This is a genomic window from Pseudomonas sp. RGB (assembly GCF_007713445.1).
Lineage (GTDB): Bacteria > Pseudomonadota > Gammaproteobacteria > Pseudomonadales > Pseudomonadaceae > Aquipseudomonas.
The window spans coordinates 1-43,530 of sequence record NZ_VMSH01000023.1; the positions used below are offsets into that span (position 1 = coordinate 1).

33 protein-coding genes and 1 riboswitch are annotated in these 43,530 nt (G+C 61.4%); of the genes, 14 read left to right on the top strand and 19 right to left on the bottom strand.

The window, feature by feature from the left end; translation table 11 throughout:
* Positions 1-111 precede the first annotated feature (111 nt).
* The 7 genes from FPT15_RS27695 to gloB form a co-directional block, all read right to left on the bottom strand.
* The gene (locus tag FPT15_RS27695; protein ID WP_145165963.1) at positions 112-1,725 is read right to left on the bottom strand and encodes an ABC transporter ATP-binding protein; all 1,614 of its coding nucleotides are present in this window, start codon (positions 1,723-1,725) and stop codon (positions 112-114) included.
* A gap of 1 nt (position 1,726) precedes the next feature.
* Entirely contained in the window at positions 1,727-2,746 is a 1,020-nt protein-coding gene (locus tag FPT15_RS27700; RefSeq protein WP_106578708.1) for an ABC transporter permease, read from the bottom strand.
* Position 2,747: 1 nt separating this feature from the next.
* A complete protein-coding gene (locus FPT15_RS27705) occupies positions 2,748-3,821 on the bottom strand; it encodes a microcin C ABC transporter permease YejB (protein WP_119741592.1) in 1,074 nt (357 codons plus the stop codon).
* Positions 3,822-5,654 (bottom strand): extracellular solute-binding protein, encoded by a 1,833-nt coding sequence (locus FPT15_RS27710; protein WP_145165964.1) that lies wholly within the window; start codon positions 5,652-5,654, stop codon positions 3,822-3,824. It lies immediately after the preceding gene.
* On the bottom strand, positions 5,651-7,480 hold the full coding sequence (locus FPT15_RS27715; protein WP_145165965.1) for an extracellular solute-binding protein: 1,830 nt from the start codon (positions 7,478-7,480) through the stop codon (positions 5,651-5,653). The genes FPT15_RS27710 and FPT15_RS27715 overlap by 4 nt, the downstream gene beginning before the upstream one ends.
* 237 nt (positions 7,481-7,717) lie before the next feature.
* Complete coding sequence (locus FPT15_RS27720; RefSeq protein ID WP_145165966.1) at positions 7,718-9,130, bottom strand: transglycosylase SLT domain-containing protein; 1,413 nt, start codon at positions 9,128-9,130, stop codon at positions 7,718-7,720.
* Positions 9,131-9,228: 98 nt separating this feature from the next.
* Positions 9,229-9,996: a hydroxyacylglutathione hydrolase gene (gene gloB / locus FPT15_RS27725; RefSeq protein ID WP_145165967.1), complete on the bottom strand. Its 768-nt coding sequence runs from the start codon at positions 9,994-9,996 to the stop codon at positions 9,229-9,231.
* Positions 9,997-10,061: 65 nt separating this feature from the next.
* On the opposite strand from gloB, the gene FPT15_RS27730 reads away from it, so the two are divergent.
* The 5 genes from FPT15_RS27730 to FPT15_RS27750 all read left to right on the top strand — a co-directional run bounded on the left by FPT15_RS27730 (position 10,062) and on the right by FPT15_RS27750 (position 15,227).
* Positions 10,062-10,820 (top strand): class I SAM-dependent methyltransferase, encoded by a 759-nt coding sequence (locus tag FPT15_RS27730; RefSeq protein WP_145165968.1) that lies wholly within the window; start codon positions 10,062-10,064, stop codon positions 10,818-10,820.
* An 84-nt stretch (positions 10,821-10,904) separates the two neighbouring features.
* The gene (rnhA, locus tag FPT15_RS27735; RefSeq protein ID WP_029291380.1) at positions 10,905-11,357 is read left to right on the top strand and encodes a ribonuclease HI; all 453 of its coding nucleotides are present in this window, start codon (positions 10,905-10,907) and stop codon (positions 11,355-11,357) included.
* A gap of 79 nt (positions 11,358-11,436) precedes the next feature.
* On the top strand, positions 11,437-12,177 hold the full coding sequence (dnaQ, locus tag FPT15_RS27740; RefSeq protein WP_178119760.1) for a DNA polymerase III subunit epsilon: 741 nt from the start codon (positions 11,437-11,439) through the stop codon (positions 12,175-12,177).
* A 203-nt stretch (positions 12,178-12,380) separates the two neighbouring features.
* Positions 12,381-14,636, top strand: a complete 2,256-nt coding sequence (locus tag FPT15_RS27745) for an Orn/Lys/Arg decarboxylase N-terminal domain-containing protein (protein WP_145165970.1) — start codon at positions 12,381-12,383, stop codon at positions 14,634-14,636.
* Positions 14,637-14,645: 9 nt separating this feature from the next.
* Positions 14,646-15,227, top strand: coding sequence for a GNAT family N-acetyltransferase (locus FPT15_RS27750; protein ID WP_119741603.1), 582 nt, complete (start codon positions 14,646-14,648; stop codon positions 15,225-15,227).
* Here FPT15_RS27750 and FPT15_RS27755 read toward each other — a convergent pair.
* Positions 15,224-16,117, bottom strand: coding sequence for a LysR substrate-binding domain-containing protein (locus FPT15_RS27755; RefSeq protein ID WP_145165971.1), 894 nt, complete (start codon positions 16,115-16,117; stop codon positions 15,224-15,226). The two genes, FPT15_RS27750 and FPT15_RS27755, sit on opposite strands and share 4 nt — an antisense overlap.
* Positions 16,118-16,273: 156 nt before the next feature.
* Between FPT15_RS27755 and gspG the strand changes: the two genes are divergently transcribed.
* Positions 16,274-16,723, top strand: a complete 450-nt coding sequence (gene gspG, locus FPT15_RS27760) for a type II secretion system major pseudopilin GspG (RefSeq protein ID WP_145165972.1) — start codon at positions 16,274-16,276, stop codon at positions 16,721-16,723.
* Positions 16,724-16,808: 85 nt separating this feature from the next.
* On the top strand, positions 16,809-17,153 hold the full coding sequence (locus tag FPT15_RS27765) for a hypothetical protein (RefSeq protein ID WP_145165973.1): 345 nt from the start codon (positions 16,809-16,811) through the stop codon (positions 17,151-17,153).
* A gap of 60 nt (positions 17,154-17,213) precedes the next feature.
* Here the strand turns inward: FPT15_RS27765 and FPT15_RS27770 are convergent, their stop codons facing one another.
* Complete coding sequence (locus FPT15_RS27770; RefSeq protein WP_106578721.1) at positions 17,214-17,450, bottom strand: hypothetical protein; 237 nt, start codon at positions 17,448-17,450, stop codon at positions 17,214-17,216.
* A gap of 227 nt (positions 17,451-17,677) precedes the next feature.
* Between FPT15_RS27770 and FPT15_RS27775 the strand changes: the two genes are divergently transcribed.
* Positions 17,678-18,235, top strand: a complete 558-nt coding sequence (locus FPT15_RS27775) for an NADPH-dependent FMN reductase (RefSeq protein WP_145165974.1) — start codon at positions 17,678-17,680, stop codon at positions 18,233-18,235.
* A gap of 107 nt (positions 18,236-18,342) precedes the next feature.
* On the opposite strand, the gene FPT15_RS27780 is transcribed toward FPT15_RS27775, so the two are convergent.
* Positions 18,343-18,972: an FMN-dependent NADH-azoreductase gene (locus FPT15_RS27780; RefSeq protein ID WP_145165975.1), complete on the bottom strand. Its 630-nt coding sequence runs from the start codon at positions 18,970-18,972 to the stop codon at positions 18,343-18,345.
* Positions 18,973-19,066: 94 nt separating this feature from the next.
* Here FPT15_RS27780 and FPT15_RS27785 point away from each other — a divergent pair, with 94 nt between their 5' ends.
* Positions 19,067-19,921: a LysR family transcriptional regulator gene (locus tag FPT15_RS27785; protein WP_145165988.1), complete on the top strand. Its 855-nt coding sequence runs from the start codon at positions 19,067-19,069 to the stop codon at positions 19,919-19,921.
* A 19-nt stretch (positions 19,922-19,940) separates the two neighbouring features.
* On the opposite strand, the gene poxB is transcribed toward FPT15_RS27785, so the two are convergent.
* The 3 genes from poxB to FPT15_RS27800 all read right to left on the bottom strand — a co-directional run bounded on the left by poxB (position 19,941) and on the right by FPT15_RS27800 (position 24,047).
* The gene (poxB, locus tag FPT15_RS27790) at positions 19,941-21,665 is read right to left on the bottom strand and encodes a ubiquinone-dependent pyruvate dehydrogenase (RefSeq protein WP_145165976.1); all 1,725 of its coding nucleotides are present in this window, start codon (positions 21,663-21,665) and stop codon (positions 19,941-19,943) included.
* 245 nt (positions 21,666-21,910) lie between these two features.
* Entirely contained in the window at positions 21,911-22,405 is a 495-nt protein-coding gene (locus FPT15_RS27795; protein ID WP_145165977.1) for a DUF934 domain-containing protein, read from the bottom strand.
* Positions 22,389-24,047 carry a nitrite/sulfite reductase gene (locus FPT15_RS27800; RefSeq protein ID WP_145165978.1) on the bottom strand — a complete coding sequence of 553 codons (1,659 nt, stop codon included), beginning with the start codon at positions 24,045-24,047 and terminating at the stop codon, positions 22,389-22,391. Before FPT15_RS27800 ends, FPT15_RS27795 begins: the two co-directional genes overlap by 17 nt.
* A 423-nt stretch (positions 24,048-24,470) precedes the next feature.
* Between FPT15_RS27800 and FPT15_RS27805 the strand changes: the two genes are divergently transcribed.
* Entirely contained in the window at positions 24,471-25,550 is a 1,080-nt protein-coding gene (locus tag FPT15_RS27805) for an ABC transporter substrate-binding protein (protein WP_145165979.1), read from the top strand.
* A gap of 6 nt (positions 25,551-25,556) precedes the next feature.
* Here the strand turns inward: FPT15_RS27805 and FPT15_RS27810 are convergent, their stop codons facing one another.
* Positions 25,557-25,772: a DUF2970 domain-containing protein gene (locus FPT15_RS27810; protein WP_145165989.1), complete on the bottom strand. Its 216-nt coding sequence runs from the start codon at positions 25,770-25,772 to the stop codon at positions 25,557-25,559.
* 141 nt (positions 25,773-25,913) lie between these two features.
* Between FPT15_RS27810 and FPT15_RS27815 the strand changes: the two genes are divergently transcribed.
* The gene (locus tag FPT15_RS27815) at positions 25,914-32,900 is read left to right on the top strand and encodes an NEL-type E3 ubiquitin ligase domain-containing protein (protein ID WP_145165980.1); all 6,987 of its coding nucleotides are present in this window, start codon (positions 25,914-25,916) and stop codon (positions 32,898-32,900) included.
* Between the two features lie 4 nt (positions 32,901-32,904).
* Here the strand turns inward: FPT15_RS27815 and metH are convergent, their stop codons facing one another.
* Positions 32,905-36,615, bottom strand: coding sequence for a methionine synthase (gene metH, locus FPT15_RS27820; protein ID WP_145165981.1), 3,711 nt, complete (start codon positions 36,613-36,615; stop codon positions 32,905-32,907).
* 165 nt (positions 36,616-36,780) lie between these two features.
* Here metH and FPT15_RS27830 point away from each other — a divergent pair, with 165 nt between their 5' ends.
* From FPT15_RS27830 to nfuA, 3 genes are all read left to right on the top strand, one after another.
* A complete protein-coding gene (locus tag FPT15_RS27830) occupies positions 36,781-39,087 on the top strand; it encodes a fatty acid cis/trans isomerase (RefSeq protein WP_145165983.1) in 2,307 nt (768 codons plus the stop codon).
* 64 nt (positions 39,088-39,151) lie between these two features.
* Positions 39,152-40,174, top strand: a complete 1,023-nt coding sequence (locus FPT15_RS27835; protein WP_145165984.1) for an acyltransferase — start codon at positions 39,152-39,154, stop codon at positions 40,172-40,174.
* Between the two features lie 59 nt (positions 40,175-40,233).
* Positions 40,234-40,818, top strand: a complete 585-nt coding sequence (gene nfuA, locus FPT15_RS27840) for a Fe-S biogenesis protein NfuA (protein WP_017136914.1) — start codon at positions 40,234-40,236, stop codon at positions 40,816-40,818.
* 195 nt (positions 40,819-41,013) lie between these two features.
* On the opposite strand, the gene cobM is transcribed toward nfuA, so the two are convergent.
* The 4 genes from cobM to FPT15_RS27860 all read right to left on the bottom strand — a co-directional run bounded on the left by cobM (position 41,014) and on the right by FPT15_RS27860 (position 43,126).
* The gene (gene cobM / locus FPT15_RS27845) at positions 41,014-41,760 is read right to left on the bottom strand and encodes a precorrin-4 C(11)-methyltransferase (protein ID WP_145165985.1); all 747 of its coding nucleotides are present in this window, start codon (positions 41,758-41,760) and stop codon (positions 41,014-41,016) included.
* A 69-nt stretch (positions 41,761-41,829) separates the two neighbouring features.
* Positions 41,830-42,222 (bottom strand): cobalamin biosynthesis protein, encoded by a 393-nt coding sequence (locus FPT15_RS27850; protein WP_145165986.1) that lies wholly within the window; start codon positions 42,220-42,222, stop codon positions 41,830-41,832.
* On the bottom strand, positions 42,219-42,926 hold the full coding sequence (locus FPT15_RS27855; RefSeq protein WP_145165987.1) for a CbtA family protein: 708 nt from the start codon (positions 42,924-42,926) through the stop codon (positions 42,219-42,221). Before FPT15_RS27855 ends, FPT15_RS27850 begins: the two co-directional genes overlap by 4 nt.
* A gap of 11 nt (positions 42,927-42,937) precedes the next feature.
* Entirely contained in the window at positions 42,938-43,126 is a 189-nt protein-coding gene (locus tag FPT15_RS27860) for a CbtB-domain containing protein (RefSeq protein WP_032875937.1), read from the bottom strand.
* Positions 43,127-43,223: 97 nt separating this feature from the next.
* A riboswitch (cobalamin riboswitch) is annotated at positions 43,224-43,431 on the bottom strand.
* Positions 43,432-43,530: the final 99 nt, after the last annotated feature.

Sequence of the window (43,530 nt, forward strand, 5' to 3'; positions counted from 1 at the left end):
CCGAGTGGTGGGGCAAGAGCCTTTTGGTTACTTTTGGGCTCTTTTCAAAAGTGACTCGCCGTAAGGGCGAAACCAACCTCAGCCATCACCCCGTAACGGATATACACCCCGTCACCCCGAGATCCCAGCAGGCACCAAAAACGCCGCCTCCAACAACTGCCGCGTATAAACATGCTGCGGCTCAGCAAAAATCGCCGAAGCCTCCCCCTGTTCCACCACCTGCCCATGCTTGACCACCATCAACTGGTGACTCAAGGCCTTCACCACCGCCAAGTCATGGCTGATAAACAGATAGGTGAGGTTGTACTTGGCCTGCAAACTGCGCAACAACTCCACCACCTGCCGCTGCACCGTACGGTCCAGCGCCGACGTCGGCTCATCCAGCAAAATCAGGCGCGGCTTGAGCACCAGCGCACGGGCAATGGCAATCCGCTGCCGCTGCCCCCCGGAAAACTCATGCGGATAACGGTGCCGCGACTCCGGATCCAGCCCAACCTCACGCAGCGCCGCAATAATCGCGGCTTCCTGCTCAACAGCTGTGCCCATCTTGTGAATCCGCAACCCCTCGCCAACAATCTCGCTGACGCTCATCCTCGGGCTCAAGCTGCCAAACGGGTCCTGAAACACCACCTGCATTTCCCGCCGCAACGGGCGCACCTGCTGCTGAGTCAGCCGGTCCAGCTGCTGGCCCTCAAAACGAATTCCGCCTTTGCTGGCGATCAAACGCAGGATCGCCAGGCCCAAGGTGGATTTGCCCGAGCCGCTCTCACCGACGATGCCCAGGGTCTGACCCTGAGGCAGGCTGAAATTGATACCGTCCACCGCCTTGACGTAATCCACGGTGTTACGCAAAAAACCTTTTTTGATCGGAAACCACACCTTCAGGTCATCAACTTCCAGCAAGGGCGGCCCGACTTCGTTGGCCGCAGGCCCGCCACTGGGTTCCGCCGCCAGCAACTCCTGGGTGTAAGGATGCTGGGGCGACTGGAACAGCGTCTCGCAGTCAGCCTGCTCGACGATGCAACCCTTCTGCATCACGCACACGCGGTGGGCGATGCGCCGCACCAGGTTCAAGTCATGGCTGATCAGCAACAACGCCATGCCAAGGCGCGCCTGCAACTCCTTGAGCAACTCAAGAATCTTCAACTGCACCGTCACGTCGAGGGCCGTGGTCGGTTCATCCGCGATCAACAACTCCGGCTCGTTGGCCAGGGCCATCGCGATCATCACCCGCTGCCGCTGGCCGCCGGACAGCTCGTGAGGCAAGGCCTTGAGGCGCTTGTGCGGCTCGGGAATGCCCACCAGCTCAAGCAGTTCCAGGGTGCGCCGGGTGGCGACCTTGCCAGTGAGCCCCTTGTGCAGGCCGAGCACTTCGTTGATCTGCTTTTCAATCGAATGCAGCGGGTTCAACGAGGTCATCGGCTCCTGGAAGATCATCGCAATACGGTTGCCGCGAATATGCCGGATGGTTTTTTCTTTGAGCGTCAGCAGGTCTTGCCCGGAATAGGTGATGGTGCCGGCCGGGTGGCGGGCCAGCGGGTAGGGCAGCAGGCGCAGGATCGAGTGGGCGGTGACCGATTTGCCCGAGCCGCTTTCGCCGACCAGGGCAAGGGTTTCGCCGCGTTTGATATCGAAATTGACGTTATTGACCACCCGGTGGTGATGGTCGCCGGTGACGAACTCGACACAGAGGTCGCGGACTTCGATCAGATTGTCCTGATTCATCTCATTTCCTCGGGTCGAAGGCATCGCGAGCGGACTCGCCGATAAACACCAGCAAACTCAACATGATCGCCAGCACGGCAAAGGCACTGATGCCCAGCCACGGCGCTTGCAGGTTGGATTTGCCCTGGGCCACCAGTTCGCCCAGCGACGGCGAGCCGGCTGGCAGGCCGAAGCCGAGAAAATCCAGCGCGGTGAGGGTGCCGATGGCGCCGGTGAGGATGAACGGCATGAAGGTCATGGTCGAGACCATGGCATTGGGCAGGATGTGCCGGAACATGATCGCGCCGTTCTGCATGCCCAGCGCGCGGGCTGCGCGCACGTATTCGAGGTTGCGCCCGCGCAGGAATTCGGCGCGCACCACATCGACCAGGCTCATCCACGAAAACAGCAGCATGATCCCCAGCAGCCACCAGAAGTTGGGCTGCACAAAACTGGCGAGGATGATCAACAGGTACAGCACCGGCAGGCCGGACCAGATCTCCAGAAAACGCTGCCCGGCGAGGTCGACCCAGCCACCGTAGAACCCCTGCAAGGCGCCGGCGATCACGCCGATGATCGAGCTGAGCACGGTGAGGGTCAGGGCGAACAGCACCGACACGCGGAACCCGTAGATCACTCGCGCCAGTACATCGCGGCCCTGGTCGTCGGTGCCCAGCAGGTTGACCGAGGAGGGCGGGGCGGGCGCCGGCACTTTCAGGTCGTAGTTGATGCTCTGGTAGCTGAACGGGATCGGCGCCCACAGCGTCCAGGCGTCCTTGGCCTTGAGCAGTTCCTGGATGTACGGGCTCTTGTAGTTGGCCTCCAGCGGGAATTCGCCGCCAAAGGCGGTTTCCGGGTAGCGCTTGAGCGCCGGGAAGTACCAGTCACCGTCAAAGTGCACGGCCAAGGGCTTGTCGTTGGCGATCAACTCTGCGCCCAGGCTCAGTACAAAGAGGATCAGGAACAGCCACAGCGACCACCAGCCACGCTTGTTGGCCTTGAAACGCTCGAACCGACGGCGATTGAGGGGGGACAGGTTCATCTCAATGCTCCCGGCTGGCAAAGTCGATACGCGGATCGACCAGGGTGTAAGTGAGGTCGCCGATGAGTTTCACCACCAGCCCCAGCAAGGTGAAAATAAACAGCGTGCCGAACACCACCGGGTAATCGCGGTTGATCGCCGCTTCAAAGCTCATCAGGCCCAGGCCGTCGAGGGAGAAGATCACTTCCACCAGCAACGAGCCGGTGAAGAAGATGCCGATAAAGGCGGACGGGAAGCCGGCAATCACCAACAGCATCGCGTTGCGAAACACATGGCCGTAGAGCACGCGGTGGTGGGTCAGGCCCTTGGCCTTGGCGGTGACCACGTACTGTTTGTTGATCTCGTCGAGGAAGCTGTTTTTGGTCAGCAGCGTCATGGTCGCAAAGTTGCCGATCACCAGCGCCGTGACGGGCAGGGCCAAATGCCAGAAGTAATCGAGGATCTTGCCGCTCCAGCTCAGTTCGTCGAAATTGTTCGAGGTGAGCCCGCGCAAGGGGAACCAGTCCAGGTAACTGCCGCCGGCAAATACCACGATCAGCAGGATCGCAAACAGGAACGCCGGGATCGCATAACCGACGATGATTGCCGAACTGGTCCACACGTCGAAGTGGCTGCCGTGGCGCGTGGCCTTGGCGATCCCCAGCGGAATCGACACCAGGTACATGATCAGCGTGCTCCATAACCCGAGGGAAATGGACACCGGCATCTTTTCCTTGATCAGGTCGATGACTTTGGCGTCACGGAAGAAGCTGTCGCCGAAATCCAGCCGGGCGTAGTTCTTGACCATAATCCACAAACGTTCCGGCGCCGATTTGTCGAAGCCGTACATCTTCTCGATTTCCTTGATCAGCGCCGGGTCCAGGCCCTGGGCGCCGCGGTAGCTGGAACCGGCCACCGACACTTCGGCGCCACCGCCGGCGATACGGCTGGTGGCGCCTTCAAACCCTTCGAGCTTGGCGATCATCTGTTCCACCGGGCCACCGGGAGCGGCCTGGATGATGATGAAGTTGATCAGCAAAATCCCGAACAGCGTGGGGATGATCAGCAACAGACGGCGAACAATATAAGCCAGCATTTAATCGCCTCCGCTCGCCGGATCGGCGCTTGTGTCCAGGGTAACGGCTGGTTTTACGTCAGGTTTGGCCCACCAGGTGGCGATGCCGACGTCGTAGCGTGGCGGGACTTTGGGGTGGCCCAGGTGATCCCAATAGGCCACGCGGAAGGTTTTGATGTGCCAGTTGGGGATCACGTAGTAGCCGAACTGCAATACCCGGTCGAGGGCTTTGGCGTGGGCCACCAGGCTTTTGCGCGAGTCTGCATCGATCAGCTGTTCGACCAGTTGGTCGATGACCGGGTCCTTGAGGCCCATGTAGTTGCGGCTGCCGGGTTTGTCGGCACTGGAAGAGGCCCAGAATTCGCGTTGTTCGTTACCCGGTGAGGTCGACTGCGGGAAACTGCCCACCAGCATGTCGAAGTCGCGAGAGCGCAGGCGGTTGATGTACTGCGAGACGTCAACGCGGCGGATCACCAGATTGATGCCCAGGTCCGCCAGGTTGCGTTTGAACGGCAGCAATACGCGTTCGAAGTCGGTCTGGGTCAGCAGAAACTCGATGGTCACCGGTGTGCCGTTGGTGTCGACCATTTTGTCGTCGACGATCTTCCAGCCGGCTTCTTGCAGCAGCTGGTAGGCCTCGCGCTGCTGGGTGCGGATCATGCCGCTGCCGTCGGTCTTGGCAGGCTCGAACGCCTGGGTGAAGACTTCGGCGGGAAGCTTGTCGCGAAACGGCTCCAGGATTGCCGTTTCATCCGGGCCCGGCAGGCCGGTGGCGGCCATTTCCGAGTTTTCAAAGTAACTGCGGGTGCGCGTGTAGGCGCCGTTGAACAGCTGTTTGTTGCTCCACTCGAAATCGAGCAGCAGGCTGATCGCCTTGCGCACCCGCACATCCTGAAACATCGGCTTGCGGGTGTTGAACACAAAGCCCTGCATGCCGGTGGGGTTGCCGTTGGGGATTTCTTCCTTGATCAGCCTTCCCTGGGTGACGGCCGGGATGTTGTAGGCGTTGGCCCAGTTCTTCGCGCTGAATTCCAGCCAGTAGTCGAATTGCCCGGCTTTCAAGGCTTCGAGCGCCACGGTGCTGTCGCGGTAATAGTCAGTGATGCGGTTATCGAAATTGTAGAAGCCCTGGGTGACCGGCAGGTCCTTGGCCCAGTAATCCTTCACGCGCTCATAGCGAACCATGCGCCCGGCCTTGACCTGCGCCACCTTGTACGGCCCGCTGCCCAGCGGTATTTCCAGGTTGCCCTTGGCAAAGTCACGGGTGGCCCAAAAATGCTTGGGCAATACCGGCAACTGGCCGAGGATCAGTGGCAACTCACGGTTGTTGGTGCGCTTGAACTTGAACAGCACGCGCAGCGGGTCTTCGGCCACCACTTCATCGACGTCGGCGTAGTAGGTGCGGTAGAGCGGCGAGCCGTCCTTGAGCAAGGTCTGGAAGGTGAAGACGACGTCTTCGGCGCGGATCGGGTGCCCATCGTGAAAGCGCGCTTCGGGGCGCAGGTAGAATCGCACCCAGCTGTTGTCGGGGGCCTTTTCGATCTTGCCGGCCACCAGCCCGTATTCAGTAACAGGCTCGTCCAGGCTTTGCATGGCCAGGGTGTCGTAGATCAACGGCAGGTTGTCTGCGGGAACGCCCTTGCTGATGTAGGGGTTGAGGCTGTCGAAGCCGCCCATGCTCGATTCGCGAAAGGTGCCGCCCTTGGGCGCGTCGGGGTTTACGTAGTCGAAGTGCTTGAAGTCGGCGGGGTACTTGGGAGGCTCGTTGTAGAGGGTCAACGCGTGTTGCGGCGCGGCGTTGGCCGCGCTGCACAGCAACAGGCCGCTCAGGAATGCGTTGCGCAAATTCATCATTGGGCTTTCTCCGAAGCTTTCAGCCACCACGCGCTCAGGCCCAGGCTGTAAGGCGGCGTGGTGACAAAGGCGAACCGGTTGCGGTACGCCAAGCGATGATAGTTGAGGTACCAGTTGGGAATACTGTAGTGCTGCCACAGCAGCACCCGGTCCAGCGCGCGGCCGGCGGCCAGTTGTTCTTCGCGGGTCTGCGCCGCCAGCAGTTGTTCCAGCAGGCGGTCGACCACCGGGTTGGCGATGCCGGCGTAGTTCTTGCTGCCCTTGATACCGGCCTGGCTGGAGTGGAAGTACTGCCACTGCTCAAGGCCCGGGCTCAAGGTCTGGTTGAGGGTGATCAGGATCATGTCGAAGTCGAACTGATCCAGGCGCTGTTTGTATTGCGCGCGGTCAACGGTACGCAGGCGCGCGTCGATGCCGATGCTGATAAGGTTCTCGACATACGGCTGCAGGATGCGCTCCAGGTTCGGGTTGACCAGCAGGATCTCGAAGCGCAGCGGTTGCCCGTCACTGTTGAGCAGGCGCTGTCCCGACAGCTTCCAGCCGGCTTCGCCCAGCAACGCCAGGGCGCGGCGCAGGGTGTCGCGCGGAATGCCGCGACCGTCGGTCTGCGGCAGGCTGAAGGCTTGCGTAAACAGGTTGGGCGGCAGCTGGTCGCGGTACGGCGAGAGCATCAGCCACTCATGGCCCACCGGCACGCCAGTCGCGGAAAACTCGCTGTTGGGGTAGTAACTCAGGGTGCGTTTGTAGGCGCTGCTGAACAGGGTGCGGTTGGTCCATTCAAAGTCGAACATCAACCCCAGGGCCTCGCGCACCTTGGTCTGGGCGAAGGTCGGCCGCCGCGTGTTCATGAACAGGCCCTGGCTCTGGGTCGGGATCTGATGGGCGATCTGCGCCTTGATCACGTCGCCGCGGTTGACCGCCGGGAAGTTATAGCCGGTGGCCCAGTTCTTGGCCTGGTGCTCGATATAGATATCGAATTCGCCGGCCTTGAAGGCTTCGAACGCCACGTCGCTGTCGCGGTAGAACTCCACTTCGACGTTGTCGTAGTTGTAGAAACCCTGGTTCACAGGCAGGTCTTTGCCCCAGTAATCCTTGACCCGCTCGAACACCAACTGCCGGCCAGGCGTGACCTTGGTGATGCGATAGGGCCCGCTGCCCAACGGCGGCTCAAAGGTCGTGGCCTTGAAGTCGCGGTTTTTCCAGTAGTGCTGGGGCAATACCGGCAGCTCGCCCAGGCGCAGGATCAGCAGCGGGTTGCCGGCGCGCTTGAACACAAAGCGAATGCGATGGCGGTTGAGGATATCGACCCGCGCCACTTCCTGCAGGTTGGTGCGGTATTGCGGGTGGCCTTCGGTCAGCAGCGTGCGATAGGAAAACGCCACGTCATAGGCGGTGATCGGCTTGCCATCGTGGAAACGTGCTTCGGGGCGCAGGTTGAACACCACCCAACTGCGGTCTTCGCTGTATTCCACCGACTGGGCGATCAGCCCGTAGCTGGAGGTGGGTTCGTCGCCGGACGGCGCGTACTGGCCGGTGCCGACCATCAACGGTTCGTTCAGCTCATTGACGCCGTATTGCAGGAAATTGGGCGTGGAAACCGGGCTTGAGCCCTTGAAGGTGTAGGGGTTGAGCGTATCGAAGGTGCCAAATGCCATGACCCGCAGTGTCCCGCCTTTTGGCGCTGCAGGGTTTACCCAATCGAAGTGGGTGAATTTGGCCGGGTACTTGAGTGTGCCGAACTGCGTATAACCGTGGCTCTCGGTAATCGTCGCGTTCGCCGCAAAGCTCAAGGCCAGACTTATTAGTAGAAGGAGGGGACGCTTCAAGTCAGAGATCCGATCCAGGCGGCTTGGGCTTTATGATCGGTACAGTAACAGCTTGTTCCGGCTGGAAAAAGGCTGTTGGAAAGCTCCTGGTCAGGGGCTGATAAGGTATTGAACAGTGTGCAGAACAAATGTGGGAGCGGGCTTGCCCGCGATAGCATCAACTCGGTGCAACTGATGCACCGAGGTGTTTGCATCGCAGGCAAGCCAGCTCCCACACGGGCCAGCGTTTACGCAGGTTTACCTTGGCCCGGAAACCACCAGCATCTGGCCTGGCTTGAGTGCCTGGCCGGTGCGCGGGTTCCAACGCTTGAGGTGTTGCATCTCAACGTTGAAGCGCTTGGCGACGATGTACAGCGAGTCGCCTTTTTTGACCTTGTATTGCACCGGCTTCTTGCTGTCAGCCTTGGCCACCAGCTTGCGCGTGTCCTGCATCACCAGGGTCTGGCCGACCTTGAGGGCCTGGCCGTTGAGCTTGTTCCAGCGCTGCAGGTCATGCACATCGACCCTGTTCGCCTTGGCGATCAGCGTGAGGTTGTCGCCACTGCGCACTTTGTAGCTGCGGCTGCGCCCGGCCACGCGCGCGGTCTCAACTTCGTCGAACACCTGCTTTTTCGGGCGCATGGCCAGCAGTTCTTCGGGCTTCATCATCGAAAGCGTGCTGGTGAGCAGATGCGCCTTGGAGCTCGGCACCAGCAGGTGCTGGGGGCCGTCGAGGGTGGTGCGTTGTTTCAGGGCCGGGTTGAGCTGGAACAGTTCGTCTTCGTCGATTTCAGCCAGCGCGGCAACCCGTGACAGGTCCATGCTTTGCTTGACTTCAACCACTTCGAAGTACGGGGTGTTGGCGATCGGGCTCAGGTTGACGCCATAGGCCTCGGGGGCCAGCACCACTTGGGACAATGCCAGGAACTTGGGCACGTAGTCCTTGGTTTCCTGGGGCAGGGGCAGGTTCCAGTAGTCGGTCGGCAGGCCGAGCTTTTCGTTACGCTCGATGGCCCGGCTGACCGTGCCTTCCCCGGCGTTGTACGCCGCCAGGGCCAGCAGCCAGTCGCCGTTGAACATGTCATGCAGACGTGTCAGGTAGTCCAGGGCGGCGGTGGTGGAGGCGGTGATGTCGCGGCGCCCGTCGTAGGCGCGGGTCTGGCGCAGGTTGAAGTAGCGCCCGGTGGAGGGAATGAACTGCCACAAGCCGACTGCATCGCTGCGCGAGTAGGCCATTGGGTTGTAGGCACTTTCAATCACTGGCAGCAGCGCCAGCTCCAGGGGCATGTTGCGTTCTTCAAGGCGTTCGACGATGTAATGAATGTAGAGGCTGCCGCGTTCTCCGGCGTTCTCCAAAAAGGACGGGTTGCTGGCGAACCACAAACGCTGTTGCTCGATGCGCGGGTTGACGCCCAAGCCGTCCTGCAATTGAAAGCCCCGTCGCATGCGTTCCCAGACATCCTGGGGCACTTCGGGGCTGGGCTTCTCTGAGAGCCAAATAGGTTTTTGCTTGATCTTGGCGGCAAGATTGGGTTTGGGTTGCACGGTGGATTGTGCAGCGAAATGAGTCGATTGGCAGCCCGCCAGAGTAGCGGACACAGCCACCGCCACGGCTTGAGCCAGGCGGGTCAATGCGTCTGAAGAAATGGATTTACGAATAGATGACGACATTGGCTGGAAGTAAGTTCCGGGCAAAAATGTCGGGCGATTCTAGAAAGCGCTTTGGTTCCGGTCAACCATTCAGAAAATCCGTATCAGATTGCATCCGCTTAGAACTTATCTTTCCACGCCCTCAAGCTAGCAAACACCTCGGCCCCAGAGCGGTTATCGCGCCCATTCCGTTCGTCCGCTTTTTGTTTAACGGATGTTTCGGCGGTACGCAAAAAAGGGTTAGTACGTTTTTCCAGGGCGAGGTTGGACGGCAACGTCATCTCGCCGTGGGCCCGCAATTGCTTGACCTGCTCAACCCGTTCGGCAATATCGGCGTTGTCAGGCTCCACCGCCTGGGCAAATTTGAGGTTACTTTGTGTGTATTCGTGGGTGCAGTACACCAGGGTCTCGGCTGGCAGGGCGGCAAGGCGTTCCAGCGAGGTGTACATCTGTTGCGGCGTGCCTTCGAACAGGCGGCCGCAGCCGGCGGCAAACAGCGTGTCGCCACAGAACAGCAAGCCTTGATGGTAAAAGGCGATATGGCCGAGCGTATGGCCCGGCACGCTATAAATGTCGAAGTCCAGGCCCAGTACGCTGACACGGTCGTTGTCCTGCAACGCGACGTCCCGCGCCGGGATGTTCTCGTTTGCCGGCCCGTAGACCTTGGCGTTTGTCACACGTTTGAGTTGCTCGACGCCGCCGACATGATCATGGTGATGGTGGGTGATCAGGATGTCGCTGAGGGCCCACTGCGGATTTTGTTCGAGCCAGGCCAGCACCGGCGCGGCATCGCCGGGGTCGACCACGGCGCAGCGCAGGGTTTGCGGGTCTTGTAACAACCAGATGTAGTTGTCGGTGAAGGCGGGTAGGGCACTGATCTGTATCATTCTTCGATTCGCCAAGCTGAACACATTGGTGCATCTTAGAACGTCTAGGCGAGTTGGAGAATGCAATGACTGATAAAGCGTTCGCCCAGGCCGATCCTGAGTGGCTGGCCCTGATCGGCGCAGCCCGTGAATGGCTGTCCGGGCCGATCGGGCAATTTTTGCTGGATGAAGAACGGCGCATGCTCGAAGACGAGCTGGGCCGGTTCTTTGGTGGCTATCTGGTGCATTACGGTCCGTCTGCGCAGACGCCGCCTTGTGCGCCGCAGGTGCAGCGCAATGTGCGCCTCGGTGCGCCGTTGCCGGGTGTGGAAATCGTCTGCGAGGAGCAGGCCTGGCCTTTGAGCGAGCACGCCGCCGACGTGGTGGTGTTGCAGCATGGCCTGGATTTTTGCCTGTCGCCCCATGGTTTGTTGCGCGAAGCCGCGAGCAGTGTGCGCCCGGGGGGCCATTTGCTGATTGTCGGCATCAACCCCTGGAGCAGCTGGGGCCTTCGCCATGTGTTCGCCCATGATGGCCTGCGCCAGGCACGCTGCATCTCGCCGTCGCGGGTGGGCGACTGGCTGAACCTGCTGGGCTTTGCGCTGGAGAAACGCCGCTTCGGGTGCTATCGTCCGCCGCTTGCGTCGGCCAAGTGGCAAGGCCGTCTGGCGGGCTGGGAGCGCCGGGCGGGCGCCTGGCAATTGTCGGGCGGCGGCTTCTATTTATTGGTCGCGCGCAAGATCGTGGTCGGGCTGCGGCCGGTGCGTCAGGTGCAGCGCCAGCCCATGGGCAAGCTGGTGCCGATGCCGATGGCCAAGGTCAATCGCAAGCAAAGCGAACCGTAACCTCTTTTTTGATGACCGCCGAATTTTTCGGCCTCGGGATACTGTCGGTCGATGATCGCCAGCCCGTTTTGATGGATGCAACCGATGACCGATAGCGTAGAACTCTTCACCGATGGCGCCTGCAAAGGCAACCCCGGCCCCGGCGGCTGGGGCGCCTTGCTGGTGTGCAAGGGCGTGGAGAAGGAATTGTGGGGCGGCGAAGCCAATACCACCAACAACCGCATGGAGCTGATGGGGGCCATTCGTGGCCTGGAAGAGCTCAAGCGCCGTTGTGACGTGCTGTTGGTGACCGACTCGCAGTACGTGATGAAGGGCATCAACGAGTGGATGGTCAACTGGAAAAAGCGCGGCTGGAAAACCGCGGCCAAGGAACCGGTGAAGAACGCCGACCTCTGGCAGTTGCTCGATGAGCAATGCAATCGCCATAACATCACCTGGAAATGGGTGCGTGGGCACATCGGTCACCCCGGCAATGAGCGCGCCGACCAGTTGGCCAACCGGGGTGTGGATGAAGTGCGCGGCTACAAACAGAGCTGAGCCGACTGACGTGTTAACATCGCGCCCTTTGACGCACACCACACTGCATACCACCGTTGAGAGCTGAACCCTGATGGCCATCCGATCTGTTGTACTCGATACCGAAACCACCGGCATGCCGGTGACCGATGGTCACCGGATCATCGAAATCGGCTGTGTCGAATTGATGGGTCGCCGTCTTACCGGGCGTCACTTCCACGTCTACCTGCAACCGGACCGTGACAGTGACGAGGGCGCGATCGGCGTCCACGGCATCACCGACGAGTTCCTCAAGGGCAAGCCGCGCTTCGCCGAAGTGGCCGACGAATTTTTCGAATTCATCAACGGCGCCCAGCTGATCATCCACAACGCGGCGTTCGACGTCGGCTTCATCAATAACGAATTTGCCCTGATGGGGCAGACCGACCGTGCGGATATTTCCCGGCATTGCTCGATCCTCGACACCTTGATGATGGCGCGCGAGCGTCACCCGGGCCAGCGCAACAGCCTGGATGCCTTGTGCAAACGCTACGGCGTCGACAACTCCGGCCGTGAACTCCACGGCGCCTTGCTCGACTCCGAGATTCTGGCCGACGTTTACCTGACCATGACCGGCGGGCAAACCAGCCTGTCCCTGGCCGGTAACGCCTCCGACGGCACCGGCTCGGCAGAGGGCTCAGGTAATCGCCCTTCGGAAATCCGCCGCCTGCCGGCTGATCGCAAGCCGACCACCATCATCCGTGCCAGTGAGCAGGATCTGGCCGAGCACGCGGCGCGGCTGGAAGCGATTGCCAAGTCGGCGGGCGCGCCGGCGTTGTGGTCGCAGCTGACCCAGCAATAGCCTCGGTCGAACACGGTTAAAAAATGTGGGAGCTGGCTTGCCTGCGATAGCGGTAGGCCAGCCAACATATCTGTGACTGATCCATCGCCATCGCAGGCAAGCCAGCTCCCACTGTTGATTTGCAGCGCCTTGGAAATCTTCATTCGCCACATCCGCTTCCAGCTTCTACCCTGAGTACATAGCCCTGGGGACTGCCCGCACTCATGTACAAAGACCTGAAGTTTCCTGTTCTGATTGTGCACCGTGATATCAAGGCCGACACCGTTGCCGGTGACCGGGTTCGAGGCATCGCCCACGAGCTGGAACAAGAAGGCTTCAGTATTTTTTCTGCAGTGGATTACGCCGAGGGCCGCCTGGTGGCTTCTACCCATCACGGGTTGGCGTGTATGTTGATTGCCGCCGAAGGTGCCGGGGAAAATACCCACTTGCTGCAAAACATGGTCGAACTGATCCGCCTGGCGCGGGTGCGTGCGCCCAACCTGCCGATCTTTGCGCTGGGCGAGCAAGTCACTCTGGAAAACGCGCCCGCCGATGCCATGAGTGAGCTCAACCAGTTGCGCGGCATTCTTTATCTGTTTGAAGACACCGTGCCGTTTCTGGCGCGACAAGTGGCTCGCGCGGCGCGCACTTACCTGGATGGCTTGCTGCCGCCTTTCTTCAAAGCCCTGGTGCAACACACCGCTGACTCCAATTACTCCTGGCACACGCCCGGCCATGGCGGCGGCGTGGCGTATCGTAAAAGCCCGGTGGGGCAGGCGTTTCATCAGTTCTTCGGCGAAAACACACTGCGTTCGGACTTGTCTGTGTCGGTGCCGGAACTCGGCTCGCTGCTCGATCACACCGGCCCCTTGGCCGAAGCCGAAGCCCGCGCCGCGCGTAACTTTGGCGCCGATCATACGTTCTTTGTGATCAACGGCACCTCCACGGCCAACAAGATCGTCTGGCACTCCATGGTCGGCCGTGACGACCTGGTGCTGGTGGACCGCAACTGCCACAAGTCGGTGCTGCACTCGATCATCATGACCGGTGCGATCCCGCTGTACCTGTGCCCGGAACGCAACGAACTGGGGATCATCGGCCCGATCCCCTTGAGCGAGTTCAGCCCCGAGTCGATCCGCGCCAAAATTGCAGCCAGCCCTCTGACGCGTGGCCGGCCACCGAAAGTGAAGATGGCGGTGGTCACCAACTCCACCTATGACGGCCTGTGCTACAACGCCGAGCTGATCAAGCAACAATTGGGCAACAGTGTCGAGGTGTTGCATTTTGACGAGGCCTGGTACGCCTACGCGGCGTTTCACGAGTTCTTTGCCGGGCGTTACGGCATGGGCACTTCACGCACGCCCGACAGCCCTCTGGTGTTTACCACGCACTCAACCCATAAGCTGCTGGCGGCCTTCAGCCAGGCCTCGATGATTCATGTGCAGGACGGCGGCGCGCGGCAGCTGGACCGTGATCGTTTCAACGAAGCGTTCATGATGCATATCTCCACCTCGCCGCAGTACAGCATCATCGCGTCGCTGGACGTGGCCTCGGCGATGATGGAAGGCCCCGCCGGGCGCTCACTGCTGCAGGAAATGTTTGATGAGGCGTTGAGTTTTCGGCGCGCCCTGGCCAACCTGCGCCAGCACATCGCTGCCGAGGACTGGTGGTTCTCTATCTGGCAACCGCCATCGGTGGCGGGTATCGATCGGGTTGTCACCGCGGACTGGCTGTTGCATCCGCAGGATGACTGGCACGGATTTGGCGATGTGGCCGAAGACTATGTGTTGCTTGACCCGATCAAAGTGACCCTGGTGATGCCCGGCCTGAACGCCGGCGGCGCCTTGAGCGACTGCGGGATTCCCGCCGCAGTGGTCAGCAAGTTCCTCTGGGAGCGCGGGTTGGTGGTGGAAAAAACCGGCCTGTATTCCTTCCTTGTGCTGTTTTCCATGGGCATCACCAAAGGCAAATGGAGTACCTTGCTCACCGAACTGCTGGAATTCAAGCGCAATTACGACGCCAATGTCAGCCTGGCCAGTTGCTTGCCCTCGGTGTTTAAACAAGGGCCGGCACGCTATCAGAACCTCGGTTTGCGCGACCTGTGTGACCAGTTGCACGGCTGTTATCGCAGCAATGCCACGGCCAAACACCTCAAGCGCATGTACACGGTGTTGCCGCAAATCGCGATGAAACCGGCTGACGCCTACGACCAGTTGGTCCGGGGTGAAGTGGAGGCGGTGTCGATTGACGCCTTGCCAGGTCGCATCGCAGCCGTGATGCTGGTGCCTTATCCGCCGGGCATTCCGTTGATCATGCCGGGTGAGCGCTTTACCGAGTCGACACGATCGATCATTGACTACCTGGCGTTCGCGAGGACGTTCGATAGCAGTTTTCCCGGTTTTGTCGCCGATGTTCATGGGTTGCAACACGAAGACGACGGCGGTGGTCGTTGTTACACCGTCGATTGCATCAAAGGGTAAAGGATGTTTATGCAAGCTGTAATGAACCCGAAGTACCCGGGGCTCAGCGTACGGGTCGCCGACGAAGGTTTTGATGCCTACGTGTGGGGCAATGATTTCAGTTTTGAGGTCAGTGCCTACGGCGTGCCGGAGATGGGCAAACGTGTCGACCAGTGGGCCGTTGAGCGCATCCTGCCGTACCGCAAGTGTTATGGCATCGACCCGGAAGAGTTCGCCAGTTTTCGCGATGCGCCTGACAGCGCGATCTTCATGGCGTACCTGGATGACCGTGCGGTGGGGCATATCGTGGTCAGCACCAATTGGAACGGTTTTGCCCACGTCGACGAACTGGCGGTGGCCTTGCCTGCGCGCCGTCATGGGGTGGCCAAGGCCTTGCTGGACGTGGCGCAGTTCTGGAGTCGCAAGAAAAACCTGCCGGGCATGATGCTGGAAACCCAGAACAACAACCTCGGCGCCTGTCGTCTGTATGAGCGTTGCGGCTATGTCATGGGCGGGATTGATCAGCTGCGTTATCGCGGCATCGATCCGCAGACCCGTGAAGTGGCGATTTTCTGGTACCGGTTGTTCAAGACCGAGCTCGAACAGGTTTAACTCGCCAGCAGGCTATCGGCCTTCTGCGTGACAATGTCCAGCAACGCATTGAGTGCCGGTGACGTCTCCGCGTCCTTGAGAGTCAGCGCGTACAAGCTGACCATGATCGGCGGCGACACCGGGCATGCATCCAGGCCAGCCTCGCGTGCACCGGACGCGGTGAACGGGTCGACAATCGCCAGGCCTTCGCCGGCTTCCACCATGCTGCGCATCATCTGGTAGGTCTGCACCCGCGTCTGCACCACCGGCAGCGGGCGCAGGGCCTGCAGCTTGGCGTCCAGCAAGCGGCTCAACGGGTCATGCCCTTCAAGCCCGATCAGCGATTGCCCGGCCAGGTCCTGCAAGGCGATGTACTTTTGTTTGGGTTTCAGCCAGCCATGGGGGGCGAGCAATTGCAGCTTGCCCTCGGCCAACACGCTGCTCTGGATTTGCGGATGTTGCGGGTCATGCAGGCTCAGGCCCACATCGGCTTCGTGCAGCAGCAGGCTTCTGACGATCTCGCGGGTCGGCTGGCTCGACAGGTTGCACGGCGTGTCCTGGAAGCGCCGGCGCAGTACGGCGATGCTTTGCGGCAACAGCTGATTGGCCAGCGGTGGGGTGCACAGCGCGCGCAAGGCCGGAGCGTGATGGAGTTTCAAGCGGCTGGCCAGGCGTTGCACCGGCTCCAGCGCCTCATAGAGGTGACTGATGTGTGCCTGCAGTTCGAGTGTTTCGCGCGTCGCTTGCAAACGCCCGCGCACACTGGCAAACAGCATGAAGCCCAGTTGCTGCTCGGCATCCTTGAGCGTTGCGTCTACATCGCCCACGGGGAGTTGCAACCACTCGGCGGCCGTGCCGAGGTGTCCGGTCTGCAAGATGGCCTGAATCACTTCGATATGACGTAAACGCATCGCCGGAGTCTAGGGTCAGTGGGGCGGGGATTCAATGGCTGGGAAAAAAACAGCGCGGGCCTTGATGCGAGTCGTCTAACGTTCACCTTGCGTGCGCTGCAACGAGCGGGTCATATAAAGAGCGTATCAACCGAGGTTCAACAGGGAGCCCTTCCAATGCCCGGATACACCGCAGTCACAGGCAAACCGCAACCCCAGCAAGGTTTTACACGCTGGGCAGTGCTGGTGGTACTGGTCATCATTGGCTTGCTGGCCCTGGCGGTGGGGCCGCGCTTGTTTGGTGATGTGACGCTGGCAGAGATCGCGACGGCCAAGGCCCAGGTGGCCGAGCTGGGCAAGGCGGTCGAACAGTTTCACCAAGACACGGGTCGCTACCCCACCGATGAGGAAGGTCTGGAGGCGTTGACCACGCCACCTGCGCAGGACGCCAAGTGGAAAGGGCCCTACGTCAGTGACGAGTTGTTAACCGACCCGTGGGGCGTTGCCTATCAGTACCACTACCCGGCGACGCAGCCCAACACGGCGTTCGACCTGTTTTCGTTCGGCAAGGACCGCACGCTGGGCGGGGTCGGCGATAACAAGGACATTACCTACGGCGACAACTGATTCATCTGGCATTAGTCATCGACCTGATTAGAATGGCTGCGCTGATCAATAACGACCAATACAACAAAAACAGGTCTGGTCTCGAATGCCTATTCCCTCACGTTTCTTCGGGGTAACGGCCAAGCAACTCCTGGTGCTGGTGACCGTGGGGTGCGTGGCTGCTTATCTCTTCGATAATCACGATGAACACACGCCGGAAAGTCGCGCACTCGAGGCGTTTATCCGTTCCCAGGAACAGGTGGATGCGCAGGTGGGGGCGGTGCTGGAGGTCGTGTTGATCAGGCAGGTGGTGGCCTATCCCGCTAACGGCGCGCCGGGCTACAAGCGTTCGCTGTATGCGGTTGAGGGCGAGCGGGGGCGTTTGATGGTGACGCTCAAGCAGGTGGAGGGCGAGCAGGGCGTTGAAGTGACCCAGCTACGCCGGCCGTGATCACCTAGCCCAGTCAATGCCATCAATGGCCAGGACTGAGCAGGTCGATAAGCCGAGATCTTATGACGCGAGGGTCGTTTGCGATTCGCGGACGATGATGGTCCCCGACTGGATCAATTTGAATTCATCGCCTTCCAGTTTCTCTACACGATCGCCAATGGCCAGCTTGTAGGTAGTGGTAGGCGCCGAGCCAGCCAGGTCGCCTTGCACCGGGTTGGATTCCTGGAACTCATGCACCGAATACACGCGTCCTTCCGCGTCTCTGGCATGGAACTGTCCGACAAGTACTGCAGCCATCTGTTTAGAACCTCTGGAGATAAACACTCGATTTGCGGTTCTGTAGACCGTCATGGAGCGGGGTAGTTTACCTATGGAAAAAAAATACTATTCGCTGATATTTTCAGAGTCTTCCTACGCAAGTCACTGCTCGGCAAACGTCTGCGGAATTATCAAAACCTTCTGGTGAACCTGCCGCGAAGACTTTATAACTGCAAGCTCCTTAGTCAAACGTCGGGAAAACCTCCATGAGCAAGGTCTACACGATTGCCGTCCTGGTTGGCAGCTTGAGAAAAGACTCGATCAACCGCAAGGTCGCCCTGGCCCTGGCCGATCTGGCCCCTGCCACTCTCAAATTGAACATTGTGGAAATTGGCGATTTGCCGCTCTACAACGAAGACCTCGAGGGAGCATCGCCGCCCGCAGCCTACAGTAGTTTCCGTCAGCAAGTACGCTCATCCGACGCGGTGTTGTTTGTGACGCCCGAATACAACCGTTCCGTGCCCGCACCGTTGAAGAATGCCATTGACGTAGGGTCTCGTCCTTACGGGCAAAGTGTCTGGGGCGGCAAGCCGGGGGCGGTCATCAGTGTGTCGCCCGGAGCGATTGGCGGCTTTGGCGCCAACCATCACCTGCGCCAGTCGCTGGTATTCCTTGATGTGCCGTGCATGCAGCAACCGGAAGCGTACCTGGGGGGCGCGGGCAGCGTGTTTGATGACGCAGGAAAACTCTCGGAAAAGACCAGGCCGTTCCTGCAGGCGTTTATCGACGCCTACGGCAAGTGGGTAGAAAAGCAGTCCGCCTGATGCGTCTGCCTGTGTAGGAACCTGCCTGCCGGCGATTGGCCCTCACGCCTGGCGCTGCCAATCACATCGCCTTCGCCGGCAAGCTGGCGCCTGCCGCCGCCCCGTGGTCAAGCGAGGCGGTCTGCCAGCGCCAGGGCCTGCTCGGTGGCTGCCTGGCGAGACGCCTGATCCACTTCCGGCCCCAAGATGGTTTTTTCCACAAACAGTGAGTGCACATCGGTCACGCCGATAAACCCGAGCCAGGCCTCCATGTACGGTTTCTGAAAGTCCATCGCCTGTGCGTCAGGCGCTGAAAAATCCATGCCCCGCGCATACACATTCACCGCCGTTTTGTCATGCAGCAACCCGCGCAAGCCATGCTCCGGGCTGAACTCGAACAGCACGCCCTTCTGCGAAACCACGTCGATAAAGTGCTTGAGCTTGTAGGGCAGCGCGAAATTCCACAGCGGCACCGAGAACACCAGCAAGTCGGCCTGATGCAGCTGGGTCGCCAGCGATCTCAGCGCGTCCCAGGCTGCCGCCTGTTCCTCGGTCAATGCTGTGCCGCTGAGGCCGGCATATTTGGCCTCCATGATCGGGCCATCGAACTCCGGCAGGTCCAGAGCCCAAAGGTCCAGCGTCACCACGCGGGTGTCCGGGGCGTTGTGCTGATAACGCGCGATGAATTGTCGGGCGATTTCCAGCGACGCAGAGCGCTGTTTGCGCGGCGAGCATTCAATGTGCAGAAGAGTGGTCATGACAGGCCTCGGGAATGATGACCTGAACATTGCAACATAGCGCTCGATGAAATATAAATCGTATTTCCATCGTCTATTGATCACCTATCAGAATATGTTTGATGCCTTGCTGCTCAAGACCTTCGTCGCGGTCGTGGACGAAGGCGGCTTCAGCCGCGCCGGTGAGCGCCTGCACCTGACGCAATCGGCCGTCAGCGGGCATTTGCGCCGCCTCGAAGAACAGGTCGGCAAGCCGCTGCTGACGCGCACCACGCGTTCCCAACAGCTGACGCCGGATGGTCAGCGATTGATCGCCTACGCGCGCGGCATCCTGGCGCTGCATCGTGATGCCTGGGCAGAACTGACGCGTTCGGCGTTTGAAGGAAGCCTTCGCGTAGGTGTGTCGGAGGAGTTCGCAGAGGCGCGTTTGCTGCGGGAGCTGCAGGACGTTGCCGCGCAGTACCCTGGCCTGCATATCAGCGTGCAGGTGGGCATTCCCGGTTCGTTGCTGAGTTTGATGAAACAGGGCGAGCTGGATGTGGTGGTGGGTTCGTTGTGCGAGTCCAGCGAGCCGGGCCTGGCGTTATGGCGCGAACCGTTGGTGTGGGCCTGGTCTATGCAACCGCTGGCGGCATTGCCGACGCCGTTGCCACTGGCCTTGTTCCCCGAGCCCTGTCCGTACCGCGAGGCGGCGCTGTCACGGCTTGCTCAAGCTGGAATTGCTCAGCGTACGGCCATGCAGTGCGCCAGCTATGCGGCGTTGCACGCCGCGGCATCGGCCGGTTTTGCCGTGGCCCCGATGGCGCAAAGCCAAGTGGGCCGAGGCTTGGCGGTCCTCGGCGCCGAGCACGGGTTGCCCGCGTTGCCCGATGCCGAGTTTCGCCTGTTCAGCGCGCCGGATGCCGACCCGCGCATGGTCGAGGTCGTCACCCAGGTGGTGCTCCGCTATGGCGCTGCCCGGCGCCACTGAAACACCCCGCAGCTGAAGCTCAGCGCAACCAGTTGGTGCGCGCCAGCTCGATCACTTCGTCGCCACGCCCGCTCATCACTGCCTTGAGCATGTACAGGCTGAAACCCTTGGCCTGTTCCAGCTTGATGCTCGGCGGCATGACCAGTTCCTGCGTCGCCGTGACCACGTCCACCAGCACCGGGCCGTCATGGGCCAGGGCGCGACGCAGGGCCGGCTCAAGGTCTTCGGATTGCTCCACGCGGATGCCCAGGATGCCCATGGCGTTGGACATGGCCGCAAAGTCCGGGTTTTTCAGCTCGGTACCGGTGTCGAGGTAGCCGGCGGCTTTCATTTCCATGGCGACGAAACCCAGTGATGAGTTATCGAACACGATGACTTTTACCGGCAGTTTCAGTTGCGCCAACGAGATGAAATCGCCCATCAGCATGGCGAAACCGCCGTCGCCGGACATCGAAATCACTTGGCGTCCGGGAAAGGCTGCCTGAGCGCCGATGGCCTGAGGCATCGCATTCGCCATCGAACCGTGATTGAACGAGCCGATCAGGCGGCGCTTGCCGTTCATCTTCAGGTAGCGCGCGGCCCACACGGTGGGCGAGCCGACGTCGGCTGTGAAGATGGCATCGTCGTCCGCCAACTCACTGAGCAAGCGTGCGACGTACTGTGGGTGGATCGGCCGGTCGGCCTTCGAGGGTTCCGCCAGGTCGTCCAGGCCTTGCCGGGCTTTTTCGTAATGCTTAAGCGAAGTCTCGAGAAAGCTGCGCTCGGTTTTGCGCGTCAAGCGTGGCAGCAGCGCGTTGATGGTTTCGCTGACGTCGGCGGCGATGCCCAGGTCCAGCGTGGCCCGACGCCCGAGCGCCTGCGGATTACGGTCGACCTGGATGATTTTTGCGTCGGTGGGGTAGAACTGGCGGTAGGGAAAGTCGGTGCCGAGCATGATCAGCGTGTCGCAGTTGAGCATGGCGTGGTAACCCGAGCTGAACCCGATCAGGCCGGTCATGCCCACGTCAAACGGGTTGTCCCATTCCACATGCTCCTTGCCGCGCAACGCGTGCACCACCGGTGCGCCAAGGGCATCGGCCAGGGCCACGACCTGGTCATGGGCACCGGCGCAACCGCTGCCGCACAGCAAGGTGACTTTCTCGCTGCTCTGCAGGATTTCGCTGAGGCGTTGCAGGTCCTGTTCCGCCGGCAAGGTGCGCGGCGCATGCAGGGCCGGCCAAGGTTTGAGGGTGTTTTCCACCTCAAGCAACGACACGTCGCCTGGAATGACGACCACCGCTACGCCACGGTTAAGAATCGCCGAGCGCATCGCGCGGTGCAGCACTTGGGGCATCTGCGCAGGGTTGGTCACCAACTCGATAAAGTGGCTGCACTCCTTGAACAGCTCCTGGGGATGGGTTTCCTGAAAGTAGTTCAAGCCGATTTCGGAGGAGGGGATTTGCGCAGCAATGGCCAGCACCGGCACGTGGTTGCGATGGCAGTCGAACAGGCCATTGATCAAGTGCAGGTTGCCCGGCCCGCAGCTGCCGGCGCACACCGTCAATTCGCCGGTGGCGGCGGCCTCGGCACCGGCGGCGAACGCGGCCACCTCTTCGTGGCGCACGTGCATCCATTCGATGCTGTCCATGGTGCGCAAGGCGTCGGTCAAGCCATTGAGGCTGTCGCCGGTCAGGCCCCAGATGCGCTTGATGCCCGCCTGTTCAAGGGTGGTCGCCAATTGCTGGGCCAGGTTGATTTTCGCCATGAAAAACTCCAATCGTCAGTGAGGTTAAAAACTGCTGATCAATAGGGGACAGTTCGATCACGGCGGATGTTCATCCTTTAGTGTGAAGATTGCGTCATCGTGCGCCCACAGTGGTGCTTTTGTGTTGTTGACATTGCATGTGCAGTCACGACCACAACCCCCACAGTCCTCGTGCCTCGCTCATTGCTGTACCGAGCGGACATAAAAAAGCCCTGGCATGCCAGGGCTTTTTCATGGGCTAACGCTTAGCGACGACGAAACAGCGGCAACGGCTCATCCGTGGCTGCCTGGTACGTCACCGAGAAATCCTTGAGGCTTTCCAGCGCTTCGTACGGGTCTTTGTCGGCACGCAAGGCGAAGGCGTCGAACCCGCAACGGTGCAGATAAAACAGCTGGTCGCGCAGCACGTCGCCAATCGCGCGCAGCTCGCCCTTGAAGCCGTAGCGGTCACGCAGCAGGCGCGCGTTGGAGTAGTTGCGCCCGTCGGTGAAGGCCGGGAAGTTCAGGGCGATGACCTGGAAGTGCTCCACGTCGGCGCCGATCTCTTCGGCTTCTTCATCGGCGTCCAGCCACACACCCAGGCCGCCGTCGCGGGCCTTGAGGGCATGGCCGTGCTCGCGCCACAGGGCCAACGGCACGATCAGGTCGTCGCAGTTGGAAATGCCGTCAAAGCTCGCGTCCTTGGGCAGCAGGTGCCAGGTTTCGTCGAGGACTTCGTTGTTCTTAATGATTCGCTGCATAGACGCGCTCCTTGAACAGGTCGATGCCGATGCGCTGGTAGGTGTCGATGAAACGCTCATCTTCGGTGCGCTGTTCGATGTACACATCGATCAGTTTGCCGATCACCTCGGGCATGGCTTCCTGGGCGAAGGACGGGCCGAGGATCTTGCCCAGGCTCGCATCGCGGCTGGCGCTGCCGCCCAGGGACACTTGGTAGAATTCTTCGCCTTTCTTGTCCACGCCCAGGATGCCGATGTGGCCGACGTGGTGGTGACCACAGGCGTTCATGCAACCGGAGATGTTCAGGTCCAGCTCGCCGATGTCGAACAGGTAGTCCAGGTCGTCGAAACGGCGCTGGATCGATTCGGCAATCGGGATCGATTTGGCGTTGGCCAGGGAGCAGAAATCGCCGCCCGGGCAGCAGATGATGTCGGTCAGCAAACCGATGTTCGGCGTGGCGAAACCGCCTTCGCGCAGCTCGCCCCACAGGGTGAACAGCTGGCTTTGCTCAACGTCCGCGAGAATGATGTTCTGCTCGTGGGAGGTGCGCAGTTGGCCAAAGCTGTAGCGCTCGGCCAGGTCGGCGACGGCGTCCAGCTGCTTGTCGGTGATGTCACCCGGCGCAACGCCGGTGGGTTTGAGCGACAGGGTCACGGCGACATAGCCCGGCTTTTTATGCGCCAGGGTGTTGCGGGTGCGCCAGCGGGCGAAACCTGGGTGCTGCTGATCGAGTGCAGCCAACTCGGCGTCCTGATTGCTCAGGGCCTTGTACTCAGGATCGACGAAGTGCTTGGCCACGCGGTGTACTTCGGCTTCGGTCAGCGTGGTTTGGCCACCGCGCAGGTGTTCCATTTCGGCGTCGACTTTCTGCGCGAATATCTCAGGGGTCAGCGCCTTGACCAGGATCTTGATCCGGGCCTTGTATTTGTTGTCACGACGGCCGTAGCGGTTGTAGACCCGCAGGATGGCGTCGAGGTAGCTCAACAGGTCTTGCCAGGGCAGGAATTCATTGATGAACGCGCCAACGACCGGCGTACGGCCCAGGCCACCACCGACCAGCACGCGGAAACCCAGCTCGCCGGCCGCGTTGTGCACCGGCTCAAGGCCGATATCGTGCACTTCGATGGCGGCGCGGTCCGAGGTCGAGCCATTGATGGCGATCTTGAACTTGCGCGGCAGGTAGGCGAACTCAGGGTGGAAGGTGGTCCACTGACGCACGATTTCACACCACGGACGCGGGTCGATCAGCTCATCGGCCGCCACACCGGCGAATTGGTCGGTGGTCACGTTGCGCAGGCAGTTACCGCTGGTCTGAATGGCGTGCATCTGCACGGTGGCCAGCTCGGCCAGGATGTCCGGCACGTCCTCCAGCGCCGGCCAGTTGAACTGTACGTTCTGGCGGGTACTGATGTGGGCGTAGCCTTTGTCGAAGTCGCGGGCAATCTTGGCCATCATGCGTGTCTGACGGGAAGTCAGTTGGCCATAAGGCACGGCAACCCGCAGCATCGGCGCAAAGCGCTGAACATAAAGGCCATTTTGCAGGCGCAGAGGGCGGAACTCTTCTTCGCTCAGTTCACCTGCTAGGTAGCGTCGGGTCTGATCACGGAACTGCTTGACGCGGTCCTCGATGATGCGCTGATCGTATTCGTCGTATACGTACATATAGGTCCTGTTCTCGGCAAATCTGCGCGCACGGCCGCGCACTCCCAACGGAGCCGGCGCACGATACCAGTTTGCGTTTATGCGCAAAAGTGATGTTTGAGTATATGCAAATAACCAAAATGCCTAATGAGAAGGGTTATCGCGATACCCACATTTGTCATGCGGGCAATCATCAACTTTACTGTGAGCGTGTTTGAGTGCAATCACCTATAAAACCGATAAGAGGCGATGCAATGAGCAATTCGACCAAAGCCCGTAAACCCGACAGTACCGTTGATGCCTGGGCGATTTTGTTTCTGATAATCCTGGTGGTTGGAACCGCCGTGTTCTGGGTTAGCCACCAATAAACCAGCGTTGATTGGACCTCGATTGACTGTCGTATTGCCACTATCATGGCCGTCAACGTTCAAGGTTCTGACAACTATGTTGAAGGTTTTTATTACGTGTGTGTGGTTGCTGGGATCGACGTTCGGGGCCACGGCCCACGCCGCGTCGGTGGTGTTTCTCAACCCTGGCACGTCCACGGAAACCTTCTGGGTCAACTACGCGCAATTCATGCAGGCCGCTGCCAAGGACCTCGGCCTGGATTTGCGCGTGCTTTATTCCGAGCGCGACCCGCGTAACACCCTGGCACAGGCCCGGGAAGCGCTGCAAGGCAGCGAGCGGCCTGATTACCTGGTGCTGGTGAATGAGCGATACGTCGCCCCGCAGATTCTGCGCATGGCCCAGGGCAGCCCAGTCAAGCTGCTGATCGTGAATAACGCCCTGACCAGCGACCAGGTGCAATTGCTCAATGCACACAGCTATCCCAACTGGCTCGGCAGTCTTATCGCCAATGATGAGGATGCCGGTTACCTGATGCTCAAAGAGCTGCTGCGTCAGCATGGCCCCGTCGCACCTGGCCAAACCCTCGATCTGCTGGCGTTTTCCGGGGCCAAGACCACGCCGGCGGCGCAACTGCGCGAGCAGGGTTTACAGCGGGCTCTGGTTGATTTTCCCTACGTGCGTTTGCGCCAGCTGGTGTACGGCGAGTGGAGCCGCCAGCGCGCGTTCGACCAGGCCACACAACTGTTCAAACGTTATCCGCAAACCGCGCTGGTGTGGTCGGCCAATGATGAAATGGCGCTGGGCGCGATGGAGGCGCTGCAAGCCACTGGGCGTACGCCGGGCAAGGAGGTGCTGTTCAGCGCCGTCAACAGTTCGCCCGAAGTATTGCGGGCCCGCCTCGATGGGCGCTTGAGCGCATTGGTGGCGGGGCACTTCACCCTTGGCGGCTGGGCGATGGTGCTGCTGCATGACGATGCGCTGGGGCTGGATATCCGCCAGAACGGCGTGAATGAGCGCAGGCTGGATCTGTTTGAGTTGATCGGCCCGGACCTTGCCCAGCGTCTGCTGGACATCAACGCGGCGCAGGTCTACGGCGTGAACTTTCGGGCATTGTCGGCCCAGGGCAAACCCGCTGGTTACGTTTACCCGTTCGGCTTGAAGCTGTTAACGCCTTGAGCCCACTCAAACGCCTGCCAGGTGCAGCACCAGCTTGACGATGGCGAACAAGGTCAGCGCAAACACTGCCGTGAACACAATTCCCATGATCACGAAGTGGCTGGGCTTGCCGTGAGTAAAATCGCGCGCGCGGTTCTTCCCGCTTTGCACCCCGAAGGCTGCGGCCATCACGCTGTGCAGCATTTGCCAGAAAGTAGGGGGCTTATTGGGTGAGTCGTTCATAAAACCCTCGTCATGCGGATCCGGTCGATCCTGAGCAAGCATAGTCAATTCCCCGCAGCGGGCGATAAAAGTGCACCGCTTCGCGGGGCCGCCAGCATGATTTTCTGATGCTTCCTCAAGACGCATCAGGAATCTGCTCACATGCCTGCCCCTTCACTTCATGTTCCCTTCATCAAGACCCGTTTGCCCGGATGGATCAAACACCTGGCGGCGCCGGATATCGAGGCCCTCAACCGCGCCCGCGACCCGGTGCAGCGCTTCAAGAGCGCCTACCCCGAGGCCTTTGCCGCCGCCAGCCCAGCATTGCGCCAGGCCCTGGACGACAGCGGCCGCCGGCGCCAGGCCTCCAGCCAGGCCCTGGCAGCAACGCTGAAAGACTTCAAAGGCGTCACCGAGTTTGCCGAGCCGTTGCTGGCCGAGGCATTGCACAAGACATTCGGCCAAATACCCGACGTCAACACCACCGCGCTGTTCCACCTGCACGCGCCCAACCGGGTCGAACAGCAGTCGCTGTTGCAAGCCGCGCTGCGCAACTTCGAAGACGGCGAACGGTTTGATGAAACCGCGTTGCAGGAAACCAGTGCGCTGGCGCCAGCGGGGTCGCTGGACACCCTGGCGTACGATGAAAGCGAGCGTTATCCCTTTGCGAAATGGCGTTACCGCCTGCGCGACAAGCTGTCGATCAAGCCTGAAGATTTCGCCAGCCTGTGCCGCGAGCTGGACCTGGGTCAGCAGTACCAGCAACACCTGAGCGGCGTGTTTGAGACGCCAGCCACTGCGGCGCAGGTGCGCCGGCAGATGATCGAGGCAAACAAGGACACGCTGCGGGTACAAGCCCACATCGCTCGCCTGCGCTCGACCCTCAGCCCCACGGCCTACGCCACGTTGCTGGCGATACTCGATGCCCATCCCGCACCGAGCCTGGATGGCAAGCCGGTGGCTTACAGCCAGTTGAACCTGTTGGGGGCGCAGGTGAGCGAGGTGCTGATCATCGGCGCCAGCGCGCGCAAGCCGTTGCCGGGCGTGGTGACGCTCATCGACGTTTTCCTGCCGGCGGCCGAGCTGCTCAAACCCCAGGTGGGCGACAGTCGAATCATCGTGTGGATCCCCGGCGATCCGCGTAACCCCGTCAGGGAGTACGCATCGCTCAAGGCGTTCACCGCGCAGTTGGCGCTCAACCTGCGCTCGGTGGACTACCAGCGTTTTTTTACCGGCTTCTTGGCCCAGGATGAAGCGCAGATGTTCCTTCGGCGGCTTAGAAGCCAATTGAAGACCACGCGCTGGAACCCGAACCCGCTGCCCCCAGGGCCCAATTACAACCCTGCGGCCTACGCCCACGGGATGTACGAAGAAGTCTGGAACGACAACGTCAACCTGCGGCCAGAAGAAACCTTCATCAACGTCGAGGTGTTCGGCCATCTGTACGAACGGCACCTTGCACGCCTCAGGTCCAACGCAAAGTTGCTGGCGGTGCCCACCGCGCAAGTCGATCACGATGCCTGGGTCAATCGCCTCAAGCACTGGGCCGAATGGGGCTTGAACCTCCTCAATGTGGCGGCGTTTTTGGTGCCGGGCCTGGGCGAAGTGATGATGGCCGTCACCGCCATACAGATCGGCTATGAGGTTTATCAAGGCGTGGAAGCCTGGAACGCTGGCGACAGCGACGAGGCCTGGGCGCATCTTGCCTCGGTGATGCAGAACGTCGCGTTCATGGCCGCGCTGGGTGCCGTGGCGGGCAGGGCGCCGCCGGTTGTGCCGTCGCGCTTCGTCAACGGCATGAGCCGGGTGGTCACGCCGTTCGGCAAACTGCGCTTGTGGCATCCCGACCTTGCGGCCTACAAAAGCAGCGTCTCGCTCAAGGGGCTTGAACCCAACGCGTTGGGGCAATACCCGGTAGCAGGCAAAACCTACATTGCGCTGGAGGGCAATGTTTACGAAAAGACCTTCGACCCGGTGCGCAAGCAATGGCGGATCAAGCACCCGACTGAGATCGACGCCTATCAGCCGATTGTGCAACACAACGGGCACGGTGCCTGGCGGCACACGCTGGAGCGGCCGTTGACATGGCGTCGCAGCACATTGCTGCGCCGCTGCGGGCTGCACATGGAGCCATTTTCCGATGCGCAACTGGAACAGATCGCCGACGTCTGCGGGATCACTGATGATCAATTGCGCAAACTGCACATGGATCAACAGGCGCCGCCGCCGGAGGTGTTGGAGATGGCCCGGCTGTTCGAGGCAGACCGCCAGGCGGACGAGGTGATCAGGCAAATCCGCGAAGGCGCCTGCGTGGAGGGCCTCTGCCAGTTCATGGTGCCGCTGGCCGTGGACATGCCGGGCTGGCCGGTCGAGGAGGTGGTGGAGGTGTTCAGCGGGCCCGAGCCCTGGGGCACTTCCCAGCGATTTGGCGCAGCGTCGCCGGGCAGCACAAGGCCCACGATCAAGGTCACCCAGGCGCAGGTCGATACCGGGCAATTGCCGGCGCACGTGCTGGCAGCCCTCAATGACGAGCAAATCAGCCGTTTGCTGGGCCGCGAAAACATCCAGGCCGGCGCCGACCAGGAGCAGGTGTTCAGAGAGCGTCTGGCCGATCAGGCGCAGGCCCGCAAGAAGGCGCTGTTCGACAGCCTCCAGAGCCGACGGGCGCCGCCAGACATCGACACTCGCGCACTGCAGCGCAGTTTTACGTCACTCTCGCCAGAAGCCGCGCAGCGGGTACTGGCCAGTGCCAGCGCTGCTGAGTTGAGCCAACTGCGCAGCAGTGGCCGGGTGTCTCTGCGCCTGGCCAAAGCCATTCGCGTGCACCTGCATCAGGGCAGTCTGAGCCGCGCCCTGGCAGGCGTGTACCGCGAAAACCTGGCCTCTGCGGCCAGTGACCGCTTGGCGCTGCACTGCCTCGAGCAACTGCCCGGTTGGTCGACGGCTATTCGCATCGAAGAACGGTCCCTGGGCATCAAAGGGCCGCTGGTGGACAGCATCGGCGCAGAACAGGCCGCAACGCGTTATTACCTGATCAAGGCGGATGAAAGTTTTCGGCTGCTGGATGCCGAGGGCAGGGCACTCAATAGCCTTCCCCGGTACGGTCGCAATCTGTTTGAGTCGCTGCTGCACGCGCTGCCTGATGCGCTGCGCGAGTCTTTGCAGGGCGAGCCGGCTGAGGCGTTGCGCAAGCAGGTGGCGGACTATGCGTGCAGCCACCGCGAGGCCATGTCGCGCATCCTCAAGCGCGAGCCGCTCAAGGCCGGCGCCGGTCGCCGGGTACGAAGCCCGACCGGTCAACCGGGTTATGCGGCCAGCGGTGATGCGGTGGGGTTTGCCGACGAGCCGTTGGTTGCCAGGGTGCGCGATATTTATCCCAATCTGGATGATCAGCAGGCGTTGCAGTTCGTCCGGAGTCGACTGCTTGCCGGCGATTCCGATCAGCAGGTGTTCCACCTGTTGGAGAACCGACGCAGAGAGTTCGAGGGCTTGCGCGCAGCATTGGACACCTGGGTCGAAGGCGCCGTGCCTGCCTATCCGCGGGGGGCCAACTGGCCAACCCGGCGCGATATTGCCGAGCGGCTGATTGCCGGCTGGAGAAACGGTGTGTACCGCGGGCAGGCGCCGTTGTTCGAACTCAATCTGTTGGGCACCGAGCCGTTGCCGACCTGGGCTGCCGATTTTTCCCATGTGCGCAAGGTGCGAATCAGCAGTTCACAGCTCGCCGCAGGTGCACTTTCCGAACAGTTTGGCGCGCTCGAAGCCCTCGATATTGCCATTGATTCAGCCAACATGGCTGCATTCGCCGACGTGCTGGCGGGGCTCACCGGCATTACCGAGCTCAAGCTCGAGCTGCCGACGTTTTTCGGCGAGTATTCGCCGGCATTGACCCAGGCGCTTCAAGGCATGAACCAGCTGGAGCAGTTGCACTTGACCGGCAGCCTTCCGGCCCTGGATTACCGTGCGCTGCCGCGTTTGCGTACGTTGCGGCTGGCCGGCAACCTGCGCGAATGGCCGGCAGGGCTGCTGGCGCTTGAGGGGCTTGAGTCGGCCGACCTGACCGGCGTGCAGATCGCCGCACTGCCCGACGAACTGTTCACGGGGCATGAGCGTTTGTGGCGCCGCTTGAGGTTGAACTGGAAGGCACTGGAACCGCAGGCGTTCCGACAGGCCTTTGACTACGTGCAGGGCAATCCGGCGCATCTGGTGGACGAACCGTACATCGTCGCGCAGTACTGTGAACAGCGCCTGGAAGCGCTGGTGCCGCACGTCCCGACCTTCGCCGCCAGTGCACTCGCCGCGTTCCATCAGGACGGCCTGGCGGGCCGTGCGTTGCTGAATAAGGTCGAGGCGCTGCACGAGGCGTATCGCGCCTGGGATGCGCCGCTGATTGAATGGCAAAGCCGCGATGGCGCGCGCGTCGAGGGCGAGCAAATGCCCTCCCACCATCGCCAGACGCTGGCGGACCGGCTGCGCGTGTGCTGGCGTGACGCGCTGGCTGCCCGGTACGCGACCCGCGAACCGGTGGCGGGCCCGTCGCGAGGCCGTGGCGAGCCGATGGGAGAGACATTGGACTTGCGCGAATATGGTGCGCCGGGCGATTTGCCGGCGCTGGGCAATACGCTGTTCCCGCACATCCGGCGTTTGATCCTGGCCGGTGCAAAGCTCACGGCGGCGCAGGTGAATGGGTTCGTGGGCCGGTTTGTGCAGCTGCGCGAACTGGATCTGAGTCACAACCGCCTGACCGAGCTGCCTCAGGCCCTTGAGACGCTGGAACACCTGAGCGACCTGAGTCTGTGTGGCAACGAACTGACGATCACCACGCCCACCCAGACGCGGCTGAACCGCCTCAAAGCACTGCGACGGCTGGACTTGTCGATGAACCGCGTTGGCCGGCTGAGCGTCACGTCGCTGACAGAACTGGTGTCGCTGAACCTGGGGCAGACCGCGATCGTCGACTGGCCCGAGGGTGTGCTGAACCTGCCGCGCCTGGGTTTCCTCGACCTCAGCCACAGTGCTGTCACCGGCATTCCCGACGCGGTGCTGGCCGGGCACGATGTGCTGCTGGCCGGCACCAGCCTGCGCGGTTGCCGCTTGAGCCCGACGGCGCTGGCCGTGGCGCAGGCTTTTGCTCGCCGCACCAGCGCCGGAAGACCCATGGCGAGCATGTTTGACAGGCCGTTCGGGATTGATCGCAACGTACTGGCGGCCGGGATGACCGGCGGCGATCCCATGTTCTTCCCGGTAGAAGTGTCGCAGCACCCGGACCTGATAATGCCGTTGGCATTGGCGCCCAAAGACACCGAGGCGTCACTGACCTCGGCCGAGCGCCTGCAACGCCTTGATCCACAGCTTGATGCCACCCAGGCCGGCAAGCGAATCGACACATGGCTGGCGCAGGACGTGAGTGCCACGCAGATCGAAACGGCGTTGCGCCAGTGGCAGGCGCAGCACACCCAGATGATCGAGCGGCTGAATGGCTGGATTGACAGGCCCGCCGTGCGCAACCGTAACGAGTGGGTCAACGCGACCGATCGCCGGCGCGCCGCTGATCGGCTGCTGGCCTGCTGGCGAGAGACGCTGAGCGACGTGCGAGGCATCCAGGCGCCCGCCAATGACGCTGCGCTTGACTTGAGCGGCCTGATCCTCGGCGACCTGCCGGCGCTGCCGGTCACCTTCAACCATGTGCGGGCGCTGGACCTGAGCGGTGTGCGGCTCACCACCGCCTCGAATGATTTTCTACGCGCCTTCCCGCGCTTGAACCGCCTGATGCTCAACGGCAACCGCATGGGCACGCTGCCCGAGGCCTTAACGCAGATGGCAGACCTGACCGAGCTGGGCATCCACGACAACGCGCTGGCGGCCAACGTGCCGTTGCAGAGCCAACTGCGTGGCTTGCCGCGCCTGCAAGTATTGGACCTGGGGCGCAACGCCCTGAGCACGTTTGACCTCACCGGTCTTGACCGCCTGCAAAGCCTGGATCTGAGTCGCAACCGGTTGTCCGAATGGCCCACCGGCGCGTTGCAAGCCCCCGCGCTGACCCGCCTCGATCTCAGGAACAACTACCCGATAGCCGTGATCCCTGCCGACGCATTTGAGCCGCAACATGCTGCCTTGATGGCCGGTACCGATTTGTCCGGCAACCTGCTGCTTGAGGAAGCGTTGATCCGCCTGCGCGAGTATCAACGCGAAACCGAGCGTGGGCTGGGTTTCAGCGCTGAGGAAATTGACGATCAGCTGGCGGGGTACGGGGCCGAGTCCGATGACGAACAACCTGATGTTCACCCTGAGCTGGAGCCGGCAGCGGTGCAAAAGGCACGCTGGTTTGACGGCGTGCCCGTCGACTCGGAAAAACACGCGATATGGGACACGGTCGTCGCCCGTGACGACAGCGGTGATTTCTCCAACATACTGGCGCAACTGCGTAATACCCGCGACTTCGAACTCGACCGCGCCGACCTGGCCGGGCGGGTTTGGCAGGTGCTGGAGGCGGCCTACGGCGATGCGGCCTTGTGCGAGCGGCTGATGGGCATCGCGCGTGCTTCCAGGCTTGCGGTGACCTGCGGGGATGGCCGCATGCTGTTGTTCAACGCGCTGGAAGTCGAAGTCTATGAGTTCAATGCCCTGCGTGCCATCGACCCCACCGACAAGGGGCGCGCCCTGCTGAAACTGTCCAGAGGGTTATTCCGCCTTGACCAGCTGGAGGCAGTGGCGAGCGTGCGGATCCGCGAAAACCCGGGCACCGACCCGGCTGAAATACGCCTGGCCTACCGCATCGGCCTGGCCCGGCGCCTGGCCTTGCCCAGGCAACCTGCAAGCATGCTTTACGAAGGTCTTTCCGGAGTACGGCCAGTCGACCTGGAGGCGGCCTATACGACGATCATGGCCCGCGAACAGACATCGCTGTTCATCGAGCAACTGACGGCGCGCGCGTACTGGGTCGATTATCTGCAACAGCAGTACCCGGACGCGTTCGCCCGGCTGCAGCAGACGCTGGCAGACAGCGCCTCTGCGCTGGAGGATCGCTACCCCGACATGAATTCGGCGTACCTGCAGCAGATGGAGGCGTTGCAGAAGGCCAACAAGGTGCAGCGCCAGGCCTTGATAAACGCACTGTCAGCGCGGGAGATCGCCGCGCTGGGCCATTAGCCGATCAGTTGTCGTAACCCAGGTTCGGCGCCAGCCAGCGCTCGGTCACGGCCAGGTCCTGGCCTTTGCGCGCGGTGTAGCTCGTGACCTGGTCCTTGTCGACCTTGCCCACGGCAAAGTACTGCGCCTGCGGATGGGCGAAGTACCAGCCACTGACCGCCGCCGCCGGGAACATCGCGTAGTGCTCGGTGAGGAACACGCCGCTGCGCCCGGCGTGCATTTCGCGCGCCTGGGGGTCCAGCAATTGGAACAGCTGGGCCTTCTCGGTGTGATCAGGGCACGCCGGGTAGCCGGGAGCCGGGCGGATGCCGCTGTATTGCTCCTTGATCAGCGCCTCGTTGTCCAGTTGCTCGTCCTTGGCGTAACCCCAGTGCTCTTTACGCACTTGCTGGTGCAGCCACTCGGCGCAGGCTTCGGCGAGGCGGTCGGCCAGGGCCTTGACCATGATCGAGTTGTAGTCGTCGCCGGCGTCCTGGTAAGCCTTGGCGACTTCTTCGGCGCCGATACCGGCGGTGGTGATAAAGCCACCGATGTAGTCGGTCACGCCGCTGTCTTTTGGCGCCACGAAGTCGGCCAGCGAGAAGTTCGGCTTGCCGTCGGTCTTGATGATCTGCTGGCGCAGGTGATGCAGCTTGGCAATCGGCTGGCCATCGTCGCCGTAGACTTCCAGGTCATCGTCCTGCACCTGGTTGGTCGGCCAGAAACCGAACACCGCGCGAGCGCTGATGAGTTTTTCGTCGATCAGCTTCTTGAGCATTTCCTGGGCATCGGCGTAGAGCGCGGTGGCCGCTTCACCGACCACTTCGTCTTCGAGGATGCGCGGGAACTTGCCGGCCAGGTCCCAGGAGATAAAGAACGGCGTCCAGTCGATGTACTCGGCCAGCACCTTGAGGTCGATATTGTCCAGCACCTTGGCGCCGGTAAAGGTCGGCTTGACCGGGGTGTAGGTGCTCCAGTCGAACTGCGGCTTCTTGGCGATGGCCGCCGGGTAGCTCAGGCGCTCGGTGCGCGCGCTGCGGTTGGACGTACGCTCGCGCACGTCGATGTATTCCAGGCGGGTTTTCTCGACGAAGCCGGCCTTCAGCTCCTTGGACAGCAATTGCGTGGCCACGCCCACTGCGCGCGAGGCGTCGGTGACGTAGATCACCGCGTCGTTGCTGTACTTGGGCTCGATCTTCACCGCCGTGTGCGCCTTGGAGGTGGTGGCGCCACCGATCATCAGCGGCAGGTGGAAGTCCTGGCGCTGCATCTCGCGGGCCACGTGCACCATCTCATCCAGCGACGGCGTGATCAGGCCGGACAAGCCAATGATGTCGCACTTCTGTTCCTTGGCCACCTGCAGGATCTTCTCCGCCGGCACCATCACGCCCAGGTCGACAATGTCGTAGCCGTTGCAACCGAGCACCACGCCGACGATGTTCTTGCCGATGTCGTGTACGTCGCCTTTTACCGTGGCCATCAGGATCTTGCCCTTGGCTTCCGGCTTGTCGCCTTTTTCCAGCTCGATAAACGGAATCAAGTGGGCCACGGCCTGCTTCATCACCCGGGCGGACTTCACCACCTGGGGCAGGAACATTTTGCCGGCGCCGAACAGGTCGCCGACGATGTTCATGCCAGACATCAGCGGGCCTTCGATCACTTCGATCGGGCGCGCGAACGACTGGCGCGATTCTTCGGTGTCTTCAACGATGTGCGTAGTGATGCCTTTGACCAGCGCGTGTTCCAGGCGCTTGTTGACGTCCCAGCCACGCCATTCTTCGGTCTCGGCTTCTTTGACGCTGCCGTCGCCCTTGTACTTGTCGGCGATGGCCAGCAGGGCGTCAGTGCCTTCCGGTGTGCGGTTGAGCACTACGTCTTCCACCGCATCGCGCAGCTCGGCGGGGATCTGGTCGTAGATCTCCAGCTGGCCGGCGTTGACGATACCCATGCTCAGGCCATTGCGGATCGCATACAGCAAAAACACCGAGTGAATCGCCTCACGCACCGGGTTGTTGCCACGGAACGAGAACGACACGTTGGACACGCCACCCGAGGTCAGCGCGTACGGCAGCTCGTCGCGGATGTAGGCACAGGCGTTGATGAAGTCGACGGCGTAGTTGTTGTGCTCCTCGATACCGGTGGCGACCGCGAAGATGTTCGGGTCGAAAATGATGTCTTCCGGCGGGAAGCCGACTTCATTGACGAGGATGTCGTAGGAGCGTTTGCAGATTTCTTTCTTGCGCGCTTCGGTATCGGCCTGGCCGGCTTCGTCGAAGGCCATTACCACCACGGCGGCGCCATAGCGCTTGCACAGCTTGGCGTGGTGAATGAACTGCTCGACGCCTTCCTTCATGCTGATGGAGTTGACGATGCCCTTGCCCTGGATGCACTTGAGGCCGGCTTCGATCACTTCCCACTTGGAGGAGTCGATCATGATCGGTACGCGAGAGATGTCCGGCTCGCCGGCAATCAGGTTGAGGAAGGTCACCATGGCCTTCTTCGAATCCAGCATGCCCTCGTCCATGTTGATGTCGATCACCTGCGCGCCGGCTTCCACCTGTTGCAGGGCGACTTCCAGGGCTTCGGTGTAGTTGTCTTCACGGATCAGGCGGGCAAAACGTGCGGAGCCAGTGATGTTGGTGCGCTCGCCGACGTTGACGAACAACGAGCTGCGATCAATGGTGAACGGCTCCAGGCCCGACAGGCGGCACGCCTTGGGAATGTCCGGAATCGGGCGCGGTGCGTAGCCGGCCACGGCCTTGGCGATCGCTTCAATGTGGCCCGGCGTGGTACCGCAGCAGCCGCCGACGATGTTGAGGAAGCCGCTCTGGGCGAACTCTTCGATGACCTTCGCGGTTTGCGACGGCAGCTCGTCGTATTCGCCGAATTCGTTGGGCAGGCCGGCGTTCGGGTGCGCGGAAACGTGGGTATTGGCCTTGTTCGACAACTCTTCCAGGTACGGACGCAGTTCACTGGCGCCCAGCGCGCAGTTGAGGCCCACGGACAGTGGCTTGGCGTGGCTGACGGAGTTCCAGAACGCTTCGGTGGTCTGGCCCGACAGGGTACGGCCGGAGGCGTCGGTGATGGTGCCGGAGATCATGATCGGCAGTTCGACATTCAGTTCTTCGAACACGCCTTGCACCGCGAAGATCGCGGCCTTGGCGTTGAGGGTGTCGAAAATGGTTTCGATCAGGATCAGGTCGGCGCCGCCTTCGATCAGGCCTTTGGTGGCTTCGGTGTAGTTTTCCACCAGCTCGTCAAAGGTCACGTTGCGGTAGCCGGGGTTGTTCACGTCCGGCGACAGCGAGCAGGTACGGCTGGTCGGGCCAAGCACGCCGGCGACAAAGCGCGGCTTGGCGGGGTTTTCCAGGGTCTTGGCGTCGGCGATCTTGCGCGCCAGTCGCGCACCTTCTACGTTTAATTCGTAGGCCAGTTCTTCCATGCCGTAATCGGCCATGGAGATGCGCGTGGCGTTGAAGGTGTTGGTTTCCAGAATGTCGGCGCCGGCGTCCAGGTAGGCCTTTTCGATGCCGCCGATCACGTCCGGACGGGTGATCACCAGCAGGTCGTTGTTGCCCTTGACGTCACTCGGCCAGTCGGCAAAGCGTTTGCCGCGGTAGTCGTTTTCCTCAAGCTTGTAGCTCTGGATCATCGTGCCCATGCCACCGTCGAGGATCAGGATGCGTTCCTTGAGGGCTTGGTGAAGGGCTTGCAGACGAGCGCTACGATCGGACATGGGACTACTCTGGTCAGGCATTTCGGAGGGCGTGAATCATAGCAAACCTGTGCCGATTTGGAGCATGCCCAGGTTTTGCATGAATATCGTTCATGTTGGGGCAGGGCCTGGCCCGGTAGACTGCTGGCACTTTTATATCGCACGCATTGAATCGGGACCGGATACATGTCACTTCGCCTCATCATCAGCGCCGTTCTGGCCTTGATAGCCAGCAGCGCTCATGCACAGGCTTCACCGCTAAACAGTCCCGCCCCGGCGATCTCTTACACCCGCGACGTCCAGCCGATCTTCACCGAAAAGTGCGTGGCCTGCCACGCCTGTTACGACTCAGCCTGCCAGCTCAACCTGGGCAGTGCCGAGGGCGCGGCGCGCGGCGCGACCAAAGTGCCGGTCTACGACGGCGAACGCAGCCAGGCCGCACCGACCACCCGGTTGTTCGCTGATGCCTTCGGCAAGCAGGCCTGGCAGCAGAAGGGCTTCTACTCGGTGCTGGACGCCCAGGGCAGCCAGGCCGCATTGATGGCGCGCATGCTGGAGTTGGGCCATAACGCGCCACTTGAACCCAATGCCAAACTGCCCGACGAGATCATGCTGGGCCTGAACCGCCAGAACCTGTGCGCCATGCCCGGCGAGTTCAATGCCTACGCCGGCGCGCATCCCAAGGAAGGCATGCCGCTGGCCGTCACCGGCCTGACCGACCAGCAATACCAGACGCTGCAGCGCTGGCTGGCATCCGGCGCACCGATTGATGAGCAAGGCCTGGCGCCCAGCGCCAGGGAAGCCTTGCAGGTGCAGCAGTGGGAAAACCTGTTCAACCAGCCCGGCGCCCGCGAAAGCCTGGTTGCGCGCTGGTTGTATGAGCATTTGTTCCTGGCGCACATTTACTTCGAGAACGGCGAGCCGGGGCATTTCTTCCAATGGGTGCGTTCACGCACGCCGAGCGGCCAGCCGATTGATCTGATCGCCACCCGTCGGCCCAACGATGATCCAGGCACCCAGGTTTATTACCGCCTCTGGCCGGTGCAGGGCGTGATCGTGCACAAAACGCACATCACGTACCCGTTCAGCGCGGCGAAAATGGCCCGCATCAAGGCGCTGTTCTACGCCGGTGACTGGCAGGTCAATGCCTTGCCGGGCTATGGTCCGGGGCGCCGGGCCAACCCGTTCGAGACCTTTGAGGCGATTCCGGCCAAGGCGCGTTACCAGTTCATGCTCGATAACGCCGAATACTTCGTGCGCACCTTTATTCGCGGGCCGGTGTGCCGTGGGCAGATCGCCACGGACGTGATCCGCGATAATTTCTGGACCCTGTTCCAGGACCCGGACCACGACCTGTACATCACCGATGCGCGTTATCGCGGCCAGGCCACGCCATTGCTGGCGATGCCGGGGCAGAACGACGACGTGGGCAGCGTGCTCGGCCTGTGGCTGGCCTATCGCGACAAGCGCAACCAGTACGAGGCCTTGCGCCGTGACAGCTACGCAGACTTGCCGCCGCCGAGTTGGTCGACCCTGTGGGCGGGTAATGACAATGCCTTGTTGAGCATTTTCCGCCATTTCGACAGTGCCTCGGTGACCAAGGGCCTGATCGGCGAGGTGCCGCAAACGATGTGGTTGTTCGATTACCCGTTGCTGGAGCGCACTTATTACCAGTTGGCGGTGAACTTCGATGTGTTCGGCAACGTGTCGCACCAGGCCCAGACCCGGCTGTATTTCGACCTGATCCGCAATGGCGCCGAGCAGAACTTCCTGCGTCTGATGCCGGCCGATACCCGCGATGATTTTATGGATGATTGGTACCAGAACAGCGGCAAGCTCAAGCTGTGGCTGGACTATGAAGCGATTGATGATGACAAGCCGAGCGGCTTGCACCTGGATGAAAAGGACCCGAAGCGCGATTTTGCCAAGCAGTTGCTGACGCGTTATGGCTATTTGAATGCCAGCCCGGATCCGATCAACCGCTGCACCAGTGCCTATTGCTCGCGCGACGGGATTGAGCCGGCGTTGCAGGATGCGGAGCAGGCGCTTAGTCGCCTGACGTCGAGGCCGGCGGCGGGGCTCAAGGTGATCGACCAGTTGCCGGAAGCGACCATGCTGCGCGTTGAAACGGCCAGCGGCAAACGCGTGGTTTACAGCATGCTGCGCAACCGGGCGCACAGTAATGTGGCGTTTTTATTGGGCGAGGCTTACCGCTATCAGCCGGGGCTGGATACCCTGACCATCTACCCCTGCGTGATCAGCAGCTACCCGAACTTCATGTTCAATATTCCGGCGCAGGAAGTGCCTGAGTTTGTGGCGGCGATGGAGAATGCCAAGGACGCCAAGCGCTTCGAGAAGATCGTCGATCGCTGGGGCGTGCGCCGCAGTCATCCGCTGTTCTGGGAGTATTTCCACGACTTGTCGCAGTACATCCGCGAAACCACGCCGGTGGAAGAAGGCGTGCTCGACATGAACCGCTACGAGAATCTTTGATCGACCTTTGACCGTCCGCCATGGTCCCAACTTCATCTAGATGAGTTGGGAAGGGCGGCAAACAATGTTGATCTCGGTACAGGCGTTGCGCGCGCTGGCGGCCTGGACGGTGGTAGGGCACCACTTCATGCAGATTTTCTTCGGTTTCAAGGCGGACACGGCCTTGGGCAGGTTATTTGTCGAAAAGGGCGCCGCGGGCGTGGACGTGTTTTTTGTCATCAGCGGCCTGGTGATTTTCCTGTCTACCCAGGACAAGGACCTGCCGCCGTGGCGCTTCCTGTTGTACCGTCTGCTGCGCATCGTGCCGGCCTACTGGTTCTACACGCTGCTGATGGCGTTACTGGTGGTGGTCGCCCGGCCAATGTTGCCGGACCAGAGCGTCGATGCCGCCCATGTGTTGATGTCGCTGTTGTTTATTCCTTCGCAAAACCCCGGTGGTTATGGCGTTTACCCAACCCTTAACGTCGGTTGGGCGCTGAACTACGAGATGCTTTTTTACCTGCTGTTTGCCTGGGCCTTGCTGTTCCGTCGGCAATGGCGACTGCTGGTGGTGGCGGCGTTGCTGTTTGCGGTCTGCGAGGCCTGGACCTCGTTTGGCTGGATCAGTGAGTTCTATCGCTCGGACATTGTCGTCGAATTTCTGATGGGCATCGGCATCGGCATGCTCTACCGCAAGGGCTGGATTCGGCCGGGGTTATGGCTGCCGCTGCTGGGAATCGCCGCAGCGCTGCTGGCGATCTATCATTGGCCGGCCTCGCCCCGCGCCTTGACCTGGGGCCTGCCGAGCGCGGTATTGGTGGTGGCGTGCGTGGCGCTTGAGCGATTCTTCGTCAATTATCGTCTGCTCAAAGTGCTCGGGGACTGCTCCTATTCGGTGTATTTGCTGCACGTGTTGGTGCTTTCGGCCGGTGGCTATCTGGCCCAGCGTTACGGCTTGAACCCCTATGCCGTGCTGGCCGTGTGCGTGGTGATCATCGGCCTGAGCGCCATGGGCAGCTACCGATGGCTGGAGCAGGGCAGTTATCGCGTGCTCAAAGGCTGGTTTGATGGCGACGAACGGTCGAGTTTATCCCGACAAAAACACTAGGACTTTGTACCTCTGTAATGATTTGGCGTAAACTGCCCGCAAGCCTGTGAGGAGTTTCCATGACTGCCATAACCATTACCGACGCCGCCCACGATTACCTGGCCGACCTGCTGTCCAAGCAGAACACCCCAGGTATCGGCATCCGCGTCTTTATCACCCAGCCCGGCACCCAATACGCCGAGACTTGCATCGCCTACTGCAAGCCCGGAGAAGAGAAACCTGAAGACACCGCCTTGGGGCTGAAAAGCTTCACCGCCTACATCGACAACTTCAGCGAAGCCTTCCTCGACGACGCCGTGGTCGACTACGCCACCGACCGCATGGGCGGCCAGTTGACCATCAAGGCGCCCAACGCCAAGGTGCCGAATGTCAACGCTGACAGCCCGGTCAACGAGCGCATCAACTACTACCTGCAAACCGAGATCAACCCGGGGCTGGCCAGCCACGGCGGTCAGGTCAGCCTGATTGATGTGGTCGAAGACGGCATCGCCGTCCTCAAGTTCGGCGGCGGTTGCCAGGGCTGCGGCCAGGCGGACGTGACCCTGCGTGAAGGCATCGAGCGCACCTTGCTCGAGCGCATTCCGGAGCTTAAGGGCGTACGTGATGTGACCGACCACACGCAGAAAGAAAACGCCTACTACTGAGTAAGGTGTTCGCTGCGAACAAAAAAACGGCGCCCCGTGAGCGCCGTTTTTTTATGCTTAAAATTCAGTATCTTGCGCAATCTACTTAACAAAGTAGATCAACTGTGGGAGCTGGCTTGCCTGCGATGACGGCAGATCAGTCGACATGTCCGGTTACTGATACACCGCTATCGCAGGCAAGCCAGCTCCCACCCTTCAGGGGCGATAGAGGTGCGCGTGGCCTGCACGGTACAGCGAGGATTCACTGAAGCTGTCATTCGCCAGCACCCGCCCAACCACTATCAACGCCGTACGCCGAAAGCCTTTAGCCGCCACTTTCTCGGCAATATCACTCAGCGTACCCACCACCCAATCCTGATCCGGCCACGTCGCCCGGTGCACCACGGCAATCGGGCAATCCGCGCCATAGTGCGGCAACAGCTCGGCGACGATCTTCGCCAGGTGATTAACGCCCAGGTGAATCGCCATGGTCGTGCCGTGGCGCGCCAGGCTGTCGAAATCCTCACCGGGCGGCATGCGGGTTTTGTCGGCGTAACGGGTCAAGATCACACTCTGGGCGATGTCCGGCAGGGTCAGCTCGGTCTCCAGCAGCGCAGCGCAGGCCGCCACCGCCGTGACCCCTGGAATGATCTGGAAGGGAATGCCCGCCTCACGTAAATGGCGGATCTGCTCGCCAATCGCCCCGTACAGGCTGGGGTCGCCGGAGTGCACGCGCGCCACATCCTGGCCCTTGGCATGGGCAGCCTTGATCAAGTCGATGATCTGTTCCAGGTGCAGTTCGGCGCTGTTGACCACCTGTTCCGCCTGATGACCGTCCAACACCGCCGCTGGCACCAATGAGCCGGCATAGATGATCACCGGGCAACTGCGGATCAACCGTTGGCCTTTGACGGTAATCAATTCCGGGTCGCCGGGGCCTGCGCCGATGAAGTAGACGGTCATGGAAATTCCTGTTGAAAAACGGGCGAGCATGAAGATTGCTCATGATCGAGAAGGGCGATTATCGGGTTTTTAGCCGGCGCAGGCCAATGCAAAGGTGGCCTGGGCGACTTTTTTGCGCGTGATCAGCAGGCGGGCGGGGCGGTGGGAGAGCTGTTCAGCCAAGGCCAGGGCGGCACTTTCGGCGATGCCGTAACAGCCGGTATGGGCAAACGCGACCGCAGATCTATGACTGAGGCGCGGTTCAAACACCGCCAATTGCGTTGCGCTGAAACACTGCAACGGCAGGTTCAATACTTGCGCCAGGGCAAGCAGCCCCGGTTCATCGCGCTTGCGGTCGATACTGGCCAGCGCGGTGATGCGCTGGCGCTCGATACCGCCCTCGGCAAGGGCGGCGTCAAACAGGCCGAGCAGGGTGTGAACATCACACCCGCGCTGGCAACCCAGCCCTACCACCAGCGTCATGCCGAGTATTGATCGTCGCGATTGCGGCGAAACAGCCAGGCGCTGATCAGGCCCAGTGCCAGCCAGAAGGCGACGTTGGTCAGTTGCGAGGCAATCTTGAACTGGGCTTCCAATGCTTCTGGAGCCAGCATCGAATGCACTTCAGGTTGCGGCGCGCCGATCACATGCGGCACGGCCAGGATCGCCACGCCCAGCACTTTGAGCAGCCAGTTGCGACCAAACACCAGCAGCGCGATACCCGCAGCCGTGGACGCCGCAGTACCGATCCACCAGATCTGCCGCTGCGCCAGGTCGGCGGCAGCGGTGCCCGGCAACTCGGGTGGCAGGCCCAGGGTCGGTGCCAGTACAAACGTCGCGTAACCGGCCAAGCCCCACAGCAGCCCTTGAGCGGTGCGGGTTGGCGCGCGCAAGGTGTAAAGGCCGGCCAGCATCAATGCGAAACCGACCGCAACCACCAAGTTACCGCCAGTGGTGGACAGCACGCGCTGCCAGCCGTTTTCCGGCTCCCAGGCTTCGGCGTCGTGGGTGTGAGCGGCGGCGCCTTCAGCGTGTGCATGGGGCACGACTTCGGCAGCGGCAGGGGCGTTTTCAAAGGTTTCCGCCTGCAGAATCAGCGGGGCGACCCAGAAACTTTGCAGCAGGGTCAGCAGCAGGGCGGCGAGCAAGCCGGTGAAACCTGCGGTTTGGGCGATACGCTTGATCATGTCGGCAGGTCTCAGTGGCACGGGAACGCGGCGCTGTGGCGGGTATCGTGGGCAGCGTTGTGCACCGCCTCGATATGCGAGAAACCGGCGAAATACACCAGGCACGCGCCGAGGATCGACGCACCGATAGCGGCGGTCAGGCGTTGGCTCAGGGTGGCGGTGCTACTGGCGGAGTGCGAGGTGCTGCTGATGATCGACATGGGCGCGTCCCTTCGGGTTTCGGGGTGAAACGAGCGCATGAAAACTCTGCGAGCCGGGCACGCAGGGTTCTGAACAGCGCCCGCCCACCGCGGGTTTGTTATCTGAATTTTTTCGGGCCGGTCTCCGGGCTTGCGAGGGACGCTGGGTCTAAAAAGCATCGCCTTCCCATGCCTTACAGGCACAGTGGTTATGACGCTTCGCTCGCTTACCGTTGCGGGGGCAGCACCGGACTTCTTATGTGCAGGCATAAGTCACCGGTTTCCCGTTTCACCCTGTGAAGGGCACCCGAAACAAGGTGTGTAGGAGAGCATGGGGGTGGGAGGGGAGTCAAATGGGATGTCTGGTGTACATATCCGTTGCTGCGGTCACGGCCACTTAGGGTTCCGCTCTTACAGCGGGTCAC

What these genes read in the sequence shown, in the direction of transcription:
- FPT15_RS27695 (WP_145165963.1), bottom strand. Translation starts at nt 1,725, where the DNA reads ATGAATCAGGACAATCTGATCGAAGTCCGCGACCTCTGTGTCGAGTTC.
- FPT15_RS27700 (WP_106578708.1), bottom strand. Translation starts at nt 2,746, where the DNA reads ATGAACCTGTCCCCCCTCAATCGCCGTCGGTTCGAGCGTTTCAAGGCC.
- FPT15_RS27705 (WP_119741592.1), bottom strand. Translation starts at nt 3,821, where the DNA reads ATGCTGGCTTATATTGTTCGCCGTCTGTTGCTGATCATCCCCACGCTG.
- FPT15_RS27710 (WP_145165964.1), bottom strand. Translation starts at nt 5,654, where the DNA reads ATGATGAATTTGCGCAACGCATTCCTGAGCGGCCTGTTGCTGTGCAGC.
- FPT15_RS27720 (WP_145165966.1), bottom strand. Translation starts at nt 9,130, where the DNA reads ATGTCGTCATCTATTCGTAAATCCATTTCTTCAGACGCATTGACCCGC.
- gloB (WP_145165967.1), bottom strand. Translation starts at nt 9,996, where the DNA reads ATGATACAGATCAGTGCCCTACCCGCCTTCACCGACAACTACATCTGG.
- FPT15_RS27730 (WP_145165968.1), top strand. Translation starts at nt 10,062, where the DNA reads ATGACTGATAAAGCGTTCGCCCAGGCCGATCCTGAGTGGCTGGCCCTG.
- rnhA (WP_029291380.1), top strand. Translation starts at nt 10,905, where the DNA reads ATGACCGATAGCGTAGAACTCTTCACCGATGGCGCCTGCAAAGGCAAC.
- FPT15_RS27745 (WP_145165970.1), top strand. Translation starts at nt 12,381, where the DNA reads ATGTACAAAGACCTGAAGTTTCCTGTTCTGATTGTGCACCGTGATATC.
- FPT15_RS27750 (WP_119741603.1), top strand. Translation starts at nt 14,646, where the DNA reads ATGCAAGCTGTAATGAACCCGAAGTACCCGGGGCTCAGCGTACGGGTC.
- FPT15_RS27755 (WP_145165971.1), bottom strand. Translation starts at nt 16,117, where the DNA reads ATGCGTTTACGTCATATCGAAGTGATTCAGGCCATCTTGCAGACCGGA.
- gspG (WP_145165972.1), top strand. Translation starts at nt 16,274, where the DNA reads ATGCCCGGATACACCGCAGTCACAGGCAAACCGCAACCCCAGCAAGGT.
- FPT15_RS27765 (WP_145165973.1), top strand. Translation starts at nt 16,809, where the DNA reads ATGCCTATTCCCTCACGTTTCTTCGGGGTAACGGCCAAGCAACTCCTG.
- FPT15_RS27770 (WP_106578721.1), bottom strand. Translation starts at nt 17,450, where the DNA reads ATGGCTGCAGTACTTGTCGGACAGTTCCATGCCAGAGACGCGGAAGGA.
- FPT15_RS27775 (WP_145165974.1), top strand. Translation starts at nt 17,678, where the DNA reads ATGAGCAAGGTCTACACGATTGCCGTCCTGGTTGGCAGCTTGAGAAAA.
- FPT15_RS27780 (WP_145165975.1), bottom strand. Translation starts at nt 18,972, where the DNA reads ATGACCACTCTTCTGCACATTGAATGCTCGCCGCGCAAACAGCGCTCT.
- FPT15_RS27785 (WP_145165988.1), top strand. Translation starts at nt 19,067, where the DNA reads ATGTTTGATGCCTTGCTGCTCAAGACCTTCGTCGCGGTCGTGGACGAA.
- poxB (WP_145165976.1), bottom strand. Translation starts at nt 21,665, where the DNA reads ATGGCGAAAATCAACCTGGCCCAGCAATTGGCGACCACCCTTGAACAG.
- FPT15_RS27795 (WP_145165977.1), bottom strand. Translation starts at nt 22,405, where the DNA reads ATGCAGCGAATCATTAAGAACAACGAAGTCCTCGACGAAACCTGGCAC.
- FPT15_RS27800 (WP_145165978.1), bottom strand. Translation starts at nt 24,047, where the DNA reads ATGTACGTATACGACGAATACGATCAGCGCATCATCGAGGACCGCGTC.
- FPT15_RS27805 (WP_145165979.1), top strand. Translation starts at nt 24,471, where the DNA reads ATGTTGAAGGTTTTTATTACGTGTGTGTGGTTGCTGGGATCGACGTTC.
- FPT15_RS27810 (WP_145165989.1), bottom strand. Translation starts at nt 25,772, where the DNA reads ATGAACGACTCACCCAATAAGCCCCCTACTTTCTGGCAAATGCTGCAC.
- FPT15_RS27815 (WP_145165980.1), top strand. Translation starts at nt 25,914, where the DNA reads ATGCCTGCCCCTTCACTTCATGTTCCCTTCATCAAGACCCGTTTGCCC.
- metH (WP_145165981.1), bottom strand. Translation starts at nt 36,615, where the DNA reads ATGTCCGATCGTAGCGCTCGTCTGCAAGCCCTTCACCAAGCCCTCAAG.
- FPT15_RS27830 (WP_145165983.1), top strand. Translation starts at nt 36,781, where the DNA reads ATGTCACTTCGCCTCATCATCAGCGCCGTTCTGGCCTTGATAGCCAGC.
- FPT15_RS27835 (WP_145165984.1), top strand. Translation starts at nt 39,152, where the DNA reads ATGTTGATCTCGGTACAGGCGTTGCGCGCGCTGGCGGCCTGGACGGTG.
- nfuA (WP_017136914.1), top strand. Translation starts at nt 40,234, where the DNA reads ATGACTGCCATAACCATTACCGACGCCGCCCACGATTACCTGGCCGAC.
- cobM (WP_145165985.1), bottom strand. Translation starts at nt 41,760, where the DNA reads ATGACCGTCTACTTCATCGGCGCAGGCCCCGGCGACCCGGAATTGATT.
- FPT15_RS27850 (WP_145165986.1), bottom strand. Translation starts at nt 42,222, where the DNA reads ATGACGCTGGTGGTAGGGCTGGGTTGCCAGCGCGGGTGTGATGTTCAC.
- FPT15_RS27855 (WP_145165987.1), bottom strand. Translation starts at nt 42,926, where the DNA reads ATGATCAAGCGTATCGCCCAAACCGCAGGTTTCACCGGCTTGCTCGCC.
- FPT15_RS27860 (WP_032875937.1), bottom strand. Translation starts at nt 43,126, where the DNA reads ATGTCGATCATCAGCAGCACCTCGCACTCCGCCAGTAGCACCGCCACC.